General features: G+C 69.1%; 51 protein-coding genes (2 of these 51 running past the window's edge). 21 read left to right on the forward strand and 30 right to left on the reverse strand.

Annotated features, from left to right (window positions below; all coding sequences use genetic code 11):
* On the reverse strand, positions 1-481 hold the 5' end (the start) of the coding sequence (locus ACODSY_RS19960; RefSeq protein ID WP_488953637.1) for a DUF4118 domain-containing protein. 527 nt of this gene lie to the left of the window's left edge; the window shows 481 of its 1,008 coding nt (coding positions 1-481); it begins with the start codon at positions 479-481; its stop codon lies off the left edge, out of view.
* Positions 482-565: 84 nt separating this feature from the next.
* On the reverse strand, positions 566-2,980 hold the full coding sequence (locus ACODSY_RS19965) for a membrane-bound PQQ-dependent dehydrogenase, glucose/quinate/shikimate family (RefSeq protein WP_488953638.1): 2,415 nt from the start codon (positions 2,978-2,980) through the stop codon (positions 566-568).
* 225 nt (positions 2,981-3,205) lie between these two features.
* Between ACODSY_RS19965 and ACODSY_RS19970 the strand changes: the two genes are divergently transcribed.
* From ACODSY_RS19970 to ACODSY_RS19980, 3 genes are all read left to right on the forward strand, one after another.
* The gene (locus ACODSY_RS19970) at positions 3,206-4,639 is read left to right on the forward strand and encodes a trypsin-like peptidase domain-containing protein (RefSeq protein ID WP_488953639.1); all 1,434 of its coding nucleotides are present in this window, start codon (positions 3,206-3,208) and stop codon (positions 4,637-4,639) included.
* Between the two features lie 175 nt (positions 4,640-4,814).
* The gene (locus ACODSY_RS19975) at positions 4,815-5,702 is read left to right on the forward strand and encodes a S1C family serine protease (RefSeq protein WP_488953640.1); all 888 of its coding nucleotides are present in this window, start codon (positions 4,815-4,817) and stop codon (positions 5,700-5,702) included.
* A 165-nt stretch (positions 5,703-5,867) separates the two neighbouring features.
* A complete protein-coding gene (locus tag ACODSY_RS19980) occupies positions 5,868-7,325 on the forward strand; it encodes an MFS transporter (protein ID WP_488953641.1) in 1,458 nt (485 codons plus the stop codon).
* Positions 7,326-7,332: 7 nt separating this feature from the next.
* Here the strand turns inward: ACODSY_RS19980 and ACODSY_RS19985 are convergent, their stop codons facing one another.
* The 11 genes from ACODSY_RS19985 to ACODSY_RS20035 all read right to left on the reverse strand — a co-directional run bounded on the left by ACODSY_RS19985 (position 7,333) and on the right by ACODSY_RS20035 (position 18,985).
* Positions 7,333-7,677 carry an SDR family oxidoreductase gene (locus tag ACODSY_RS19985; protein ID WP_488953642.1) on the reverse strand — a complete coding sequence of 115 codons (345 nt, stop codon included), beginning with the start codon at positions 7,675-7,677 and terminating at the stop codon, positions 7,333-7,335.
* Between the two features lie 130 nt (positions 7,678-7,807).
* On the reverse strand, positions 7,808-8,548 hold the full coding sequence (locus tag ACODSY_RS19990; RefSeq protein WP_488953643.1) for an SDR family NAD(P)-dependent oxidoreductase: 741 nt from the start codon (positions 8,546-8,548) through the stop codon (positions 7,808-7,810).
* 2 nt (positions 8,549-8,550) lie between these two features.
* Positions 8,551-9,336, reverse strand: coding sequence for an SDR family NAD(P)-dependent oxidoreductase (locus tag ACODSY_RS19995; protein ID WP_488953644.1), 786 nt, complete (start codon positions 9,334-9,336; stop codon positions 8,551-8,553).
* Positions 9,337-9,403: 67 nt separating this feature from the next.
* Positions 9,404-9,862 (reverse strand): SRPBCC family protein, encoded by a 459-nt coding sequence (locus tag ACODSY_RS20000; protein ID WP_488953645.1) that lies wholly within the window; start codon positions 9,860-9,862, stop codon positions 9,404-9,406.
* Positions 9,859-10,197 carry an ArsR/SmtB family transcription factor gene (locus ACODSY_RS20005; RefSeq protein WP_488953646.1) on the reverse strand — a complete coding sequence of 113 codons (339 nt, stop codon included), beginning with the start codon at positions 10,195-10,197 and terminating at the stop codon, positions 9,859-9,861. Before ACODSY_RS20005 ends, ACODSY_RS20000 begins: the two co-directional genes overlap by 4 nt.
* Positions 10,187-10,876, reverse strand: coding sequence for a glutathione S-transferase family protein (locus ACODSY_RS20010; protein WP_488953647.1), 690 nt, complete (start codon positions 10,874-10,876; stop codon positions 10,187-10,189). Before ACODSY_RS20010 ends, ACODSY_RS20005 begins: the two co-directional genes overlap by 11 nt.
* An 84-nt stretch (positions 10,877-10,960) precedes the next feature.
* Positions 10,961-12,448 carry a CRTAC1 family protein gene (locus tag ACODSY_RS20015; protein WP_488953648.1) on the reverse strand — a complete coding sequence of 496 codons (1,488 nt, stop codon included), beginning with the start codon at positions 12,446-12,448 and terminating at the stop codon, positions 10,961-10,963.
* Between the two features lie 16 nt (positions 12,449-12,464).
* Positions 12,465-14,549: an acylase gene (locus ACODSY_RS20020; RefSeq protein ID WP_488953649.1), complete on the reverse strand. Its 2,085-nt coding sequence runs from the start codon at positions 14,547-14,549 to the stop codon at positions 12,465-12,467.
* Positions 14,550-14,578: 29 nt separating this feature from the next.
* Positions 14,579-17,371 (reverse strand): TonB-dependent receptor plug domain-containing protein, encoded by a 2,793-nt coding sequence (locus ACODSY_RS20025; RefSeq protein WP_488953650.1) that lies wholly within the window; start codon positions 17,369-17,371, stop codon positions 14,579-14,581.
* Between the two features lie 86 nt (positions 17,372-17,457).
* Positions 17,458-18,465 (reverse strand): FecR family protein, encoded by a 1,008-nt coding sequence (locus ACODSY_RS20030; RefSeq protein WP_488953651.1) that lies wholly within the window; start codon positions 18,463-18,465, stop codon positions 17,458-17,460.
* Positions 18,395-18,985, reverse strand: coding sequence for an RNA polymerase sigma factor (locus tag ACODSY_RS20035; protein ID WP_488953652.1), 591 nt, complete (start codon positions 18,983-18,985; stop codon positions 18,395-18,397). The genes ACODSY_RS20030 and ACODSY_RS20035 overlap by 71 nt, the downstream gene beginning before the upstream one ends.
* 170 nt (positions 18,986-19,155) lie before the next feature.
* Between ACODSY_RS20035 and ACODSY_RS20040 the strand changes: the two genes are divergently transcribed.
* Positions 19,156-20,442 (forward strand): MFS transporter, encoded by a 1,287-nt coding sequence (locus ACODSY_RS20040; protein WP_488953653.1) that lies wholly within the window; start codon positions 19,156-19,158, stop codon positions 20,440-20,442.
* Here ACODSY_RS20040 and ACODSY_RS20045 read toward each other — a convergent pair.
* Entirely contained in the window at positions 20,439-21,230 is a 792-nt protein-coding gene (locus tag ACODSY_RS20045; protein ID WP_488953654.1) for an SDR family oxidoreductase, read from the reverse strand. The two genes, ACODSY_RS20040 and ACODSY_RS20045, sit on opposite strands and share 4 nt — an antisense overlap.
* Before the next feature lie 137 nt (positions 21,231-21,367).
* On the opposite strand from ACODSY_RS20045, the gene ACODSY_RS20050 reads away from it, so the two are divergent.
* Positions 21,368-23,221 carry an aspartyl protease family protein gene (locus ACODSY_RS20050; protein ID WP_488953655.1) on the forward strand — a complete coding sequence of 618 codons (1,854 nt, stop codon included), beginning with the start codon at positions 21,368-21,370 and terminating at the stop codon, positions 23,219-23,221.
* Here ACODSY_RS20050 and ACODSY_RS20055 read toward each other — a convergent pair.
* The gene (locus ACODSY_RS20055; protein ID WP_488953656.1) at positions 23,215-25,146 is read right to left on the reverse strand and encodes a hybrid sensor histidine kinase/response regulator; all 1,932 of its coding nucleotides are present in this window, start codon (positions 25,144-25,146) and stop codon (positions 23,215-23,217) included. The two genes, ACODSY_RS20050 and ACODSY_RS20055, sit on opposite strands and share 7 nt — an antisense overlap.
* 161 nt (positions 25,147-25,307) lie before the next feature.
* Positions 25,308-26,111 carry an ion channel gene (locus tag ACODSY_RS20060; protein WP_488953657.1) on the reverse strand — a complete coding sequence of 268 codons (804 nt, stop codon included), beginning with the start codon at positions 26,109-26,111 and terminating at the stop codon, positions 25,308-25,310.
* 150 nt (positions 26,112-26,261) lie between these two features.
* On the opposite strand from ACODSY_RS20060, the gene ACODSY_RS20065 reads away from it, so the two are divergent.
* Both ACODSY_RS20065 and ACODSY_RS20070 read left to right on the forward strand, forming a co-directional pair.
* Positions 26,262-26,444: a DUF3008 family protein gene (locus ACODSY_RS20065; protein WP_293350823.1), complete on the forward strand. Its 183-nt coding sequence runs from the start codon at positions 26,262-26,264 to the stop codon at positions 26,442-26,444.
* A gap of 139 nt (positions 26,445-26,583) precedes the next feature.
* Complete coding sequence (locus ACODSY_RS20070; protein WP_488953658.1) at positions 26,584-28,062, forward strand: amidase; 1,479 nt, start codon at positions 26,584-26,586, stop codon at positions 28,060-28,062.
* Here the strand turns inward: ACODSY_RS20070 and ACODSY_RS20075 are convergent.
* From ACODSY_RS20075 to ACODSY_RS20095, 5 genes are all read right to left on the reverse strand, one after another.
* Complete coding sequence (locus ACODSY_RS20075) at positions 28,059-29,210, reverse strand: serine hydrolase domain-containing protein (RefSeq protein WP_488953659.1); 1,152 nt, start codon at positions 29,208-29,210, stop codon at positions 28,059-28,061. The genes ACODSY_RS20070 and ACODSY_RS20075 overlap by 4 nt on opposite strands.
* Positions 29,210-30,283 carry an acyl-CoA dehydrogenase family protein gene (locus ACODSY_RS20080; RefSeq protein ID WP_488953660.1) on the reverse strand — a complete coding sequence of 358 codons (1,074 nt, stop codon included), beginning with the start codon at positions 30,281-30,283 and terminating at the stop codon, positions 29,210-29,212. Before ACODSY_RS20080 ends, ACODSY_RS20075 begins: the two co-directional genes overlap by 1 nt.
* Before the next feature lies 1 nt (position 30,284).
* On the reverse strand, positions 30,285-31,451 hold the full coding sequence (locus ACODSY_RS20085; RefSeq protein WP_488953661.1) for an acyl-CoA dehydrogenase family protein: 1,167 nt from the start codon (positions 31,449-31,451) through the stop codon (positions 30,285-30,287).
* Between the two features lie 88 nt (positions 31,452-31,539).
* On the reverse strand, positions 31,540-32,748 hold the full coding sequence (locus ACODSY_RS20090; RefSeq protein WP_488953662.1) for a ComEC/Rec2 family competence protein: 1,209 nt from the start codon (positions 32,746-32,748) through the stop codon (positions 31,540-31,542).
* Positions 32,749-32,760: 12 nt separating this feature from the next.
* On the reverse strand, positions 32,761-34,599 hold the full coding sequence (locus ACODSY_RS20095) for a S8 family peptidase (protein ID WP_488953663.1): 1,839 nt from the start codon (positions 34,597-34,599) through the stop codon (positions 32,761-32,763).
* A 167-nt stretch (positions 34,600-34,766) separates the two neighbouring features.
* On the opposite strand from ACODSY_RS20095, the gene ACODSY_RS20100 reads away from it, so the two are divergent.
* Positions 34,767-36,125: a PQQ-dependent sugar dehydrogenase gene (locus tag ACODSY_RS20100; protein ID WP_488953664.1), complete on the forward strand. Its 1,359-nt coding sequence runs from the start codon at positions 34,767-34,769 to the stop codon at positions 36,123-36,125.
* On the opposite strand, the gene ACODSY_RS20105 is transcribed toward ACODSY_RS20100, so the two are convergent.
* Positions 36,112-36,483 carry a VOC family protein gene (locus tag ACODSY_RS20105; protein WP_488953665.1) on the reverse strand — a complete coding sequence of 124 codons (372 nt, stop codon included), beginning with the start codon at positions 36,481-36,483 and terminating at the stop codon, positions 36,112-36,114. The genes ACODSY_RS20100 and ACODSY_RS20105 overlap by 14 nt on opposite strands.
* A gap of 121 nt (positions 36,484-36,604) precedes the next feature.
* On the opposite strand from ACODSY_RS20105, the gene ACODSY_RS20110 reads away from it, so the two are divergent.
* Positions 36,605-38,962: a penicillin acylase family protein gene (locus ACODSY_RS20110; protein WP_488953666.1), complete on the forward strand. Its 2,358-nt coding sequence runs from the start codon at positions 36,605-36,607 to the stop codon at positions 38,960-38,962.
* A 3-nt stretch (positions 38,963-38,965) separates the two neighbouring features.
* Here ACODSY_RS20110 and ACODSY_RS20115 read toward each other — a convergent pair whose 3' ends face one another.
* A complete protein-coding gene (locus ACODSY_RS20115) occupies positions 38,966-41,509 on the reverse strand; it encodes a TonB-dependent receptor (protein ID WP_488953667.1) in 2,544 nt (847 codons plus the stop codon).
* A 228-nt stretch (positions 41,510-41,737) separates the two neighbouring features.
* Between ACODSY_RS20115 and plsY the strand changes: the two genes are divergently transcribed.
* Entirely contained in the window at positions 41,738-42,373 is a 636-nt protein-coding gene (gene plsY / locus ACODSY_RS20120) for a glycerol-3-phosphate 1-O-acyltransferase PlsY (protein ID WP_488953668.1), read from the forward strand.
* On the opposite strand, the gene ACODSY_RS20125 is transcribed toward plsY, so the two are convergent.
* Both ACODSY_RS20125 and ACODSY_RS20130 read right to left on the reverse strand, forming a co-directional pair.
* Positions 42,370-43,062, reverse strand: a complete 693-nt coding sequence (locus ACODSY_RS20125; protein WP_488953669.1) for an SDR family NAD(P)-dependent oxidoreductase — start codon at positions 43,060-43,062, stop codon at positions 42,370-42,372. The genes plsY and ACODSY_RS20125 overlap by 4 nt on opposite strands.
* 74 nt (positions 43,063-43,136) lie before the next feature.
* Positions 43,137-44,309, reverse strand: coding sequence for an acetyl-CoA C-acetyltransferase (locus tag ACODSY_RS20130; RefSeq protein WP_488953670.1), 1,173 nt, complete (start codon positions 44,307-44,309; stop codon positions 43,137-43,139).
* Between the two features lie 217 nt (positions 44,310-44,526).
* Between ACODSY_RS20130 and ACODSY_RS20135 the strand changes: the two genes are divergently transcribed.
* The gene (locus ACODSY_RS20135; RefSeq protein ID WP_488953671.1) at positions 44,527-44,736 is read left to right on the forward strand and encodes a hypothetical protein; all 210 of its coding nucleotides are present in this window, start codon (positions 44,527-44,529) and stop codon (positions 44,734-44,736) included.
* 84 nt (positions 44,737-44,820) lie between these two features.
* On the opposite strand, the gene ACODSY_RS20140 is transcribed toward ACODSY_RS20135, so the two are convergent.
* The gene (locus tag ACODSY_RS20140) at positions 44,821-45,318 is read right to left on the reverse strand and encodes a GAF domain-containing protein (protein WP_488953672.1); all 498 of its coding nucleotides are present in this window, start codon (positions 45,316-45,318) and stop codon (positions 44,821-44,823) included.
* Between the two features lie 186 nt (positions 45,319-45,504).
* On the opposite strand from ACODSY_RS20140, the gene ACODSY_RS20145 reads away from it, so the two are divergent.
* Positions 45,505-45,690, forward strand: coding sequence for a hypothetical protein (locus ACODSY_RS20145; RefSeq protein WP_488953673.1), 186 nt, complete (start codon positions 45,505-45,507; stop codon positions 45,688-45,690).
* 32 nt (positions 45,691-45,722) lie between these two features.
* Here the strand turns inward: ACODSY_RS20145 and ACODSY_RS20150 are convergent, their stop codons facing one another.
* Positions 45,723-46,211 (reverse strand): CinA family protein, encoded by a 489-nt coding sequence (locus tag ACODSY_RS20150; RefSeq protein ID WP_488953674.1) that lies wholly within the window; start codon positions 46,209-46,211, stop codon positions 45,723-45,725.
* Positions 46,212-46,296: 85 nt separating this feature from the next.
* Between ACODSY_RS20150 and ACODSY_RS20155 the strand changes: the two genes are divergently transcribed.
* The 6 genes from ACODSY_RS20155 to ACODSY_RS20180 all read left to right on the forward strand — a co-directional run bounded on the left by ACODSY_RS20155 (position 46,297) and on the right by ACODSY_RS20180 (position 49,794).
* Positions 46,297-47,529: a serine hydrolase domain-containing protein gene (locus ACODSY_RS20155; protein WP_488953675.1), complete on the forward strand. Its 1,233-nt coding sequence runs from the start codon at positions 46,297-46,299 to the stop codon at positions 47,527-47,529.
* Between the two features lie 77 nt (positions 47,530-47,606).
* On the forward strand, positions 47,607-48,086 hold the full coding sequence (locus ACODSY_RS20160; RefSeq protein ID WP_488953676.1) for a DUF1579 domain-containing protein: 480 nt from the start codon (positions 47,607-47,609) through the stop codon (positions 48,084-48,086).
* A 6-nt stretch (positions 48,087-48,092) separates the two neighbouring features.
* Entirely contained in the window at positions 48,093-48,710 is a 618-nt protein-coding gene (locus ACODSY_RS20165; RefSeq protein WP_488953677.1) for a LysE family translocator, read from the forward strand.
* Positions 48,711-48,730: 20 nt separating this feature from the next.
* Positions 48,731-48,964: a BolA family protein gene (locus ACODSY_RS20170; protein WP_488953678.1), complete on the forward strand. Its 234-nt coding sequence runs from the start codon at positions 48,731-48,733 to the stop codon at positions 48,962-48,964.
* 66 nt (positions 48,965-49,030) lie between these two features.
* A complete protein-coding gene (gene grxD / locus ACODSY_RS20175) occupies positions 49,031-49,378 on the forward strand; it encodes a Grx4 family monothiol glutaredoxin (RefSeq protein ID WP_488953679.1) in 348 nt (115 codons plus the stop codon).
* The gene (locus ACODSY_RS20180) at positions 49,375-49,794 is read left to right on the forward strand and encodes an acyl-CoA thioesterase (RefSeq protein ID WP_488953680.1); all 420 of its coding nucleotides are present in this window, start codon (positions 49,375-49,377) and stop codon (positions 49,792-49,794) included. Before grxD ends, ACODSY_RS20180 begins: the two co-directional genes overlap by 4 nt.
* On the opposite strand, the gene ACODSY_RS20185 is transcribed toward ACODSY_RS20180, so the two are convergent.
* On the reverse strand, positions 49,787-51,292 hold the full coding sequence (locus ACODSY_RS20185) for a tetratricopeptide repeat protein (protein WP_488953681.1): 1,506 nt from the start codon (positions 51,290-51,292) through the stop codon (positions 49,787-49,789). The two genes, ACODSY_RS20180 and ACODSY_RS20185, sit on opposite strands and share 8 nt — an antisense overlap.
* Positions 51,293-51,472: 180 nt before the next feature.
* Here ACODSY_RS20185 and ACODSY_RS20190 point away from each other — a divergent pair, with 180 nt between their 5' ends.
* On the forward strand, positions 51,473-52,594 hold the full coding sequence (locus ACODSY_RS20190) for a mechanosensitive ion channel family protein (protein WP_488953682.1): 1,122 nt from the start codon (positions 51,473-51,475) through the stop codon (positions 52,592-52,594).
* Positions 52,595-52,698: 104 nt separating this feature from the next.
* Here the strand turns inward: ACODSY_RS20190 and rpsD are convergent, their stop codons facing one another.
* Positions 52,699-53,316, reverse strand: a complete 618-nt coding sequence (rpsD, locus tag ACODSY_RS20195) for a 30S ribosomal protein S4 (RefSeq protein WP_488953683.1) — start codon at positions 53,314-53,316, stop codon at positions 52,699-52,701.
* Between the two features lie 278 nt (positions 53,317-53,594).
* Here rpsD and ACODSY_RS20200 point away from each other — a divergent pair, with 278 nt between their 5' ends.
* Positions 53,595-54,845: an LLM class flavin-dependent oxidoreductase gene (locus tag ACODSY_RS20200; RefSeq protein ID WP_488953684.1), complete on the forward strand. Its 1,251-nt coding sequence runs from the start codon at positions 53,595-53,597 to the stop codon at positions 54,843-54,845.
* 34 nt (positions 54,846-54,879) lie between these two features.
* Entirely contained in the window at positions 54,880-55,686 is an 807-nt protein-coding gene (locus ACODSY_RS20205; RefSeq protein WP_488953685.1) for an SDR family oxidoreductase, read from the forward strand.
* A 49-nt stretch (positions 55,687-55,735) separates the two neighbouring features.
* Here ACODSY_RS20205 and ACODSY_RS20210 read toward each other — a convergent pair whose 3' ends face one another.
* Positions 55,736-55,998 carry the 3' end of a DUF1254 domain-containing protein gene (locus tag ACODSY_RS20210; protein WP_488953686.1) on the reverse strand. The gene runs 1,063 nt beyond the window's last position, so the window shows 263 of its 1,326 coding nt (coding positions 1,064-1,326); the start codon falls outside the window, past its right edge — the gene reads right to left on this strand; it ends in the stop codon at positions 55,736-55,738.

Raw genomic sequence — 55,998 nt, forward strand, 5'->3', positions numbered from 1 at the left:
CGCGGGCCTGAAAGGTGAGCACTCCCATGAGCAGACTCATGTGATGCCCGATGCGGCTCTGCAGATCGTGGAATAGCGAGGCGTGAGCGTTGGCGACCGCATGGAGCCGTCCTTGATCGGCGGCGAGGGCCCGCAGAGCCGACGTCAGGCCGGTGATAAGGTAGATGGCGACGCCCGCGGTCACGAGAAAGAGGATCAGCGGCGCGGCCGAGCCCAGGCGCACCTCGATGCCGAACCGCGGCTCCACGAAGGTCCAGTACGCCAGCACGGCTGACAGCCCCGCCGCCAACACGGCCGGGCCGCGTCCGAAAGCGTAGGCGCACAGCAGCACCACGGGGAAGAACAGGGAATAGGGATGGTTGTCGCCAACCACCGGCTGCGCCGCGAACCGGATGGCGAAGGCCGCAAGGACCGCGCCCAAGGTCGCGAGGTAGGCGCGCGCCGCGGCCGGTCCGAGGAAATCTCGAAGCTGAGCGTGCATGCGGCCCCGCTCTAGCACGCAGCGCCCGTAAGTCGAACGGCGACCATGCACACCTTTGTGACCACCGGCGTCGAGCGCTCTCCGTCAGGCGGCGGGCAAGGCGTAGGCGACCACCGCGTCCCCCACGGGCGTCTTCATGAAATGGTGTCCGCCGGCGACGATCACGAGGTATTGCCGCCCGTCCGCCTCATAGGTCATGGGCGTCGCCTGGCCGCCCGCCGGAAGGACATCGCTCCAGAGGGTGCGCCCGGTGCGCAGGTCGATGGCGCGGATGAGGTTGTCGGTCGCGGCGGCCACGAAGATCAGTCCGCTGGCGGTCACCACGGCTCCGCCGTTGTTGGGCGTACCGATCGTCACCGGGAGCATCGACGGGATGTCGAAGGGGCCGTTGCGGCGCGCCTGTCCGAACGGGCGGTCCCAGATCGTCCGACCAGACTGAAGGTCGATGGCGCGGATTCCCCCATAGGGCGGCTGCTTGCAGAGCAGGTGGGTGAAGGGCATCCGCCAGCCGGCGTTCACCTGGATCGCATAGGGCGCGCCCGCCTGCGGGTCACCGGCGCCCTCGGCGCCGCCAAGGTCGCCGCCGCGCGCCTCGCCCCGCGGACTCCACCCCTTTCGATCGGCCTCGGCCCGCGGAATGAGGCGGTTGTAGTTGGGCATGTCGTTGTAGTTGGCGACGATCACGCCGCGGCGCGGATCGATCGCGATGCCGCCCCAGTCCGTGCCGCCGTTGTAGCCTGGATATTCCACCCACCGTCGCTTGGTCTCAGGCGGCGTATACATCCCCTCATAGGCGGCGAGCCGGAACTGGACGCGACAGATCATCTGGTCGATCGGCGACATGCCCCACATGTCCCGCTCGGTCAGTTGGCGCTTGGCCAGGGTGTGGTAACGCGAGAACGGCTGGGTAGGCGAGCGGCGGGCCGGCTCCACCCCGCCCTTCGGCACGGCCCGTTCGATCACCGGGGTGATCGGGCGGCCGGTGCGGCGGTCCAGGACGTAGATGTCGCCCTGCTTGCTGGGCAGCACCAGCGCAGGCACGGATCCTCCACGCGTGGGGAAGTCGACCAGGCTGGCCTGGGCGCCAAGGTCATAGTCCCAGACATCGTTGTGCACGGTCTGGAAGCGCCAGGCCGGCCGCCCCGTCGTCACGTCCAGGGCGACAAGCGAGGTGGCGAAGGCGTTTTCCTCAGGAGAACGGTCGCTGCTCCAATAGTCGACCGCGGAGTTGCCCAACGGCAGGTAGACATAGCCCAGCGCCTCGTCGCCGGAGGCGGTAGTCCACATGTTGGGCGTCCCGCGGGTGTAGGTCTCGTCGGGCGTGGCCGGCGCGCTCTGGCCCGGCCGGCCCAGATCCCAGGCCCAGCGCTGCGCGCCCGTCACCGCGTCGAACCCCTGGATCACCCCCGACGGTGCGTCGTTCTTCTGGCCGTCCAGCACCTGGTGGCCGGTGACGACCACGCCACGCACGATCACCGGGGGCGAGGTGATCGAGGCCATCCCGGGTTCGACGGCGCCCATGCCCACCTTGATGTCCACCTGCCCGCCCCGGCCGAAGCTTCGGCAGGGAACGCCGGTCCGGGCGTCGACCGCGATGAGCCGGCCGTCCAGGGTACCCTCAATGATCCGTGTGGCGCAGGGCTGGACGAGATCCGCGCCAGGTGTGGCGTAGTAGGAAACGCCCCGGCAGGCCGCGGTATAGGGGATCCAGTCGTCGGCGACCTTCGGGTCGTAGCGCCACCGCTCGCGGCCGGTCGCCGGATCGAGGGCGATCATGATGTTCTTGGCGGAGCAGAGATAGAGCGTGTCGCCCACCTTCAGCGGCGTCGTCTCCGCCCCGTACTTGTCCTTCGCCCGCTCGCTCGGAAGGTCACGGGTATGGGCCACCCAGGCCCGTTCGAGCCGCGTTACGTTGTTTGGGTTGATCTGGCTGAGTGGCGAGTAGCGGCGGGCGCTGTAGCTGCCGCCGTACGCGGGCCAGTCTGCGCCGGCCGCCATCGGCGAGGGATCGCCCATGGCCAGGGTGGCCGACGGCAGAGGCTGCGGCTTCGGACTGCGCGCGGAGAGGCCGACGCCGACCCCGCCCACCAGGAGAAGCGCCGAGACGGCCCCCAGGCCAGTCAGCGCGAGCCGGCCGCCCAGGCGACGGCCGAGCAGGCCCGGAAGGAGTGCGAGCACCGGGAGCAGGAGGATTGTCGGGCCGACCACACGCGGCACGAGCGGCCACCCCTGCAGGCCGACCTCCCAGACCGCCCAGAGCACGGTGACGACGAAGACGAGCGCGTAGACTCCTACGCCGAGCGCCCGCTCCCTGAAGAGGAGCCAGCCGGATGCGACCAGGCCAAGGCCCGCTAGAAGATAATAGGGCGATCCCCCGATGGCCGCGAGCCAGGCGCCGCCGCCGACCAGCACCGCGCCGATCAGAATGAGCAGGACTCCCACCACCCGGGCGCACATGCGCGCCACGCCGCTGCGCTCGCCTCGGTCGTACGACGTCATGGCGTCCTCCCTTCAGTGTCGGCTGCCCGACCCAACCGCGGCTCAGGCGGACCGCCCCGCTTAACGCCTCCGACGCGCTGCAGACGCAGGCTCACGGGCATTTGATTTATATCGCGTTGCGATCTATCGGCTCGCGCCGATAGACCTGCCGCTGCGCGCGATCGCGCTCGCGGGCGAAGCCGTGCGGGCGCGCCCGCCTATCTCTATTGCGGAGGACGTCAGAGCTTGCAGAACGGACTTGGGCTTGTGGGCGGGGTCATCGCCGCCCTTTGCCTCGTCAATTTCCAGACGGCGGGCGCAGCGCCGCCCGTCAATGCGCAGCCGCTTTCACCGCCCACGAGGCTGGCGCCGGGCTCGTTCGCGCAGGTCGTGGACCGAGTGGGATCCGCCGTCGTCTCCATCGACGTGGTGGCCCGGTCTCGCCCACAGCCGGCCGGCGTCAGGTCGACGCCAGGGCAGCGACCCTTTGGCCGGTTCGGTCCGCCCTTCGGCGACTTCCGGCGCGCTTTCCCTCAGCGGCCCCAGCCCGGCCCCACCCGCGGCGTCGCCTCCGGCTTCTTCATCACCGCAGACGGCTACGTCGTCACCAACAACCACGTCGTGGCCGATGCCGAGCGCATCACCGTGCGCACCCCGGACGAGCGGAGCCTGGAGGCCCGCCTGGTGGGTCGCGATCCGGACACCGATCTGGCCGTCCTCAAGGTCGAGGGCCATGGCTTCCCGTTCGTCGATCTCGACAACCGGTCGCGGCCTCGCGTCGGCGACTGGGTCATCGCGGTCGGGAACCCCTTCAACCTGGGCGGAACGGCCACCGCCGGCATCGTCTCGGCGCTCAGCCGCCCGAGCGGCTCCAGCTATGTGGACTATGTGCAGATCGACGCGCCCATCAATCGCGGCAACTCAGGCGGCCCGACCTTCGACGTGGAGGGACGGCTGGTCGGCGTGAACACGGCGATCTTCTCGCCTTCCGGCGGCTCGGTCGGCATCGGCTTCGCCATCCCTGCCGAAGCGGCGGCGCGTATCGCGCGCCAGTTGATCGCGGACGGCAAGGTCACACGAGGCTACATCGGCGCCACGGTCCAGAACATCACCTCCGAAATCGCCGACAGCCTGGGCCTGGGCGATGCGCGCGGCGCCCTCGTGGCCGACGTTGTCCCCGGCGGGCCCAGCGATCGCGCCGGATTGCGATCGGGCGATGTGGTCCTGGGAATCGACGGCGACAAGGTCCGCTCCGCCGGCGATCTGACCCGTCGCGTGGCGCTCGTAGCACCCGGCGCGAAACTACGGCTGCAGGTCCACCGCGCGGGCCGCGAGGAGGAGGTGGTGCTGCAGGCTGGGGTGCGCCCCGTCGATCCTCAACTCGCGCTCGCGGAGCCCACGGGCGACCGCCTGGACGGACTGGGCCTGCGGGTGGCCCCGCAAGCCCGCGGAGGGTTGAGCGTGGCGCGCGTCGAGCCTGGATCGGAGGCGGCGCGCAAGGGCGTCCGCCCCGGCGACGTTCTGGAGGCCGTCAACGGCCGTGCCGTGCGGGAAGCCACCGACGTCTCCGCGGCCCTGGCGGGAGCCAGGCGGGCCGGTCGGGATTCGGTCCTCCTGCGGTTCAGCCGCGCTGGGCGCAATTTCTTCGTCGCGGCGGCGTCGAACCCCGTGGCCGGCTGAGCGCGTGGCGTCGTTCGGCGCTTTGCGCGGGGGGGCTGCGGGGCTGCTCGTGGGGGTGGGCCTGACCGTCCTGGCGCTGCATGGCGCGCCTCCGCGCCAACCCCCTCGGCCCCCGCCGACCTCGTCAGCGCCCACCCCCGTCCCGGCCGCGGGGCCGGCCTCGTTCTCACCTATCGTGAAGCAGGTGCTCCCCGCGGTCGTGTCGGTGGCGGTCTTGGGACGTCCCGAGGGGACGAAGCCGAAGGCGATGGGATCCGGGTTCTTCGTCTCGGCCGACGGTTACATCGTCACCAACGACCATGTGATCAGCGCGGGCGGTCCGGTCCGCGTCACACTCCACGATCGTCGGCAGCTTCCGGCCACGCTGGTCGGCCGGGACTCTCCCACCGACCTCGCTCTCCTGAAGGTCGGGGTGACCGATGCGCCGTTCGTCCGTTTCTCCGCCGCGGACCCGCCGCAAGTCGGCGATTGGGTGATCGCCATCGGCAGCCCGTTCGGCCTGGGCGGCACGGCGACCGCGGGGATCGTCTCGGCGTTCGACCGCGACGTGGGCCAGCCGTGGGTGCGATTCATGCAGATCGATGCTCCGATCAACCACGGCAACTCCGGCGGCCCGGCCTTCGACACGCAAGGCCGCGTGGTGGGTGTGAACACCGGCATCCTCGACACCGAGCAGGGCGCGCGCGGCATCGCCTTCGCCATCCCTGCCGCGCTGGCGTCGGAGGTCGTCGCGGCGCTGCGGGCCCACGGCCGCGTCGCTCGCGGCCAGCTGGGCGCGACGGTCGTCGAAATCGATCCGGCGGAAGCCGCGCGGGCGGGCATGCCGAGGCAAGGCGCGCTGGTCTTTGATGTCCAGCCCGGCGGCCCGGCGCAGAACGCCGGCCTCTGGCGCGGAGACCTGATCGTCGCGATCGACGGTCGACCGGTGACGACCGCCGCGGCCTTGCAGCACGACGTCGCACAGGGCGGTCCGGGCAAGCGCGTTCATCTCGAGGCCATGCGGCGCGGTCGCCGGCTGGCGTTCGATCTCGTGACCGCGGACAGATTGCCCGCACAGCCGTGAGGCGGCGTCAGCCCGTCGGCGCAGATGCCTGTCTTCGCCGGCCGCGCCGCCAGTTGGGACAGGCCTCGTCCCGAGTGCCGGCCCTCGAGCGAATGCCGACCGGGATGTGAGACGCCGGTGTCCGGCGCCGCGCATCGCTCTGGCGTGCGCGGCGTTAGACGACCCATGGCCACGCCGTCCTCCGACCCCGCCTTCACGACCCGCATTCCTGCCCGACTCGACCGTCTTCCGTGGAGCCGGTTCCACTGGCTGGTCGTCGCGGCGCTTGGCATCACCTGGATCCTCGACGGGCTGGAGGTGACGCTGGTCGGGGCCCTGTCACCCGCCATCGCCGGTCGGGACGGCCTTGATCTCACCGCCACCCAGATCGGCCTGAGCGGCAGCGCCTATATCCTCGGCGCCGTGGTCGGCGCGGTTCTGTTCGGGCGCTTGACCGACCACTTCGGCCGGCGAAAGCTCTTCACCTGGACCATCGGGATATACCTGCTGGCCACCATCGCCACCGGCTTCTCCTGGGACTTTGGGTCGTTCCTGCTGTTCCGCTTCATCACCGGAGCAGGCATCGGAGGGGAATACGGAGCGGTCAACTCGGCGATCCAGGAGCTCATTCCGGCGCGTCGGCGCGGGTACACCGACCTCGCCATCAACGGCAGCTTCTGGGTGGGCGCCGCGATCGGCGCCATGGGGTCCCTCGTGGTGCTGAATCCGGCGGTGATCGACCAGGCGGTCGGGTGGCGGCTCGCCTTCGTCATCGGTGGCTTGCTGGCGCTCGTGATCATCTGGCTGCGCCGGTTCATTCCCGAGAGCCCGCGCTGGCTCATGACCCATGGGCGCGCCGCCGAGGCCGAGGCGGTGATCGCGGGCATCGAGGCGGACGTGGCGCGGCGAACGGGCCAGCCGACGCCGCCGCATCACGAGCTCAGCGAGATCCGGCTTCGGCCCATGCGGACCCGTTGGTCAGACATCGCGCGGACCCTGTTCGTCGCCTACCCCCAGCGCACGGGGCTCTGCGTCGTGCTGATGGCCACCCAGGCGTTCTGCTACAATGCGATCTTCTTCACCTATGCGATGATCCTGACGCGGTTCTATGGCGTCGGCTCCGCGGCCATCGGCTGGTTCATCCTGCCCTTCGCCGCCGGCAACTTCCTGGGGCCCCTGCTGCTCGGGCGGCTCTTCGACAGCATCGGCCGGCGCACCATGATCGGCCTGACCTACGGGATCGCCGGCTTGCTTCTCTGCGTGACCGGCTGGGCCTTCGCCGAGGGCTGGCTCACGGCGACCACGCAGACGGCCGCCTGGACGGTGATCTTCTTCTTCGCCTCGGCCGGCGCTAGCGCGGCCTACCTGACGATCGGCGAGAGCTTCCCGCTGGAGATCCGCGCCGTGACCATCTCCCTGTTCTACGCCTTCGGCACCCTGGTCGGCGGCGTCGGCGGGCCGGCTCTGTTCGGCGCGCTCATCGACACCGGAGAGCCGCGGCGGGTGATGCTGGGCTACCTCTTGGGCGGCGGCCTGATGCTGATCGCGGGCCTGCTGGCGCGACTGTTCGCGGTGGCCGCCGAGCGGCGGGCGCTGGAAGACGTGGCGCCGCCGCTCTCGAGGGTCTTTGAGGACGCGCCCTGACTCGACTTCAGGCGTCAGGGGCGCCCGCCGCCGCCGGGTGATCGCAGCGGCGCCGAGCTATCTCTCGGACCACCCGCCGATCCTGGAACCGGGCGACGGTGAAGATGCCGGCGTTGTTGACCAGGGTGTCGACGCGGCCAGACCTTTCGATGGCGTCTCGGATCACCCGCTCCGCCAACTTGGGTTCGCTGATGTCGCCGGCGACGACCAGGACGTCCGGATCGTCCGATAGCTGGATCGAGCGCGAAGTGGCGACGACGCGATAGCCGGCGTCGCGATAGGCCTGGCCCAGGGCGGCCCCGATGCCTTGAGAGGCGCCGGTAACGACGGCGACCTTTTGCTGAGGGCTCATGATGGACTCCGTTTCCGTTGCAGGCGCGGGCCGGTTGGCGTCGCGCCGATGCAGCGGAAGGTGGTCTCATCCCCTCGCCGAGAGAATCCCTACCGCCCGAGCGTCACCCATGCGGAAATCGGAAGACTGCCTACTGCCCGCCGTCCACCCTTAGGATCGCGCCCGTGGTGAAGGACGACGCCGGGCTGGCCAAGTACAGGGCCGACGTCACCACCTCCTCCGGCCGGCCGGGGCGGCCCAGCGCGTTGTTGGCCCGCTCGCGTGCTTCCTCGGTCCAGGCCTTGGAGATGTCGGTCAGGAAGGGTCCGGCCGAGATGGTGTTGACCCGCACCTCGGGCCCATACTCGCGAGCCATCGATACCGTCATGGCGTTCAGCGCCGCCTTGGCGCCCGAGTACGGGATCACCGCCGGCAAGGGCATCAGCGCGCCGCTCGAGGAGATGTTGATGATCACCCCGCCGCCGGCCTGCTTCATCCTGTGCGCCACCTGGCTGGCCAGGCGGAACGGCCCCTTGAAGTTCAGGCCCAGCACGCTGTCGAACAGGCTCTCGGTGACCTCGTGGCTGGGCACGGCGGGCGACATGCCGGCGTTGTTCACCAGGATGTCGATACGGCCGAACCGGGCGTAGGCCGCCTCGATCAACCCGTCGATCTCGTCCCACTTGGCCGCGTGGGCCGCGTACGCCATGGCCTGGCGGCCCATCGCGCGCACTTCGGCGGCGGCGGCCTCGCAGGCGTCCAGCTTGCGGCTGGTGACGATCACGTCGGCGCCGTTCCCAGCGAACGCCCGTACCATCTGCAGCCCCAGGCCACGGCTGCCGCCGGTGACCAGCGCCACCTTGCCCGAGAGGTCAAACAGGTTCTCGGTCATGGTCAGAACCGCTGCGCGCCGTCTAGCCGGATGGTCGTCCCGTTGAGGAAGTCGTTCTCGACGATGTGGGCCGCCAGGATGGCGTATTCGTCGGGGTCCCCCATGCGCTTGGGATTGGGCACCATCGGACCCCAGTGGGCCTGGGCCTGTTCGTCGGTCATCCGCGAGGAATAGGCGAGGGTCAGGAAGGTGCCGGGGGCGATGGCCACGGCGCGGATGCCCAACGGCGCCAGGTCGCGCGCGATGGTCAAGGTCATGCCGATGATCCCGCCCTTGGCGGCGGAATATCCGGCCTGCCCCGGCTGGCCTTCGTAGCCGGCGATCGAGGCGGTGTTGATGACGACGCCGCGTTGGTTCGACGCCAACGGCTCGTTGGCGGCCATGGCTTCCGCGGCTTGGCTGGTCACGGCGAAGGCGCTGTTCAGGTAGACGTTCACGGTGTGGGCGAACTGGAAGAGCGGCAGGCGCTTACCCTCGCGGTTGACCGTCCGGGCGGGGCCCGTGGCTCCGGGCGCCGGCGGCCCGCCATGCACGACCACCGCCGCGCGCAGCGGCGCTAGGTCGACCGCCGTCTTCACCGCCTTCTCGATCGACGTCTCATCCAGGATATCGGTGTGGACGAAGACCGAACCGTTCCCGAGCTCCTTGGCCAACGCCTGGCCACGCTCCTCGTGCACATCGGCGATGACCACCTTGGCGCCGCGTTGGGCCAGCCGGCGCGCCGTGGCGCTGCCGAAGCCGCCTGCGCCGCCGGTCACCAGGGCTGAAGCGTTCGTGAGATCCACCATCTGACATCCTCCCGCAGACTTTTCTGTCGTGTTGCGAGCAGGCTAGGAGGCTCTCCGTAAGGTCAGTCTAGGCGCCGTCCACCTGCGCGGCCAGCCGGTCCAGGCCCTCCTCGGTGCCTCCCCGACGCTGGTCGAGGTCGAAGTGGCCATCGAGGTACGCGAGCTGTTCGGTCAGCACGAGCCGCGTGCCGGTCCCGTCGGCATGGAACTCCGCCGTCACCAACGAGGCCGACAGGCTGCGGCCGGCCGCCTCCATCGTATAGGCGAACAGGATCCGCGCGTCGGGCACGATCTCCAGGAACACCTTGTCGACGGTCTGCTCGCGGCCATCCGGCAGGATCGCGCGGTGGATCTCATGGCCGCCGACGCGGGTGTCGAATGTGTACTCCAGCGTGCCCACCTCCGCGTGGCAGTCGTTCCATCGGCGCTTCGCGTCCGGATCGGTCCACGCGTGGAACACCCGCGCCGGCGAGGCCTTGAACCGCCGCTCCAGAACGAAGCTCGTATGCTCGGCCGACCGGGTCATGCATCGCCTCCGTCAAGGAACCGCTCCAGGCGGTCGAACTGCCGGCCCCACTGCGCCTTGCGCTCGGCCACCCAGCTCTCGAGTCCGCTGAAAGCCTCCGGCGCCAGACTATAGGTGCGCACGCGGCCCACCTTCTCAGACCGCACCACGCCGCCCGCCTCCAGCACCGCCAGATGCTTCAGCGCCGACGGCAAGGCGATCTCCAGCGGCCGCGCCAGATCCGATACGGAGGCCGGCCCGGTGCTGAGCTGGTCGATCATCGCGCGGCGTCCGCCGTCGGCCAGCGCGACGAACAACGCGTCCAGCCGGCTGGCCTCCGGAGCTTCAACCCGCATCGACGGACTCCCCGCGGAACCTTGCCGGAATCTTCTCGGCGAGCGGGTAGAACTGGAACACCGGCCTGGCCTCGGCGATCGTTCGCGCCACCGAGGGGCGCGCCATCAGGCGCTCGAAATAGGCGGCGAGCTTCGGGTGCTCGGGCCCGAACGGCCGGATCGTCGAGGCGTAGAACAGCGATGGCGCCGCGGCGCAGTCGGCTATGCTGAAGGTCTCGCCCGCCGCCCAGGGCCGATCGCCGATCCGGCTCTCCACCAGGTCGTAGCCCTGCTTCAAGCGCTCCACGGATTCCTTCAGCGTGTGCGCGTCGCGCTGCTCGGGGGGCCGCAGAAGTTGCTCGATGTGATCCATCATCGGCCGCATGACATAGCTGTCGAACAGCCGATCCCAGAGCCTGGCCTCCAGCTGTGCGTCCGCGTCGCGGGGCAGCAGGACCGCATCCCCAGGGTGGCGGCTGTCGATGTATTCCATCTGGATCGACGTTTCGGGCACGACCCGCTCGCCGTCGACGAGCAGTGGGATCTTCGCGGTCGGCCACAGTTCTGCGTAGGCCGCGCGCTCTGCCGGATCGCCGAGATTGACGATCTTCGCCTCGAACGGCGCGCCGTTCTCATAGAGGGCGATCAGCACTTTCCAGCAATAGGACGACAGGGGATGCGAATAGAGGGTCAGGGCCACGGCGCGCCTCGATGGTTTCCACTTTGGCTAAGTGTCACCATCGCAGCGCCGCACGCAACGAAAACTTTCCACCTGAGCTAAGTTTTAGGACGCCCGCTTCACCACCAGCGCCTGGCCGGCATAGGCCTTCACGTCGACGTTCGAGATTTTCTGTGTCTTGCGGCCGGTGGCGCTCATGAACGTCACCTCGACGGTCACCTTCGAGGCGCCCGGGAGCCCGAAGTGCACCGGCGTCGCACCCAGCGCGCCGTAGCCGCCGCCGGTCGAGACCTGCCCTGTGCCCAGCAGCTTGCCGCCAGCCCCGTACACCCGGACCTCCGCGCCCTGCTGCGTGAAACGCCCCTTAGCGTCGAGCACGGTCACCTGCAGGCTCTGCCGCGCCTTGGCCTTCGGGAGCAGGTTGCGGAACAGGAAGTGGCCGCCCACCGGGCTGTAGCCGCGGGTCACCGACAGATCGACCGCACCGTCCTGGTCGTAATCGACCCAGGTGACCCCGTGATCGCCGGCGTCCAACGCGCCCCCGGGCTTCAGGACGTTGGTGAAGCCCTTGCCGCCGTCGTTGTGGAACAGCGCGTCCTTGGGCGTCTGCTGGCCGGCCGGCCCCTCATAAGACATCACCGAGAGGTCCAGGTAGCCGTCATTGTCGTAGTCGCCCCAGGCGGCGCCCACCGCGTGGTTCTCGACGCCCACGCCCATGGCCGCGGCCACATTGGTGAAGCCGCCCTTCCCGTCGCCCTTCCACAGGGTGTTGTGACCGTAGTTCGGGACGAAGATGTCCAGGTTGCCGTCGTTGTCGTAGTCGCCGACCGCGCAGCCGACGCCGCCGTCCTCGGGGCCGCGGGCAGGCTTGTCCATGCCCAGTTGCGGCGCCACGTCGACGAAGCCCGTTCCATCGTTGCGGTACAGGCTGTCGGCCTTCCCCGACTGGTTGGCCAGGAACAGGTCCAGGTCGCCATCCTTGTCATAGTCCAGCCAGCAGGAGCCGACGGTCGAGCGGAACACCGTGGGGCCGCCCTCGGCGAAGACCTGCACGAACTTGCCGCCGTCGTTGCGGAACAGCTTGTTCGGCCCCATCCGGTTGGTGGCGTAGAGATCCAGGTCGCCGTCGTTGTCGTAGTCGATCCAGTTGTTCTGGCGCGATGAGCGGCCCGGCACGGTCAGGCCGACCTCGGCCGCGACGTCCACGAACCTCTTGCCGCCCTCGTTGTGGAACAGCGCGCTGAGCTTGTCCGGCTGCGTCGCGCCGGCCATCAGGTCGATCCAGCCGTCACCATCGTAATCGCCCCAGTCCAGCGCCCGGAACTCGTAGCCCGTGGGCGGCAGGCCCATCGCGCCGCCGACGCTCGTCAGCACGCCCTTGTCGTTACGGTAGAGTCGGATCTCGCCGCTCTTCAGCGACACGGCCAGGTCCAGATCGCCATCGTTGTCGAAGTCGGCCCAGGCGTTGGACAACGATCCTGGCATGCCGAGCAATTCGGGCTGCACAGGCGCGAACGCCGGCTCGGACGGTGCGGCGGCCATGAGCATCACTGCGGCGCCCGCGAGGACCGCGGCCTTGGTGCGGCGGGGCATGGTCATCTCCTCGAACTCAGTACGCGACCCGTTCTTCCACGTGCTTTTCGACCTCGGCGCGGGTCGTCCAGAGCGTGCGGTAGGTCTTCTTCGACAGCTGCTCCAGCTGGTCGCTCCGGTGGGGCGAACCTGGCTGAGTCGAGTTGCCGTAGCTCATCAGGCCCAGCGCCTTGATCGGGGTGGAGAACTCCACCATCGACACCCAGGTCTCGCCGTGGACGGGCGTGCGCTTGCCGTCCTTCAGCGGGCTCCAGGTGATGACGTGGAACACGCCTGTGTTGCCGAACCCGCCGTTGCCGGGCAGGTCGACGTCGTTCAGAGCGAAGCGCGACACCTCGCCGAAGGGACGGTCCAGCGCGCCGTAGCTGGCCTTCGCCTCCAGCGCCGCCGCCTTCAGCATCGCCACCGCCTGGGCCGGGTCCTTCAGGCCCTGCGGCGTGTCGATCGGCTTCGCGGGGTCCCAGCGCACGCGATAGTTGGCGTCGCTGATGTAGTTTGGACCGGCGAACTTCCGCGCCCAGGCCTCGAACAGCAGGGCGCCCGTCGCCTTCGCGTCGACCGTCCGGTCCCAGGCCTTGAGCACCTCCGCGGCCTCGGTGACCTCGGGGTCGGTGCTCTGCGCGGCCGCGGCCAGCAGTTCGTCCAGCACCCGGTCGGTCATCAGGACGTGGTTGGTGAGCTTCTTCGCCACGAAGTCGTCGAAGGTGATCTTCGGCGCGTCCGCCATCAGGTGCGACGACTGCTGGGCGCGGAGCGACATCGGACCCGGCCGAGCCACATAGGCCGGATAATCCTTGGGGAAGATCGTCTGCGGATAGGTCGCCACCCACGGCGGGTCGTTGGTGTTCTGCACATAGCCCGTGGCCGGGTCGACGACCTTCGGCAGATCGTCGTACGGATGCGTCTCGGTCCAAAGCGTGGCCGAGGTGTCGCCTGGGACAAGCCCACCCCACTTCACGACATCGCCGTCCGCATGCTTCGGCAGGATGCCGTTGTGCAGGTACTGGATGTGCCCTTCCTTGTCGCCGTAGACGATGTTGAAGGACGGCACCTGCAGGCGCTTCATGATCGCCTGGTACTCGGCGAAGTTCTTCGCCTTGCCCATGTCCCAGTACTGGCGAACCCCACCGGGCCGATCCAGGCCCGCGACGCGCACCGCCACGGTCTTCCCGTCCATGCGGGTGAATACCGGCCCATGCACCGAGGTGCGCAGCTCCAGCGTCTGCGTCTTCAGCGAACCGTCAGGCTGCTTCACCTTGAAGGTGGTCGTCTTCGTCTCGAAGGGCCGCACCTTGCCGTCGTAGAGATAGCCGCCGTCGGCCAGCTTGAGCTCGTAATTGGTGGCGCCCAGGATGCCGTTGACCGTGTTGGTGAAGCCCATCCGGTCGTTGAACATGAAGCGCAGCACCGGCAGGCCGACCTGGGTGGCGCCATACATCTTGAAGCCCGGCCCGTTCAGGTCGGCCTCGAAATAGGTGAGCTGGCTGGGCGCCCAGGGCAGGTGCGGGTTGGCCAGCAGCAGGGTGTGTCCGCTCGCCGACTTCTTCGGCATCACCGCCCACGCGTTCGAGCCAGCCTCGCCGTTGCCGCCCATAGTGCGCGCCTGCGGCGCCACATAGACGTAGTTCATCAGGCGATGGGCGTGCGCCATCACGTCCACGCCGCTGATCGGAAAGACCTGCAGCACCGACGGGTCCAGCTTCTCGGGATGGGCCTTGGCGTAGGCGTTCATGCCAGCGGCGAAGGCGTCCAGGTTGGCGCGGAAGCTGGCGGGCTCCTTGGCGTACCATGCCTTGGCTCGCTCATAGATTCCGTTTGCGATCGTCCACTTATCGTTTTCGATCTCGCCCGGGCCCCAGTACTCGGCGGCGCGGCCGCGGGCCTGGCCATACAGCTTCACCACGACATTGCCGTGGTTCTGCACGGTGGCGTAGCCGAAGCCGTAGAAGACCGAGGCCTCGTCCTTCCCGTAGATGTGCGGGACACCATAGGTGTCGTAGAGGATCTCGCCCTTGACGGGCGGCGGGGCCGCCCCTGCCGGGGTCGCGAGGAGAGCCGCCGCCAATCCGGCCGCAGCCAACAGATTCCTGGCCAGGTACACGCCGTCCCTCCCCTACGCGGTGACAGTTCTCAGAAGGTGTATTGCAGTCGGGCGTACCAGGAGCCGCCTGTGAACCCGAACGGCGAGGTGCCGGGGAACTGGCCGCTGCCCAGCGCGGCGTTGTAGGTGCCGTTCTTGTCCGGGTACTCGTTGAACAGGTTGTTGGCGCCGGCGGCGACCGTGAGGTCGTCGCGCACCTTGTAGCTGACCTCGAGGTCCGTGATCCATTTCGCGCCGAAGCTGCGGTCCTGCGCCACGAGATCGGCGACCACGGTGTACTTCCCGTAGCGCGTCGAGCGCAGGTTCACGTTCAGCCGGTTCCAGTCCCAGTTGAGGCCCAGCGCCACCTTGCTCTTGGGGAACGAGGTGGTGAGGAAGCCCTGGCTGCCCCGCCCGAAAAGCACGAACGTCGGGCCCAGGGCCGTGAGCTCCGGCGGATTCGGGATGATGTCGGTGATCTTGGTCTTGCCGTAGTTGAACCCGGCGTTGGCCCGCAGCCGGCCCCAGTCGCCCAGGTCGTAGCGATAGGTGGCCACCACATCGATGCCGCGGGTCCGCGTGTCGATGGCGTTGGTATAGTACTGCGCCGACAGGTCGCCCGAGAGGCCCTTGGAGATCAGGATGTTGCTTACCGCTGCGCCCGTTAGGGTGCTGGTGATGGCGATCCGGTTGTCCACCTCGATCTGGTAACCGTCGATGGTGATGTCGAGGCCGGGCGCCGGCTGCAGCGTGACGCCGCCCGAGATGTTCTTGGACTTTTCCGGGGTCAGCGGCTTGGCGCCCAGGGCGACGGCCTCGGGGGCGTTGACCGGCAGGGTCTTGATCAGCAGCAGCTGGTTCTGCACGCCGTTCACGGTCCGGAACTGGCTGGAGGTGGCCGCATAGTGCTGCTGGGCCAGGCCCGGGGCGCGGAAGCCGTTGCTGATCGCGCCGCGGATCGAGAGCCAGTCCGTGACCTCGTAGCGGCCGGTCAGCTTGCCGGTCAGGGTGTCGCCCGAACTGTCGCTGTAGTCCTCGTAGCGGGCCGCCGCGCCGATGAAGAGCCGCTCGGTCGCATCCCAACCCAGTTCTCCATAGATGGCCTTGGAGTTGCGGTGGCTGCTGCTGGCGTCGGCGGGGCGGAAGCCCGGCGTGGCCTGGGCGCCGGTCTGCGGCGCCACGCCGGCGAACGGCTGGCCGGGCGGTGCACGGTACAGTCCCTCGGCGTAGCTGGCGGGCTCGCCGGCCAGGATCTTGTAGCCTTCGCGCCGGTATTGGCCGCCGAACGACACCTGCAGCTGGGATGAGCCCAGGTCGAAGCCGCGGGTCACGTCGAGGTTGCTGGTGAGCTCGTCGGATTGCAGCGTGCCGACGTAGAACGTCGTCGGGCTGGCCGGGCCGAGGCTGGCGTTCTCGGTGTTCGAGGTGTGCAGGACAGCCTTGTTCTTGCCGTAGCCGGTCGACAGATCCCAATCCCAGCCGCCCAGCGCGCCCTTCACGCCGCCGGTGAACTCGTAGTCGTCCTCGTTGACCACCTCGTTCGGGCGAAAGCCCAAAGGATAGAGCTGGGGCGTCGTGTTGACGTTGTTGGGCGTCCGATAGGTGAACGGCAGGTCGGACTCGCGCTTGGACCAGGTGCCGAAGCCGTAGACCTCGACCTCGCCGAAGTCGTAGCCGCCATTGAGGCCGACCGTGGTGTTGGTCTGCGGCAGCTGGCCGTAGTTCAGGGTCACCAGTCGGTCGATGGTCGCCTCGCGCGGGTCGGGCACGCCGCCCGCCAGACGCGGGAAGAGCTGGACGTTCGGAGCGATGCGATAGGCGCGGTTCGACAGCCGCTGATCCTTGTAGTTCACCGACACGTTCACGAACCCGGCGTCGCCGAACTGGAAGCCCTTGTTGAAGGCGTACTGCGTGAGGTCGCCGTCCTTGCGGTCGAAATTCAGGCCGTAGGTGGCGCTGAGCTGGCCGGCGTCGGTGTCGCCCTTCAGGATGATGTTGATGACGCCGGCGATGGCGTCCGAACCGTACTGGGCCGCCGCGCCGTCACGCAGCACCTCGATCCGCTCGATCGAGGCGGTCGGGATCATGTCCAGGTCGGCAGGGACCGAGCCGTTGTAGAGCGACGACACAGCGTTGATCAGCGAGGTCTTGTGGCGACGCTTGCCGTTGACCAGCACAAGGGTTTGGTCCGGGTTCAGCCCGCGCAAGCCGCCCGTGGCGATGATGGTCGAGGTGCCGCCGCCGGCACGGAACGGCAGGTTGAACGACGGCGCCAGGGTCTGCAGCGCCTGGAAGACGCCCGCGCGGCCTGACTTCTCCAAGTCGGCCGAGGTGAAGGCGTCGATCGGCGTCGGGCTTTCCATCACCGTGCGGGCTACGCCGCGCACGCCGGTCACGACCACCGCCTCGAGGTCCTGCGGCTCGGCGGCGGGTGGCGCGCCGCCGGCCCCCGCGTCCTGCGCCGTTACAGCGGCGGCGAAGACCGGTCCGGCCGAGGCTGTCTTGATCAGGCCAGCGGCCGGCGGCGCCGACGCCGCGAGCGCGATCAGGTCCTTCTCCGCCATGGCCACGCGCAGCGGCGAGCCGGCGATGATCTGGCCCAGCGCCTCACGCGTCGCCATCCGGCCGCGCACGCCCCGCGAGGTCAGCCCTGAGACGCGGTCATAAGGATAGAGCAGCCGCACTCCGGACTGCGCCGACAACGCGTTCAAGGCGCCCTGCATCGGCTGGGCCGCGATGTCGAAATTCACGACGTCCGGCGCGGCGGCGGCCGGCGTGGCGGCGAAGGCCATGGCGGCCACGGCGGGCGTGGCCAGGAGAAGCTGATGGAAAGTCCGCGGCATGTGCAAAAGCCCCCCAGTGCGACGTGCTACCCAATGGAACGGGCCGCGATCCGCAGGCCGCCATCCCGGCCGCGAAAAATTTCAGCTCAACGCTTCTCCACCAGCAGCACGCCGCCATCGGCGGTCGTCATCGCCTCGATCGGGAAGCTGCTGGTCAGGGCGGTCAGGAACCTGTCGGCCTCGTCCACCTCGAACCGACCTCCAATCCGCAGCGACTCCAGCCGCGCGTCGCCGATGACGATGGGCTGGCGGCGGTAGCGGTTGAACTCGGCCACCACCTGGGCCAGCGAATCCCCGTCGAATTCCAGCACGCCCTCCTGCCAGGCGGTGCGCTGGCGGAGGTGCTGGTCGTCCAGGGCGGTCGGCGCCACCGCGCCCGAACGCACCACGGCGCCGCCGCCGGCCGCGATCTTGGCGCTGACCGGGCGTTCGACGCCCGCCTCGCCCGCCACCACAGCCACCACGCCCTGGGTTACCGTCAGTTCCACGACGTCCGGACGGACCCGGACGTTGAAGGCGGTGCCGAGCGCGCGGAAGCGCGCCGCGCCCGCGTCGACCAGGAACGGCTTCGTCGCGTCGTGCGCCACCTCGAACAGCGCCTCGCCGCGCACGAGCCGCACCCGGCGTTGGGTCTTCGTGAACGCCACCTCGACCGTCGAGGCGGTGTTCAGCGTCACGCGGGAGCCGTCCTGCAGCGCCACGATCCGCCGCTCGCCCACGCCGGTCCGATAGAGGTCGACGTTGTCGAGCAGGCGCCAGCCGACCGTCGCCGCCACGGCCGCCCCCGCGGCGGCCATGGATCCGAACATCAGGGTGCGGCGGCTGGACCCGCGCCCCCGCCCCGGCGGAACGCTCGGCTCAGCGGCGAGCGCGATCGGCTCCAACGGTGGCGGGGCGGCGCGCAAGCGTTCCGAGGCTTCCCAGGCGGCTTCCATGCGGGCGAAGGCCACCGCGTGGCGCGGGTCCGCGCCGACCCAGCCGTAGATCTCCTGCCGCTCTGCGGGGCTGACGCCCGAGGCGAGCCTAGCGACGTAGGCCGCGGCCTGGTCGTCGATCGCTTGCCGGTCGCAACTCTTGGGGGGCGGCTCGCCCAAACTCTTGATCCTCACGTTCCGCCCGCGCCTGGGCCACGAGCTTCAGCGCCTTGGCAAGATGCTTCTCGACCGTTGAAACGGATAAGCCCATCTGTCCCGCTATGGTGGCAGGCGAAAGATCGTGCACGCGCCGCAGCAGGAAGACCTTTCGCCACTGGACGGGCATCCGGTCGACCAGCGCCTGCAGCCAGCGCAACTCATCCCGCGCCTGGATCTGCCGCTCGACCGCCGCGTCGTCCGACCGCAGCACGTCGAGGTCGGCCACGAAGTCCAGCGACACGATCGTCTCGCGACGCAGGGCGTCGATGAGCAGGTTGCGGGCGATGGCGAACAGATAGGACCGACCGGCGGTGACCCGCGCGAACTCGTGCGCCTGGTAGGCCCGGGCAAGGCTCTCGGCGACGAGGTTGTCCACGTCGAAGCCCGGCGGGCAGATCCGCCGCAGCCGCGCGCGCACGGCCGCCTCGTGCGGCAGCACGACGGCCTTGAACCACTCCAGCCGAACGAGAAGCTCGCTCATCCCGCGCCCCCCATGGCCCGCACGACACGAATGTGACAGTGCGTGCACGGATGCGCGACGCCGTCCAGCCCCTCCCCTAGGTGAGGCGCATCAAACGTCGCGGGATGGCGGAAAGTCGGGCGCCCGCACGTTAAAGGGCGACAGGCAAAGCGAGTGAGCGGGGGATTCGGGTGTCGGAATCGTTGGCGGGACGCAGTCGGCTGAAGTCCATCGTGGGCGGCTCCACCGGCAATCTCGTCGAGTGGTACGACTGGTACGTCTACTCGGCCTTCACCCTCTACTTCGCGCCGGCCTTCTTCCCGTCCGACGATCCGACGGCTCAGCTGCTAAGCGCGGCGGCCGTGTTCGCGGTGGGCTTCATCGTCCGCCCCCTGGGCGCCTGGATCATGGGCGTCTACGCCGACCGGCGGGGCCGCAAGGCCGGCCTCACGCTGTCGGTCACCCTCATGTGCCTGGGGTCGCTGCTCATCGCCATCTCGCCCACCTACGCGCAGGCCGGCGCTGGGGCTCCGCTGATCCTGCTGTTCGCGCGGCTGCTGCAGGGCCTGTCGGTGGGCGGCGAGTACGGCGCCTCGGCCACCTATCTGTCGGAGATGGCCGGACGCCACCGGCGTGGCTTCTTCTCCAGCTTCCAGTACGTGACGCTGATATCCGGCCAGCTCCTGGCGCTCTGCGTCCTGCTCGTCCTGCAGTCCACGCTGCCGCCGGCCGACCTTGAGGCCTGGGGCTGGCGGATCCCCTTCGGGATCGGCGGCCTGCTGGCCATCGTGGTGTTCTACATCCGCCGCGGACTGGTCGAGACCGAGAGCTTCACCAATGTGAAGGCCACCGCCAGCATGGGCTCCAGCGGCTGGATCCTGTTCCGCCACTATCCGCGCCAGGCCTTCCTGGTCATCGCCCTGACCGCCGGGGGCACCCTCGCCTTCTATGCCTACTCGACCTACATGCAGAAGTTCCTGGTCAACACCTCCGGCTTCAGCCGCGAGGCCGCCACCGAGATCACCGCGGCGGCGCTGTTCGTCTTCATGCTGCTGCAGCCCTTGGCCGGCTGGCTGTCGGACAAGGTCGGCCGCCGCCCCTTGCTGATCGGGTTCGGGACGCTGGGCGCGCTGCTAACCTATCCGATCTTCCGGATGCTGGAGACCGCCAGCGACTCGTTCAGCGCCTTCCTGCTGGCGCTCGCCGCCCTGGTCATCGTCACCGGCTACACGGCCATCAACGCGGTGGTGAAGGCCGAGCTGTTTCCCGCCCACATCCGCGCGCTGGGCGTCGCCCTGCCCTACGCTCTCGCCAACGCCGTCTTCGGCGGCACCGCCGAGTACGTCGCCCTGTGGTTCAAGAGCGTGGGCGCCGAGCGTGGCTTCTACTGGTACGTCACCGCGATGATCGCGATCTCGCTGCTGGTCTACCTGCGGATGCCCGAGACCCGACGCACCAGCGAGATCGCCGAGGACTAGCTCAGACCACCGGCGGCCTGCCGATCACGCGCGTCGCCCAGCTGCGAGCCGCCGTCACAGTCCAGGATCGTTCCCGTGACATAGCGCGCGGAGTCGCTGACCAGGAACACCGCGCTCTCGGCCACCTCGCCCACCTCACCGAACCGGCGCAGCGGGATGCGGGCGGTGATGGCCTTGTCCGACTCCGGCGTCGGGCTGAGCCGGGCCATGCCCTCCGTGCCGGCAATCGGTCCCGGCGAGATGCCGTTCACACGCACGCCCGCCGGGCCCCACTCCATCGCCAGGACGCGGATCAGCTGGTTGATCCCCGCCTTCGCCGCGCAGACATGGGCCTGCATCATCGACGGGTTCACCGCCTGGCCCGCCGTGATGGCGATCAGCGAAGCGTTCGGCGCCAGCAGATCATAGCTGGCGCGGAAGACGTTGAAGGTGCCGTTGAGATCGATATCGACCACCGTGCGGAAGCCGTTCGCCGACATGCCCAGCGCGGGGGCGACGAAGTTGCCGGCCGCCCCGGAGATCACGATGTCGAGCGGCCCAAGCTTCTCCTTGGCTTCCTCCAGCGCCGCGCGGATCTGGGCATAGTCACGGACGTCGCAGGACAGACCGATCGCGCCCTTGCCGATCTCCGCCGCCGCATTGGCCGCCTTCTCCGGATTGCGGCCAGCCACCGCAACCTCGGCCCCCAGTTCGGCATAGCGCTTGGCGATGCCCAGGTTGATGCCGCTGGTGCCGCCGGCCACGAACGCCGTCTTGCCGGCCAGCAGGTTGTCCTTGAAGGCGCTCATCTCTTTCCTCGTTGCACGCTGCGGCCGCCATCGACCTTACGACGTAAACCGCCGCCCTCCCTCGGCGTCAGTCAACGGCCGTCGCCTTACGGCAGTTTAATTCGACTTCGTAAGGCCGAGCTTCGATACGCCAGGGGATGACGACCGACACCGCCCTGTCCGCCCGCCAGCGCCCGAAGTTCCTTCTCGCGGCCGCAGCCGCCGTCCTGGCGCTGGCCGCGCCCCCCGCCGCGTCCGCCGATCCGACGCAAGACGCCATCGCCCGCTACGTTGCCTGGCGCGGCGGCCCCGCCTTCGAGAAGGCGACCGGCATCCTGGTTCGCGGGACCACCGATAATGGCCGTTTCCAGGGCGCCATCGAGCGCCGCGTCGATCCCGGCCGCTTGGTCGAGCGCATCAGCCTGGGCTCGGCCGTGGTTCATCGCGCCCTGATCGGCGACGGCGGCTGGGCGGTGACCCTGAGTGGCCAGGTCGAGGACGCCGGCGAGGCCGCCGCCAAGGAAGGCGCGCGCCGCCGCGCGGTGACCTTCGACGACGCCCTGCGCGGCAAGGACGCCAAGGTCACGAAAGAGGCCGACGAGACCTTCGACGGCAGGCCCGTCCAAGTGCTGCGCATCACGTTCGACGACCGCAGCCGCTACGAGCTGCTGCTGGATCCCGCCAGCGGGGCCCTCCTCGCCGACCGCACCACCGAAGAAGGCGTCACCACCGTGACCCGCTTCGACGACTGGCGGATGGTCGAGGGCGTGCGCGTCCCCTTCAAGCAGGTCCAGCGCATGGCCGACGACCCGTTCGTCACGACGCTCGTCCTCACCGAGGTGGACATCGACCCCAAGGCGGATCCCATGGCCTACGCCCGGCCCGTCTCGCGCCAGCTCTACGCCTTCCCGGCGGGCCGCGCGAAGACCGACCCTCTCGCCTTCGAACTCTTCGCGGGCACGCGCATCATTATCCCCGCCGCCGTCAACGGCGTGCCGACACCGGTGATGCTGGACAGCGGCGCCGAGGCCACCGTGCTCGACAAGGCGTATGCCGAAGCCCTCGGGATCAAGCCCACCGCCATTGTCGACGCTGTCGGCACGGGCGGCCGCGACATCGCCGAGCTAGCCAGCGGCGTCACCATCAAGGTGGGCGATGTAGAACTGCGCGACATGACGGTCGCCCTGTTGGACCTGAAACCCATCGCCGCCGCCATCGGCAAGCCCCTGCCCGTGGTCCTGGGGAAGGAGGTGTTGAACGCCCTCACGGTCCAGCTCGACTTCACCGGCAAGACCATCACCTTCCACGATCCGGCCCGCTTCCAGGCTCCGGCGGGCGCGGTGGCCGTTCCGGTGAGCAACGTCGCCGGCCTGCACGCCATCCCCGCGTCGATCGAGGGCGGCACGCCCGTGCTGATGGACTTCGACCTGGGCAACGGCCAGCCGCTGCTGGTCTTCCCCACCTACTGGAAGCCGCACGGCATGCTGGCCAACCGGCCGACCTCGAAGGGGTTGTCCGGCGCGGTCGGCGGCATTCGCACGCGAAGCGTCGCCACGGTGAAGAGCCTGACCATCGCCGGGGTCACCCTGCGCGACATCCCGGCCGTCTTCGGCGACGAAGACAACAGCGCGTTCAACGTCGGCCACACCTCGGGGAACATCGGGATGCCCATTCTCGGCCGCTTCGAGGTGATCACCGACTATTCGCGCAACCGCCTGTTGCTGAAGCCCCGGCCGGACGCCGTGGCCCAGCCCTTCGCCAAGGATCGCTCCGGCTTGCTGGTCCGCATGGCCAACGGCGTCGCCACCCTGGCTCTCGTGGCCCCTGGCTCGCCGGCCGAGTCCGCGGGCCTCAAGGCCGGACAACAGATCGCCGCAGTGAACGGCAAGCCCGTGTCCGAACTGGGCGTAGCTGGCCTGACCGAGCTGCGCACCGGCCCGGCCGGCGGCGTGCTCAAGGTGACGCTCTCCACCGGAGAGGCCGTGGAGCTGACCCGGAAGGACTACTACTGAGCAGCCGCCTGCGGGGACGCCTCGGCGTCGTCACCGGCCAGCACCTCATTCATCGCCTCGATGAGGCCTGCCAGCGTAACGGGCTTCTCCAGATGCCGGTCAGCCCCGGCCGCACGGCTCGCGGCCACGTGCTCCGGCAGCGCATTGGCGGTCAGCATGATCAGTGGCGTCGGAGCCTGGCCCGCGGCGGCCTGCGTCTCGCGGATGCGCCGCGTGGCTTCCAGGCCGTCCATCACCGGCATCTGCATGTCCATCAGCACGATGTCGAACACCCCGGTCCCCAGGGTCATCAGCGCTTCGGCGCCGTTCTCGACGCTGACCACCTCGGCCAGGTCTTCCAGCATCAGTTCGATCACCTTGCGGTTGGTCGGATGATCATCGGCCAGCAGCACCCGCAGCGGCCGGTCCGGGGCCTCGGCGCCGGCGCCGTCCTCCGCCTCGGTCGCGGCCTCAGCCGGGACCAGCGGCAAGTCGAACCAGAAGCTCGCCCCCTCCCCCTCGCGGCCCTCGGCGTCCAGCGTCCCGCCCATGAGTTCCGTCAGCTCACGACTGATGGTCATCCCAAGCCCCGTGCCGCCGAACCGCCGGGTGATCGAGCCGTCGACCTGCTGGAAGCGGCCGAACAGCTGCTCCTTCACCTCGGGCTTGAAGCCGATCCCGGTGTCGCGCACCGTCACCCGCACGCCGCCGACCCGCGCCTCCGCCCAGACCGAAACAGAGCCGCGCTCGGTGAACTTCACGGCGTTCGACAACAGGTTCAGGAGCACCTGGCGGATCCGGTGGGGATCGCCGTGGAAAGCGCGATCGACCTCCGACGCGACCTCCACCCTCACCGCCACGCCCTTCTCGTCGGCCTGTAGCTTGGCCAGGGCGGCGGTCGTGCGCACAAGCTCGCCCAGCTGGAAGGTAGTGCTGTCGATCTCGATGCGCCCGGCCTCGATGCGCGCCACGTCCAGGATGTCGGACAGCAGCCGTTCCAACGTGGCGCCCGACGAGGCGATAATCTGCACCAGCTCGCGGGCCCTCGGGTCCAGGTCGGCGCGGGTCAGCATGTCGGCGCCCGCGACGATCCCGTTCAGCGGCGTGCGGATCTCGTGGCTCATGTTGGCCAGGAATTCGCTCTTCGCCCGGTTGGCCTGTTCGGCCTCGGCCAGGGCGCTGCGCAGCGCGACGCCCGCCTCGCGCCGCTCGGTGACGTCCTCGCCCAGGGTGACCAGATGCAGCGCCTGGTCGCCGTCGTAGGTGGCGAACTTCTTGGTGGTGAAATAGCGCAGGCCGTCGCGCGTCGTGATCGGCTCCTCTTCCGAGACGCGAGTGGCGCGCGACGCGATCACCTCGGCATCCTCGGCGGCAAAGCCGCGGGCCTCGTTCTGGGGAAAGAGCTGATAGGCGTCCTTGCCCAGCGTCTCGGCGCTGGAAAGCCCGAAAGCCCTCTCAGCCGCCTCGTTGATCAGGACGTAGCGGCCGTCGCGCGCGTTCTTGGCGAGGATCGGGTTCGGCAAGAGACGGACCAGGGTCTCGAGAAACGCCTCCGACTCCATCGCCCCCGAGATGTCGCGCGAGACCGCGAGCAGCAGGATGACTTGGCCGGCGCCGTCGCGAACGGGAGACACTACCGTGTCGAGCCAGAGCCGCTTGCCTGTGTGCGAGAGGCAGACGCCGCGGAACGTGCCTACCTGGCCGCCGGCGGCGCGCGCCAGAGCGTCCTGCATCGGTCCCCGGCTCTCGGGCGGCCAGAGCAAAGGCCACGAGCGACCGCGGACGCGCTCGACATCCATCTCGACCAGGGCCGCGCCCGCCGGATTGATGTGCAGAATCTCGCCGGACAGCGACAGCACGCGCGCGCACTCGGGCCACGCGTCGAGCACCGCGGTCAGGTCGACCGACCCGCCCAACGCCGGTGGTTGCGTCGTTTCCTCCGCCACCAGATGCCCCCTGCCCCCGCAAGCGCGTCCCAAGTCACGATTGGGGCATGAAATTCTAAAGGCTTTGACAAAAAACCGTCGCAGGCGCGGCCATCCGCGGATGTTCCGGGCATGACCTTACCCGCCCCAAGCCACTTGCGGGATGAGATGCACTCCCACGGCTATTCCTCGTTGGGGATATTCAACAGGGCCCCGCAGGCCTTGCAGTGCACGGCGTCCGGATCATGCCGCATCAAGCCGCAGGTCTCGCAGGTGAAGCGCACCTTGTAGGGCTTGATCAGCGTCTGGGCGAAGCGCACGAAAAGCGTGATGCCGCTGATCATGATGCCGATGGTCAGCAGCTTGCCCCACGCGCCCGGCAGGGTGATGTCCCCGAAGCCGGTGGTCGTGAGCGTCGTCACCGTGAAATAGAGCGCGTCCACATAGCCATCCAGGCCCGGATGGGTGCGCGCGAAGCCGGCGTAGACGAAGCCGGTGGTGACGAACACGAAGGTCACCAGGGTGGCCAGCGCCTTCGACACCTCCTCCACCCGCGTGTCGTCATAGCGGCGGCCGACGGTCTCCCAAAAGATCTCGCTGTGCGCCAGTGACCACAGCCGCAGCACGCGCAGGAAGGCCAGGTTGAACAGCCAGAGCGGAAACAGCAGCGTCAGCAGGACGAAGAGGTCGACCCAGACGCTGAAGCGCCGGAAGAAGGTCTTCGCGCTCGTGTCGGCCAGCCCCCTCGCCGTCAGGTCCAGCACCAGAACGACGGCCACCGCATAGTCCACGAAGAGATAGACTGGATAGTCCCGCAGGAACGGGGCGGCGATGAAGAAGGCGATCAGCAGCAGGTCGATGGCGATGACCCAGAGGCGGAAGCGCACGGCCTCGGGCGACTTGCCATGGTAGAGTTCCCGCAGGCGCACGCGCAGACGCGGCAGTTTCCGGCGTTTGCCAAGGTCGTCGCCCGCCGGGTCCGCCACACCGCCTCCTGAAAGCCCGCGCCCAGGCTATCCGCCACGCGCCAGCTTGCCCAGCCGGCCGCGCGCGCGGCCCATGATATGAGGCGTGATGAAACCCGCACTGTCCTGGCGGGTTGCACGGGCGGCGATCAGTCACGAGGAGACAAGCCAATGCCCGCCAAGTCCGCCGCCCAGCAAAAGGCCGCCGGAGCCGCCCTCTCGGCCAAGCGCGGCGACACGCCCAAGAGCAAGCTCCAGGGCGCATCCAAGTCGATGATGTCGATGTCGGAAAAGGAGCTCGAAAAGATGGCCCATACCAAGCGCAAGGGTAAGCCCGAGCACGTGAAGCAGTAGGGCGCTCAGGCGAAGTGGAGGCCGGTTCGCCGCCGGGAGCGCGCGACCACGACAGAGCCCCCTTGCACCCTTAGGCTTCTAACGGCCAAGCTCCCCGCAACCCGGGCCGCTCGTCTGAGTCCGGGAAGCGGGGATCGAGATGTCCAACCTAACTCGGCGCGGGTTCGGCGCGCTTTCCGTCGCAAGTCTCGCCGGCCAGGCCCACGCCAAGGCGCCGGCGGTCAAGTCGGCCTGGCCCGACGCCGTCGAGACCGCCGCCCGGATCAAGGCCGGCGAGGTCTCGGCCGCCGAGGTGGTCAAGGCCGCCATAGACAACGCCCTCAAACTGCAGCCCCGGCTAAATTTCCTCGTCGCCTCCGACTTCGAGCGCGCGCTCGACAAGGCGAAGTCCGCGCGACCCGGCCCCTTCGGCGGCGTGCCGTTCCTGATCAAGGATCTGGATCCCTACGCAGGCCTGCCCACGCGCTCGGGCTCCCGCTCGCAGCTCACCTTGCCCCCGGCCGCCAAGGCCAACGACTACATCGACAGCTTCGACCGCGCTGGCGTGGTCGTGATCGGCAAGTCGGCGACGCCCGAGTTCGGCTTCCTCCCCACGACCGAACCCACGGCCTTCGGCGCCACGCGCAATCCCTGGGATCCCTCCCGCTCCAGCGGCGGCTCCTCGGGCGGCGCGGCCGTCGCGGTGGCGGCGGGCGTGGTTCCTTTCGCCCACGCCAGCGACGGCGGCGGCTCCATCCGCATCCCCGCCTCGTGCTGCGGACTCTTCGGCCTGAAGCCTTCACGCGGGCGCATGATCGGCACGCGCAGCCACAAGGACGTCAGCGAGCTCAGCGTGGACCATGTGCTGGCCCGCAGCGTGCGCGACTCCGCGGTAATGTTCGCGGGCAGCGAGGACTCCGGCAAGGGGGCCCAGCTTCGGCCGGTCGGCCTCGTGACTTCGCCCTTGAAGCGCAGGCTGCGCGTGGGCCTGATCCTGGATGGGGGCTCGGGCAAGGCGCCTTCCCCCGAGGTGCGCGCCGCCACCGAAAGCTCGGCCAGGCTGATGGAAAACCTCGGCCATCGCGTGATCCCGACGACATGGCCGATGGGGCCCGGTTTCATCGACGACTTCCTTTTGCTCTGGGCGTCCGGCGCGGCCCAACTCGCGCAGGGGATCGCCAAGGCCACGGGCCGTCCCGCCGGGACGGATCTGCTGGAACCCTTCACCCTGGGGATGGCGCGGATGGCCGCTACGGCGCCCGCCGACGCCCTGCCCAAGGCCATCGACCGCCTCACCGCCGCGGCCCGGGCCTATACGACGTGGTTCGAGGCCAATCGCTTCGACGTGATCCTCTCGCCGGTGCTGGCCTGGCCCCCGCCGAAGCTCGGCGAGGTCGGGCCCGACGTGCCGTTCGACACCCTGGTCGCGCGCCTGACCGAGTACGTGGGCTACACCACCCTGCACAACGTGGCCGGCGCGCCATCGATGAGCGCGCCGCTGAACTGGACGCCTGAGGGACTGCCGGTCGGGACGCAATTCGCCGCCCGCCCCGGCGACGAGGCCCTGCTCTTCCAGCTCGCCTACCAGCTCGAAGCTGCCCGTCCGTGGGCCGACAAGGCCCCGCCGATCCGGGTCTAGATCGCCCCCATCGCGGTCCACATCGCCATGGCCAGGCCCAGGGCGCGCATGTCGCCCTGTGTCGTCGGCGCCATCCTGTTCATGACGTAGGCGAAGGTCGTCCGCGCATCCATGTCGATGAGGATCAGCGATCCGCCGTAGCCGCCCCAATAGATCGAGTTCGGGTTCGGAAATGGCACCACGCCGGGCAGGCCGAAGCCCATGCCGAACCGCGCCGGGACGCCCAGCACCAGGTCCGGCCCCTCGATCTGCAGCTCCAGCGCCTTGCGGCAGCCGGCTTCGGACATGAAGCGCTTGCCCTTCGCCACGCCACCGTTCGCCAGGATGGCGTGAATCTCGGCCACCGAGCGCGCATTGCCCGTGCCGCCGGCGGCCGGAATCTCGGCCCCCCGCCAGCCACGCGTCTCCGTCGCCGAGACGTCGATGCCGGGGTTGTCCCACATGTTGATCATCAGCTCGCTGGCGGTCGGATCGCGCGGCCCCGGCGGCGGCGGGATCAGTTCGGCGACGCGGCTGTCCTCCGACGCCGGCAGGCCGATCCAGAAGTCGGCGCCCAGCGGCTCGGCGATCTCCTCGCGGAACACCGTCCCCAGCGACTTGCCGGTGATGCGGCGAACGACCTCTCCGACCAGATAGCCCTGGGTCAGGGCGTGGTAGCCCGACGCCGTCCCCGGCTCCCAGAACGGCGCCTGCGCCGCCAGCAGCGCCGTCGCCTTGTCCCAGTCATACAGGTCCTCGGTGGACACCTTCTCCTTCCAGCCCGACAACCCGGCGGAATGGCTCATCAGGTGGCTGACCTTCACGTCCGCCTTCCCGTTGGCGGCGAACTCGGGCCAGTACTTCGCGACCGGCGCGTCGAAATCCAGCTCGCCGCGGTCGGCGATCAGCAACGCCGTCAGCGCCGTCATCGTCTTGGTCGTCGAATAGACGTTGATGATGGTGTCGCGCTCCCAGGGACGGGTCCGCGCGGCATCCGCGAAACCGCCCCACAGATCGACCACCGTCTCGCCTTCGACCGTGGCGCAGTACGAAGCGCCGACATCCTCGCCGCTGCTCAGCAGTTGCTCGAACGCGCTGCGCACACCCGCATAGCGGTCCTGAACTACGCCGTGGATCGCCCCGTCCGCCATCGCCTTGGTCCTCTCCATCAGGCGGCCAGGCCCTGCAGCCGGGCCGCGATCTCGCGCACCTTCTCCGGCCCGCCCAGCAGCTGCCGGTTCTGGCCGATCCGCTTGAACCAGTAATGCAGGCCCAGCAGGTCGGTCATCCCGATGCCGCCGTGCACCTCGGTCGATGTCCGCGCGACGAACCGCCCGATCTCCGAGAGGTGGGCCTTGGCGTGGGCGGCCATCAGCGACGCCTCGTCCGGCGCGTGGTCGAACGCATAGGCCGCGTACCAGACCAGTGCGCGCGCCGGCTCCAGTTCGGCCGCCATCTCGGCGCAGAGGTGCTTCACGGCCTGGAAGCTGCCGATCGTGCGGCCGAACTGCTTGCGCTCCTTGGCGTAGGCGACCGCCTTCTCCAGCATCGCCTGGGCCGCGCCCAGCGTATCGGCCGCCAGCACGATCCAGGCCGCATCGCGTAGCCGCTCAAGCGCCTGATTGGAGCCCAGCGGCTCGGCCGGCGTGTCCTTGAAAGTGAGCTCGGTCAGTCGCCGCGTGGCGTCGATGCTGCTCATTGGCTCCACCGCCTCGGCCATGTGCGCCAGATGCAGGCCGCCGGTCCGGTCCGCGACGATCAGCAGGTCCGCTCCGGTGGCGTCCAGCGCGAACAGCGCCTTGCCGGTCAGCCGTCCGCCCGCCGCCGTCACCCCCGCGTCGTCGCGCGCGCCGGCCACCGCTTCCGAAATCGCCACGCCCGCCACGCAGGCGCCGGTGGCGAGCTTGGGCAGCCAGCGCGCCCGCAGCTCGTCGGTTCCGCCCAGGCCCAGCGCCAGGGGCGCCAGCACAGCCGAGCCTAGGAACGGCGTCGGGGCGACCACCCGGCCCAGCGCCTCGGCCGCCAGCGCGGCCTCCAGCATGCCCAGGCCCAGCCCGCCCCGCTCCTCGGGGATCATCAAGCCGGGCAGCCCCAGTTCCGCCAGCCGCATCCAGATGTCGGAGGCCGTCGCCTGGCCCCCGTCGGCGAACTGGCGCACCCGTTCCAGCGGCGAGAGGTCGGCCAGGGCCCGGTTCAGGCTGTCCTGCAGCATCACCTGATCTTCGGAGAGCGCGAACCGCATCTCAGGCCTCCACCGTCTTGGGCTCGCGCGGCATGCCGAGGCCGCGTTCGGAGATGATGTTCTTCTGGATCTGCGCCGTGCCGCCCCCGATGATCAGCCCCAGGTCGAACATGTAGTTCCACTGCCAACGGCCCTTGGCCCGCAGATGCGGTCCGTCGTGATAGAGGATGCCCAGCTCGCCCAGGGCGTCGATGCCCAGCGCCGCGACCTGGTGGTTCAGCTCGCAGCCCTGCAACTTCACCACCAGCCGCGCCAGTCCCGCCGTGTCGTCGGTCAGGGTGCGCAGGCCGTTGAACTTCATCGCCAGAACCCGCGCCTGGAGCTGCATGAGCCGGTCGCGGAAGATCGGGTTGTCGATGATCCGCTGGCCATCGACCGTCTCGGATTTCATCAGCTCGATCAGAGACTTCAGGCGGGCTTCCGTGGCGTTCGGATCGCCCAGCATGCCGCGCTCGTGCTTGAGCGTGGTGTTCGCCACCTGCCAGCCGCGGCCCCGTCCGCCGACCACATTCGCCTGCGGCACGCGCACGTCGGTGAAGAACACCTCATTGAATTCGGCCTGGCCGGTCATGGTCTTCAGCGGCCGCACCTCGATCCCCGGCGTGTCCATGGGGAACAGCACGTACGAGATGCCTTCGTGCTTCGGCTTGTCGGGCTCGGTGCGCACCAGGCAGAACATCATCTGCGCTTGGGCAGCCGTAGAAGTCCATATTTTTGAACCGTTTATGAGGAAGTCCTCGCCATCCTCGACCGCCTTGGTCTGCAGGTTGGCCAGGTCGGACCCGGCGCCAGGCTCGGAATAGCCTTGGCACCAGATGATCTCGCCGCGCAGGGTCGGCGGGATCCAGCGGCTCTTTTGCTCCTCCGACCCCACCTCCAGCAGGGTGGGCACCAGCATGGAGATGCCCTGGCCGCTCATCCCGCGCGGCGCGTTCGCGGCGATGAACTCCTCGGCGATGATCCGGCCCTTCAGGATGTCGGGCGCCGCGCCATATCCGCCGTATTCCCGGGGGATGGTCCGCGCCGCATAGCCGTTTTCGATCAGCAGGCGCTGCCAGGCCTTGGGGTCCTTCGGCGCCCCGCCCTCGTGCTGGTCCTTGTGCGCGTCCAGGAACGCGCGCACCTCGTCCCGGAAGCCGGCCAGCTCGGGTGTCAGCGTCAGATCCATGGCCCGCCCCCGTGGTTTTCGTCGGCGGCAGTCCATCGGGTTTCCCCGCCGGGCGCAACGGCGCCGCGACGTCAATCGCCGCGGGGCCCTAGAACCGGATCGTGATCTGCGGGCTTTGCGGCGTGGGAACGTTGACCTTGATCTTGCCGGCACCCTCCCAGGCCTGGACCACGTCCGAGATGCCGTCGGTCGCCGCGTCGAACTTCGGTCCCTTGCGATCCTTGCGCCAGGCCTCATGGATCCGGTCGCACGTCGCTGGGTCGTGCGTGATGTGCACCGTGTAGCCGCCCTTCGGCCGCGCGCTCGCGATCAGCTCCAGCGTCGCCCGATCCGGATTGCCGTAGGTGCCGTCGCCGGAGGCCACATAGTGATCGGCGGTCACGTCGCGCAGGAACCCCCGGGTGATGTTCCGGATCGAGCCGTGATGCGGCAGCTTCAGCACGTCGACGTGCAGCTTGCCGCCCTTGAGTTCGCCCGCCTCCTTCAGCCCGTCATAGACATAGTCCGACCGCGCATCGCCGGTGATCAGCACCTTTCGCCCGCTGTGTTCGATCAGCGCGACGATGCTCGAAAGGTTCGGGACGCTCTCGTCGAGGGCGGCGGCCAGCGCCTTGGTCACCGGCTTCTTTTTCTTGAGCTCTTCCCGCCACTTGCGCCAGGCCGTTCGCAGCTTTTCCAGCTCGCGTTCCCGCGGGCCCACGATCTTCAGCGTCGCCTCGCCCAGCTTCAGGACACGGGTGTCGTCGACCGACATGATCGGCGAGCCGTCCGGCGGGTTGCGGGTGATCTGCAGGGCGCCCGCCAGCGAGGCGAGCTGGCTGCCCTGGGCATAGCTCGCCAGCACCAGCTCGGCGGTGTGGTCCATCTCCCGCCCGAGGAGCTGCGACAGCGCCTCGCCGCCGCCCAGCCCCGCCAGGACGGTCGTCCCGCCCACGGCTCGGGCCACCGCGCCCTCGCTCTCGTCCAGCAGGGCGTCGAAGCTGTTGTGCAGCAGCCAGCGGATATCCCACGGGCGGCGCTGCTGGGCTTCGTCGGCGTCGCGCAGCTCGGCCAGCAGGTCTAGGACGCCCTTGATGTGGTCCTCGTCGATGTGGCTGATCATCACGGCGTCCAGCATCAGCGTCTCGTCGTCGCCGACCGCCTTGGCCTCCTTCGCCAGCCGCGGCCGCAGCGACGTCTCGTAGACCCGCGACGGGCCGCCATCGATCAGCAGGCGAAGCTTCCGCCCGGGGTCCTGGAACGTCAGGAACAGGCAGTCGCCGTACCGGGCCGGCAGCGCCTCGAACGTGAACGCCATCGTCGTCTCCCCCTATCGCGACTGCAGCGCGCGCAGCGCATCCACCAGGCCCGCGCCCTGGAAGTGTCGCTCGCGGCCGAGGTCGGTCGCCGTGTCCATCAGGATCTGCTTGATCGTCATCGGCTGCCCCACGAGCTCGGCGTGCCGCGCCATGAGCAGGGCCGCGACGCCCGAGACATGCGGCGCAGCCATGCTGGTGCCGTCGAGCCGACCCATGCCGAGGCCCGGAAGCGGGCCGTCGATCTTCTCGCCCGGAGCCACCACGTCGGGCTTGCGCCGGCCGTCTCCCGTGGGTCCGCGGGAGGAGAAATAGCTCACCCCGTATTCGTGCGGCCGGTCGCGGTGCGTCGAGCCGACGGTGATCACCGCCTCGGTGTTGCCGGGGTCGTTGATGCTCATATCGGCGTAGCTGTTGTAGTCGCCCTCGCTGACGGTGAAGCGCTGGAAGCCGTCGTTGCCGGCCGCCGCCACCACGACCACACCCGACCGCACCGTCGCGTCGCAGGCCCGGCAGACCGGCGTCTGGCCGCAGGCGAAGTTCCGCACGTCGTGCTCCAGGCCGATGGACAGGTTCACGCCGTGAATGGTCAGGTAGCGGTTCCGCGCATTGATCCAGCGAACGAATTCCAGCGCCGCGATGACCGCGAACTCGGCGTCGGGAATGTTCTGGTCTTCGTTCAGGATGCGCAGGTCGTAGAGCTTGAGATCGGGGCAGACGCCCTCGAAGATGCTTCTGTCATCCTCCCGCCAGTCCCCTGCCAGCACGCCGGCGACGTGCGTGCCGTGGCCGTTCGGCTTGGCGCTCGGATCCCGCGACTCCAGCTTGTCCGGGCGGGTCTCCAGCAGCTGGGAGAGCACGGCCCAGTCGAAGGGGCGGCCGTTCCTGGCGTCGGCCTGCAGGCGTTCAAGCCACGCCGCCGCCTCGCTCTTCGACATGCCCAGCGCCACGAGCGCGTCCAGGGTCACCTTGTTCTTCGCCGGGTCGAGCAGGACGTCGTAGGCGGCGAAATCCCGCAGGCGGGTGAAGTCGTAGGCCTTGGTGACCCGCGTCTCGAAGCCACCGGCGGCATGGTCCCTGAACGCCGGGTGCGACCCGTCGATGCCGGAATCGATCACGGCCCAGGTCAGGTGCCGCGCCGAGGTCTTGAAGAGGCGCCGCGCCGCGTCGGCTTTCACCGTTTCGCTCGAGCGCCCCATCTGGGTCACCTCGCGATTGAGCGCCACCTGCCAGATCGACCGCTTTCCTCGCGCCTCTTCCAGAACCGGGTCCACCGAGATCGTGGGCGCTCCGTTGAGGATCTCCGCCAGCGACTTGACGTCCGGCGGCAGGTCGTTCGGCCGTTCCTCCGAGATCGCCGCGATCGCCTCGGGTTCGTCGGCGATCATCAGCAGGTAGAGCAACGCGACCCTCAGGTCCGGCGACAGGCTCGCCCGCCTGTCACGCAACAGCGCCACCAGCCTCTGCAGGGTAAGGCCGCCGGGCTGCGCCATGCCGATCAACTCCCGCAGGCGCACCACGCCCTCCGGAACGTTCGCGCCCGTCATCGGCAACAGGATGTTCAGGAAGATGTCGCGCGTGGCGTGGATGGCGACGAAGCCTTCCAGCGGGAAGATTCGCGTGTCGCCGCCCTGTCCCCCAGGCGCACGCCTGGTGATCTCGTCGTGCAGCTCGTTCGCCAGGCGGGCCGCCGGAAGGCTGTCCATCGGCGTGAGCAGGAGATCGACGGGCGTCCTCGGCCGTTGGCCATATGCCGCCCAGACGTCGATCAGCACGGCGCTTTCATGGAGCAGGCGCGGCCCCGCGCGCCCGATCATCAGCAGTTCCTGGATGAAGCCTCTCGACAGTCGCATACGCCGGCCCCTGTTCCGGCGGCGCCGTTCCTGCGGTTCAACACCCCGCGTTAGATGCGCCACCCCTTACGCGCAGCCGAGGGTTGCACACCGCCGATGACAGAACAATGTCTGGCAACGCTTGCCCATCCGCGCGAGTTCTTGGAGACGCCCTTTCGGAGACGCCGATGTCTGCCCGTCGCCCCCCCCGCCTCGCCCCATTGCTGAGCGCGCTCGCCCTGGCCGCCTGCTCCAGCGGCTCCAGCGACCCCTTCGTGGGCTTCGGACCCAACCCGCCGCTCAAGGCGCCGCAGCAGAGCCTGATCCCCACGGTCGGCGTGCCCGACGTGGTGGGCTGGCCGGCCGGCGCCGCGCCCAAGGCTCCGCCGGGCTTCACGGTCACGCGGTACGCTCAGGGCCTGGACCACCCGCGCTGGCTGCTGGTGCTGCCGAACGGGGATGTCCTGGCGGCCCTGTCAGCCTCCGAGCCCAGCAAGGCCGACAAATCCAACAAGGGGATCAAGGGCTTCTTCCAGAAGATGCTGATGAAGAAGGTGGGCTCGGCGAAGCCCAGTCCGAACAAGATCGTCCTGTTGCGCGACGCGGACGGTGACGGCGTGGCCGAGACCAAGAGCGACTTCGCCACCGGCCTGAAGCAGCCCTTCGGCATGACCCTCGTGGGCGGCCTGCTCTACGTGGCCAATTCGGACGGCGTCGTGGCCTTCCCCTACCAGCCTGGCGCGGTGGCCGTGCCGGGAACAGGCACCAAGGTATTCGACCTACCCGGTCCCCCGATCAATCACCATTGGACTAAGAACGTCGTCGCCAGTCCCGACGGATCGAAGCTCTACGCCACCGTCGGCTCGAACTCGAACATCGGCGAAAACGGCATGGAGAACGAGGTCGGCCGCGCTGCGATCTGGGAATATGACATGCGCACCGCCAAGGCGCGCGTCTTCGCCACCGGCATCCGCAACCCCAACGGCATCGACTTCGAGCCGACCACGGGCGTGATGTGGACCGTCTCCAACGAGCGCGACGAGATCGGCAACGACCTGCCGCCCGACTACCTGACCAGCGTGAAGGACGGCGGCTTCTATGGCTGGCCCTACAGCTACTGGGGCCAGAACGTCGACAAGCGGGTGAAGCCGCAGAATCCCGCCCTTGTGGCCTCGGCCCTGAAGCCCGACTACGGCCTGGGCCCGCACACCGCCTCGCTGGGCCTGACCTTCTATCGCGCCGACGCCTTCCCGGCCGCCTACAAGGGCGGCGCCTTCATCGGCCAACATGGATCGTGGAACCGCAAGCCGCTGAACGGCTATCGCGTCGTCTTCGTGCCGTTCGCGGGCGGCCGGCCCCAGATGCCCCCCCAGGCCTTCCTGACCGGCTTCCTGAACGCCGACGACAAGATCCAGGGCCGCCCGGTGGGCGTCACCGTCGATTCGAAAGGCGCGCTGCTGGTCGCCGACGACGTCGGCGGCATCGTCTGGCGCGTGACGCCCGCCGCCGGAGCGACGGGCGCAGCGCCGGGCGTCAGCCCATCTTGAAGACGCAGACCTTGTTACCGTCCAGGTCGCGGAAATAGGCGCCGTAGAACGTCGGCAGGCGTTGGCCGGGCGCGCCGTCGCACGTGCCGCCCGCGGCGAGGGCGGCGGCATGGGCCGCGTCGACCTGTTCCTTGGTGGCGGCCGGCAGGCCGAACATGGTGCCGTTGCCCGCGGTCGCCGGCTGTTCGTCGTAGGGCTTGCTGACGGCGATCATGCCGGGCGTGGCGCTGGAGCCGTAGAACTGCATGCGGTCGCCGTTGGCGAAGGTGCGCTTGCCGCCCAGCGGCGCGAGCACCGCGTCATAGAACTTGGAGGCCTTCTCGAGGTCGTTGGTGCCGATGGTGGCGTAGCCGATCATGGTGGAATCCCCTTCTTGAGATCCCGACCCTAGCGGATGACCTGCGCGGAAGCGCAAGCGGCGCGTGACGTGGCCGCCCCGACCGGTCCAGTATCCCTCGGACAGTTCGGGGGAGCGTGACATGCGCGGTGTGGTCTGGGGTTTGGTGGCGGCGCTGCTGGCGGGCGCGGCCCACGCCGAGGTTTCCAGCGCCGTGCGACAGGAGGCGGCGACGGTCGCCGGACTACAGGCGCCCGCCGAGCTGATCGTCGACCGTTGGGGCATCCCGCACATCTACGCCGCCTCCAGCCGCGACGCCTTCTTCCTGCAGGGTTGGAACGCCGCCCGCGACCGGCTCTGGCAGATCGATCTCTGGCGCAAGCGTGGCTTGGGCCGCCTGTCCGCCAGCCTTGGGCCGGCCTATGTCGCCCAGGATCGCGCGACGCGCCTGTTCCTCTACCGTGGCGACATCGCCACCGAGTGGGCGGCCTATGACCCCGGCGGCAAGGCGGCGGCCGAGGCGTTCGCGGCGGGCATCAACGCCTACGTCGGCGAGGTTCGCGCCGGCAAGCGGCCCCTGCCCGTCGAGTTCAAACTCACCGGAAGCCAGCCCGAGGACTGGAGCTCCGAAGACATCGTACGCATCCGCAGCCACGCGCTGGTCTCGAACGTCACCTCCGAGGTCGCCCGCGCCCGGGCGATCTGCGCGGGCGGCGCCGCGGCCGACACCCTGCGCCGCAAGCTGGAGCCCGCCCACAAGGTGGTCATGCCCAAGGGCCTCGATCCGTGCGAGGTCCCCGCCGACGTCCTGAAGGACTATGTGCTCGCCACGGAGCAGGTCGATTTCAAGCCGCTCGAACCCAAGGCCCTGGCCCAGGTGATCGACGAGCGCGCGGCGGAGGGCTCCAACAACTGGACCATCTCCGCGGCCCGCAGCGCGACCGGGCGGCCCATCCTGGCCAACGACCCGCACCGCGCGGTCGGCGCCCCCTCCCTGCGCTACATCGCCCATCTGGATGCGCCGGGCCTGTCGATCATCGGCGCCGGAGAGCCCGCCCTACCCGGCGTTTCCTTCGGCCACAACGGGACAGCCGCCTGGGGGCTGACGATCTTCTACGTCGACCAGGAAGACCTCTACGCCTACGAGACCAAGGGCGCCGCCTACCGCTACAAGGGCGGCCTCGAGCCGATGACGGTGGTCAAGGAAACCATCGAGGTGAAGGGCGAGGCTCCGCGTGAGGTGGAACTGCGCTTCACGCGCCATGGCCCGGTGCTCTGGCAGGACGACGCCAAGGGCCGGGCCTTCGCCATCCGCACCATCTGGAACGAGCCGGGCCTCGCCGGCTACTACGGCTCCTCGCGCATGTGGCGGGCCAAGGGCTGGGACGATTTCCAGGGCGCCCGCGACAAGTGGGGCGCTCCGCCGCTGAACCTGGTCTACGCCGACACCAAGGGCGACATCGGCTGGTCCGCCGCCGCCCGCACGCCGGTGCGGCCCAATTGGGATGGCCTGATGCCCGTGCCCGGCGACGGCCGCTACGAATGGGCGGGCTTCGTCGAGGATGGCGGCCTGCCGGTGACCAAGAACCCAGCCGAGGGCTATTTCGCCACGGCCAACGCCATGAACATCCCGGCCGAGCCCGCCTATCCGCGCGATAAGCGCAAGCTGGGCTTCGAGTGGGCCGACCCCACTCGCACCCAACGCATCCACGAGGTGCTGGACGCGCTGCCGAAGTCCACGCTCGCCGACTCGATGGCGCTGCAGACCGACAGCGTCAGCGCGCAGGCGCGCCGCGGCGTCGCCCTGGTGAAGTCGCTGGAGAGCCACGATCCGGGCGTCGCCAGCGCGCTCGCCCTGCTCAAGGTCTGGGACGCCAACGAGACCACCGGCAGCGCCGCCGCGGCCATCTACGAAACCTGGGCGAACAAGCACCTCGGCCGCCACACCATCGTCGCCTCGGGCCTCCCGCCGGCCGCCCGGAAGCTGCTGGGCGCGGGTTCGCCGGACCCGATCCTCACCTGGCTGGAGGCCCAGCCCGCCAAGGTGCGCGACCCGATCCTGCTCTCAAGCCTCGCAGACGCCGTCGGCGAGCTGCGCGGCCGCCTGGGACCCGACATGGCCACCTGGACCTGGGGGCGGCTGCACCAGGCGAAGTTCGTCCCCGCCATCGCCGCCCTGGCCGACCCTCAACTCGCCGCCCAGATGACCGTGGGGCCGCTGCAAGTGCCGGGCTCGGCTTCGACGCCGAGGGCCGCCTCCTGGCGCTCGGAGGATTTCCAGCAGACCGCCGGTGCCTCGGTGCGGGTGGTGCTCGACGTGGGCGCCTGGGACAACTCCATGGCCATTAACAGCCCCGGCCAGTCCGCCGACCCGATGAGCCCGCACTACCGCGACCTGTTCCCGCTCTGGGCCGCCGGCGGCTATGTCCCGCTCCGCTTCAGCCGCGCGGCGGTCGAGGCGGACGCCGAGACGCTGATGCGCCTGACGCCCGCCTCCTAGCCGTTACCTCCAGCGGTAGGTCACGCCCACGCCGTACATCCGCGGCGCGCCGGCGATGAACGTCGGCAGGCCCAGGCTGTCGCCCGTGTTGCCGGCGTCGATGATGTAGTCCTCGTCGGTCAGGTTGGTGGCGAAGGCCTCCAGCGTCACCGGCGAGTCCTCGGCACTCCACGACACCCGCAGGTTCAGCAGGCCATAGGCCTTCTGGAACTCGTCCTGCACCTTGTCGGGCACGAAGTTTCCGGTCTGGAACGCCGGCAGGTCGTTGGTGTCGTCGAAGAACACCTTCGATTGCCAGGTGTAGCTTGGCCGCACCTCGATCTCGCCGTTGAAGGCGGGCACGCGGAACGAGGCCGCCACCGACAGCGAGTGGTCCGGCGACAGGCGGAAGCGGTTGCCGTCATAGGCCCCGCCATCGAACCGCGCGTGGCTGTAGGCATAGGTGGCCAGAAGGTCGAAGTTCGAGGTCACGGCCCAGTCCGCTTGAGTCTCGAAGCCGTAGGCCTTGGCCTTGCCCGCGTTGGTGATCACGAACAGCGTGCCCTGCTGCTCGACCGTCTGGAAGTTCTCGTAGTCGTAGCGATAGGCCGCCAGGTCCAGGCGCAGGCGCCGGTCCATCAGCGCCAGCTTGGCGCCGGCCTCGTAGCTGTCGACCGTCTCGGCCCTGACGGCGCCGAAGCGCGGCGGCGTGCCGGGCGCCGCCGGGCCCGAGGCGGCCAGCACCTCCGGCCGCCGCCCGCGTGCGAACGAGGCGTAGAGGTTGGCGTCGTCGCTCGCCGCATAGCGGGCCACCATGCGCCAGGTGACGCCGTCGTCCTTCAGGTCCTGTTTGAAGATGTCGCCGTTGTTGGTGGTCGGCTGGAAGGTCACCCCGAACAGCGGCAGGGCCGAGGCTGGGATCTGCTGCACGGTCGGGAGCGACAGGGCGCCCAGGATCTGCTGCGCCGTGGCCAGCGCCGCAGGCGTGCCCGCCGCGGCGATCTGCGCTGCGCCGATGGCGCCGCCCAGCACGCTGCGTCCGCCCACGACCCGCGAGCCGAAGCCGGTGGTCTTGTCGTCGCGCGTGAACCGGACCCCCGCCGAGACCGCCAGCTTGTCGGTCACCTTGAAGGTCCCGTCGGCGAAGACATCGAACGAGTCGAGGTCGCTGTTGCTGGACGTCTCTTCCATGTGGTTCGAGCGGAGGTTGCCCGCAATGGCCGCCGCCTGAGCCGGGCTCAGCACGATGCGGTTGCCGCTGAGCTGCGCCACCAGCCCGCGCAGCAGCGCGCCGGTGAAGGCCGTGTTGCCGAACACCGCCGACGGCGCCGGCACGTCGGCCGGCAGGCCCAGGCCCGCCGCGCCCGCGTTGAGCTGGCCGGTCACCACCGCCAGGCCGATCCGCTCGTCGAACTGCAGCGGGACGCGCTGCCGGTCCTTGGCCTTGAAGATGTCGCCGCCGACGAAGCCGCGGAAACGGCCGCCGTTGTCGTAACTGAGCCGGAACTCCTGGCTCCATTGCTCGCCCTTCGCGTCGTTCAGTCCGGTGAGGATCCCCAGGGACAGGCCATCCGGGTCGAACATCTCCTTCGAGCGATAGCGGCGGTAGGCGCTGATCGAGTTCAGCGTCAGGGCATCCGTCAGCTTGAATTCGCCCAGGCCGGTGTAGCCGGTGACCATCCGGTCGACGCCCAGCTTGCCGCTCTCGAAGTTCAACGGCGCCGCCAGGGCCGCCGCACTCTGCGGCCGCGTGTCGCCCAGCACCTGGCCGGTGACCGGATCGGTGGGGCGGAAGCCGTGCGATTTGAACGACGTGCCGGTCGGCTCGTCCTTCTGGTAGTTGGCGATCAGGTCGAAGCCGGCGCGGTCGGACGGCTCGAAACGCAGCGCCGCGCGAAAGGCGCTGGTGTCGACCGACTGGAAGGCGTCGCCGCCCAAGGCGTTCTTCACGTAGCCGTCGCGCGACTTCAGCCGGCCCGACAGACGCAGCGCCAGCTGGTCGCTCATCGGCAGGTTCACCGCCGCCTCGCCCAGCCTGTACTCGTAGTTGCCGCCCTCGACCTTCACGTAGCCATCCAGCTCGGCCGTCGAGGCCTTCTTCTGGATCAGGTTCACGCCGCCGATCAGTGCGCCCCGGCCGAACAGCGTCGACTGCGGCCCCTTGGCCACCTCCACCCGCTCCAGGTCGAACAGCTCGACATACGAGCCCTGAGCCTTGGAGATCGAGACGCCGTCCTGGAACACCGAGGCGCGCGCCTCGGAATAGCTGTCCGTGGAGTCCGAGGTGATGCCGCGCATCACGAAGCCGGGGTTGTTCGGCGACTGGTCCTGCACCTCGAAGCCGGGCGTGAACAGCGACAGGTCGGCGAAGTCCTGGACGCCCAGGGCCTCCAGCCGCTCGGCGCCATAGGCCGTCAGCGAGATCGGCACGTCGATGGCCGCCTGCTGGGTCTTCTGGGCGGTGACGACGATCTCCTCGATCGCCTGGCCTTCCTCGGCCATCGCCGGCGCGGCGAACATGGCGAAGGCGCTCGTCGCGGCCAGCAGCCGCGCGCGTGACATGGTCATTGGTCTATCCCCTGCGCAAAGCGCGCAGGCGCGGCCCTAGCGTGGCTGTACGACGGTCGCGTGACGAAACCTGCAGCGCCCTGGCTCCACGTCAACTTCGCCCGCGACTGCGGCGCCGATGCCGCAATCCCTTGCCGGATAAGGGATTGGCGTTATCCGCCGCGCCCGGCTGGGCCGCGCCGCGGTTCGTGCCATGATGGCCGCCTGCAAAGCCGGAGCGCCTACCCCATGGTCTTCTGGATCGCGAGCCTCGCCGGCCTGGTGGTCGCCTATCTGCTTGGGGCGACGCCTACCGGCTACCTGGCCGGCCGGCTTCTGAAGGGCATAGACATCCGCGAGCACGGCTCCGGCTCGACCGGCGCCACCAACGTCCTGCGAACCCTCGGGAGCGGACCCGGCGCCGTCGTGCTGCTGATCGACGTGCTCAAGGGCGCCGCCGCCATCGTCTTCGCGGCCTGGTTCTATCCCTGGCTCGCGACGCCGCCGGCCTGGACGCCCTGGGCCGTGTGCCTCGCGGGGCTTGCCGCGCTGCTGGGCCACAGCCGCTCGATCTGGCTGGGCTTCACGGGTGGCAAGTCCGTCGCCGCGGGCCTCGGCGTGCTGCTGGCCCTGTCTTGGCCAGTCGGCATGGGCGGCCTGGCGGTGTTCGGCGTCGCGGTGGCGATCTTCCGGATCGTGTCCCTGGGTTCGATCCTTGCGGCCGTCACCGCGATCGTCCTCGCTTGCGCACTGCCGCATCCGCTGGCCTATCGGCTGATGGTGATCGCCGGCGGCCTCTATGTGGTCTTCCTGCACCGGGCCAACATCGGCCGGCTGCTGGCCGGGACCGAGCCGCGCCTCGGCCAGGCCCCCCGGCCGGGCTAGACCCGCCCCGTCACCGGCATCAGCGCGCCCGTCACCGCGCGGGCCGCCTCGCTGGCCAGGAACAGCATCACCGCCGCCAGGTCCTCGGGCGCCACCCAGATCGACGGGTCGGTCCCCGGCATGTCGGAGCGGTTCTGCGGCGTGTCGATGATCGAGGGCAGCACGGCGTTCACGGTCACGCCGTCGCCCTTCAGCTCGTCGGCCAGCGCCTGGGTCAGGCTATGGACGCCCGCCTTGGCGGCCGCGTAGGCGCCCATGCCCATCCCCGCCTTGAGCGCGGCGGCCGAGCCCACATTGACGATCCGGCCCGCGGCGCTGCGCTTCAGGTGCGGGATCGCCGAGCGGCTGGCGTTGGCGGCGGTCAGCACGTTCAGCCGGTACATCGCGGGCCAGCTGCCGATCGAGCCCTCCTGCAGTGTCTCCCAGGTGAAGCCGCCCGCGATGTTGAGCAGGGCGTCGATCCCGCCGAAGCGGTCGGCCACGGCGTCCATCGCCGCGCCGGCCTGCACCGCGTCGGTCAAGTCCACGCCCGGCAACACCAGGACGTCGTCGCCCGATGGCGATGCGGCCGGCGCACCCTTGGCGAAGTCGATCAGCGCGAGCCGAGCGCCCTGCGCGGCGGCCGCCTTGGCGACGGCCTGGCCCAGCACCCCGAAAGCGCCCGTGATCGCGATCACCCGTCCGGCCATGTCCTACCTCGCAAAGGAAACGGCCGGGGATCGCTCCCCGGCCGCTCCTCAAAACCGCATTTCGCGCAGCGTTGCTAGAGCCGCTCGACGATCGTGACGTTGGCCATGCCGCCGCCTTCGCACATGGTCTGCAGGCCGTACTTCTTGCCGCGCGCCTTCAGAGCGTAAAGCAGGGTGGTCATCAGCTTGGTGCCCGAGGCGCCCAGCGGGTGGCCCAAGGCGATGGCGCCGCCGTTGACGTTCACCCGCTCCGGATCGGCGCCCAGCTTCTGGATGAACGCCACCGGCACCGAGGCGAAGGCCTCGTTCACTTCGAACAGATCGATGTCGTCGATCGACATGCCGGCGCGCTTGAGCGCGCGCTCGGTGGCCGGGATCGGGGCTTCCAGCATGATCACCGGGTCGTGGCCCAGCAGCGACATGTGGTGGACGCGGGCCAGCGGCGTCAGGTTGTGTTCCTTCAGCGCCTTCTCCGACACGATCATCACGCCCGAGGCGCCGTCGCAGATCTGGCTGGAGGTCGCCGCCGTGATCCGGCCGCCCTCGCGCAGCAGCTTCACGCCGCGCATGCCGTCCAGGCTGACGTCGTAGCGGATGCCCTCGTCGCTATCGTGGCGCACCACATTGCCTTCGGCGTCCAGACCGTCGATGGCCAGGATCTCGTCCTTGAACGCGCCGCCCTGCGTGGCCGCGATGGCGCGCTGGTGGCTGTTGTAGCCGAACTCGTCCAGCTGGTCCTTGGTCAGGCCATACTTCTCGGCGACCATTTCGGCGCCCATGAACTGGCTGAACTGGATGTTGGGATAGCGCTCTTCCTGGCGCGGGCTCTTGGGAATGCCGAAGCCTTCCTTGGCCGGCAGCGAGACCGACAGGCCCATCGGCACCCGGGTCATGCTCTCGACGCCCGACGCGATCACGATGTCCATGGTGCCGCTCATCACGGCCTGGGCCGCGAACTGCAGCGCCTGCTGCGAGGAGCCGCACTGGCGGTCCACCGAGGTGGCCGGCACGCTTTCCGGCAGCTTGGAGGCCAGCACGGCGTTGCGGCCGATGTTGGTGGACTGCTCGCCCACCTGCATCACGCAGCCCATGATCACGTCCTCGACGGCGGCCGGGTCCACGCCCGTGCGGTCCATGAGCTCGTTCAGCGTCACCGCGGCGAGGTCCGCCGGGTGCCAGCCGCGCACGCGCCCACCCTTGCGGCCGCCGGCAGTGCGGGTCGCGGCGACGATATAGGCCTCGGCCATCTCATTGCTCCCAATGTCTGTTCGCGCCGCCCTCGGCGCTTCGCGTCAGCATGTAGGCGGGGCGCCGCTGCGTAAGACAACGGAGCGTGACGCCAGCGTCACGTCCGTCGAAGCCTCACACATTTGTAAGGCGGCGTTCGGGGCGGCTGAAAGCTCGTGGCGCGATCCCTTGGGGCGTCGGGTCGCTCATGACCCCATGCGCAACAGGAACAAGACTATGAACCTTCGCTTCGCCGCCGCGGCCCTGGCCGCCGTCACGCTCGCCGGCGCCCCGGCCCTCGCCCTCGCCCAGGGCTCGACCGAGGCCTCGACGCCGGTCCCGAACCCGCCGGCCAAGATGGCGACGCACAAGACGGCTCATCACGCCAAGGCCAAGCCCGCCGCCAAGAAGGCCGCGGCGAAGACCGAAGCCAAGACCGCCAAGTAGGATCGCCCCCTCCACTGTCATCCCGGTCGCAGGCCCGCCCCGCGCGTCGCAGGGCCGGGATGACAGATCTCGTTGGTTCCTCGGCTAGTTCGAGAACGTCCGCGCCAGGATCTTCTCCAGCCATTCGCGGTCGACGCCGTCGAACGCCGCCGGTGTTTCGGAGTCCACGTCGAACACCGCGATAAGCCGCCCTTCCGCGTCGAACACCGGCGCCACAATCTCGCTGGCCGACCGGCTGTCGCAGGCGATGTGGCCGGGAAACGCATGTACGTCCTGAACCACCTGGGTCTGGCGCGTGGCCGCCGCTGTCCCGCACACTCCGCGCCCGAACGCGATCCGCATGCAGCCCAGCGTGCCCTGGTAGGGACCGACCACCAGCTCGTCGCCCTTGGCCTCGTCCACCACGTAGAAGCCGGTCCAGAAATAGTGGCTGAAGCTGTTGGACAGCATCGAGCTCACCGTCGCCATCCGCGCCACCCGATTGGGCTCGCCGTCCAGCACCGAGGCAATCTCCTCAGCCACCGCCGCATAGCGCTCCGCCTTCTCGGCGGGCAGGATCAGGTCGTTGAATGCTTCGGCCATGGTGGGGATGTAGCGACGCGCGCGCGGCTGAACCAGTCCTGCTCGCCCGCCCCTCGCGCCTCGCGCGGGCTGCCCGCGAGAATTCGCGCAACAGGGGCAAGGACTTGAGCCCCGGCCGCAACTAGCGCTCTTGCCGTGCCAGGGGTCGGGAGAGCCCCTGAAGACCTCGCTTCGGGGGGAGCAGGAATGCAGTTCATTCTGAGCGCCGTCGGCGAATATCTCGCCTGGTCGCAGCAGGCCGGCGTGTTCGGCGCGATGGCCGACGCCCTGCGCGAAGCCGAGGCCATCCTAGAGCGCGACCCCGCCTGCGAGGCCGTCGAGATCTTCGCCGAAGGCCGTTTCCTGCGCGACGTCGAGCGCCGCCCGAACTGAGAGGCGCTTCAAGCCTTCGTCGGCTTGGCGCCCTAGGCGAGCGACTTCAGAGCCCGGTTGAGCAGGTCCAGCGCCGCCGCCGCGAAGGCGCGCATGTTCGCCGACCGATCCTCCGAGCCGGTCTCGACGGTCAGCACCGCTTCCACCGGACCCGTCACCGCCACGCAGGTGTGTCCCGCGGCGTCGCCGTACGGGTTGCCCGTCGGCCCCGCCGCCCCGGTTTCGGAGATGCCCCAGGTCGCGCCGTAACGCTCCACCTGGTTGCGCGCCAGCAGCAGCGCATAAGGTTCGCTGGCTGAGCGGATGCCGGTCAGCGCCTCCTTCGGGATGTCGGTCAGCAGCACGCGGGCCTTGGCCGTGTAGACCACCGCTCCACCGAGATAGTAGGCGCTGGCGCCCGGCACGCTCAGCAGCGCCGCCGAGATCAGCCCGCCGGATGAGCTCTCGGCCACCGCGATCTTCTCGCCCCGCGCCTTCAGAGCCTCGCCGATCTCCGCCGCCAGGGCTTCCAGCTCGTCCATACCGATCCTTCCACTTGGCCAAACGCCTGTTCGTCGCCCATGATGGGGTCATTCAAACAGAAAGCCATACTGTCGGGAGGATTTGATGGACGCCCAGTCGCAGTGGACCGGCCTGGACGCAGGCCGCCTGGAGCGCATCACCGAGCATCTGGAGCGCAACTATATCGGTCCGGGCAAGATCCCTGGGTGCCAGGTCAGCGTCGCCCGACACGGCCACCTGGCCTATTTCAAGTCCTTCGGGTCGATGGATCTGGAGCGCGGCAAGGCGACCCGCGACGACACGATCTACCGCATCTATTCCATGACCAAGCCGATCACCTCGGTGGCGCTGATGACGCTGTACGAGCGCGGGCATTTCCAGCTCAACGACCCCGTCTCGCGCTTCGTCCCGTCGTGGAAGGACCACCGGGTCTGGATCTCGGGCGAAGGCGCCGACATGAAGACCGAGGCTCCGGTGCGCCCGGTCACCTTCCGCGACGTGCTCTGCCACACCGCGGGGCTCACCTACGGCGGCGGCCTGCCGGGCGTCGGCATCCAGCACCCGATCGACAAGGTCTACCGTGAGCTCAAGGTTCGCTCGCTGGGCTCGACCGACTCCATGCAGACGTTCATGGACAAGCTCAGCCAGGTGCCGCTGCGCTATCAGCCGGGCGCCGCCTGGATGTACTCGCTCGCCACCGACGTCTGCGGCGCCCTGGTCGAGATCATCTCGGGCAAGCCGTTCGCCCAGTACCTCGACGAGGAAATCTTCGGCCCGCTGGGTATGAAGGACACCGCCTTCCAGGTCGCGCCGGAGAAGAAGGACCGCTTCGCGGCCAACTATCAGCGCGGCCCCGAGAAGAAGCTCAAGCTGATCGACGACCCAGAGACCTCGGCCTACAATTTCGAGCCCGGCTTCAAGTCGGGCGGCGGCGGCCTGACCGGCACCAGCGCCGACTACTTGCGCTTCTGCGAGATGCTGCGCCGCGGCGGCGAGCTGGACGGCCATCGCGTCCTGGGTCCGCGCACCCTGGCGCTCATGCACATGAACCATCTGCCCGGCGGCAAGCAGCTCACCGAGTGCGCCTTGGGCGGCTTCTCCGAGACGGCCTACGACGGCGTGGGCTTCGGCCTTGGCTTCGCGTCCACCATGGGCGAGGTGGAGTCCGGCGGCCTGGGCGCCGGCGACTACTATTGGGGCGGCGCCGCCTCGACGATCTTCTGGGTGGACCCGAAGGAGGATCTCTGCGTGGTCTTCATGACCCAGCTGATGCCGTCGGGCACCTTCAACTTCCGCGGTCAGCTCAAGAGCATCATCTACAGCGCGATCATCGACTGAAGCCTTGAAGACGCTGCTGACACGCCGGTGTCAGCAGTGGTCGCCTATCCCTTGGCCTGGACCGAGGGAGACGGGCAATGGCCTACGACGGCTACGACGACGGACGACGCGACTTCCATTTCCTCTACGGGCGCTGGACCGTGGAGCACCGCCGGCTCAAGGTGCGCGGCGCGGGCGCCGACGACTGGGACGTCTTTCACGGCGTCACCTTCTGCCAGGGCCTGATGGGCGGGCTGTGCAACGTCGACGAGAACGACTTCCCCGAGCGCGGCTTCCAGGGGCTGTCGTTCCGCACCTTCGATGTGCAGGCGCGGCAATGGGCCATCTACTGGGTCAACAGCCAGACCGGCGGCCTGCAGGACCCGGTCTTCGGCCGCTTCGAGGACGGGATTGGACTGTTCTTCGGCGACGATGTGGACGGCGACCGCCCGGTGAAGGTCGTTTATCGTTGGGACCAGATCACCTCGGCCTCCGCCCGCTGGAGCCAGGCCTTTTCGTACGACGACGGCGAGACCTGGGAGACCAACTGGACGATGGCCTTCACCCGCACCGCCTGAGAGGCCATGACCGAGCACATCGTTTCGCTGGGCGCGCTGTTCCTGCTGGCGCTCGGAACGTCCGTGATCCCCGGGCCATCCAACTTCCTGACCATGCGGGTGGCCATGCGGCGGGGCCGCGGGCCGGCCCTGGCCACCGCGCTCGGCACGACGCTGGGCTGCGTGATCTGGTGCGCCGCCGCGGCGATCGGCTTGGCCGCCCTGCTCGCCGCCGCGCCGTGGCTCTACAAGATCCTGCGCATCGGCGGCGGCGCGTACCTGATCTGGTTCGCCATCGCGCTCTGGCGCGCCAAGCCCGAGCCCGAGGCGGTCGAGCCCCCTCCGGGCGCGGCCAAGGCCGCCTTCTGGCAAGGCCTCGCCATCTGCCTGACCAACCCGAAGTCGGTGCTGTTCTTCGCCTCGGTCTTCTCGGCCTACGTCGGCCCCAACACGCCGGGCTGGGTGCACTGGGCCGCAGTGGTGGTGGTCACCGCCACCTGCCTGCTGTGGCAGGCCGGCCTGGCGCTCGCCTTCTCGTCCCTGCGCGCCGCCACCGCCTATGCGCGGGCGCAGAAGCCGCTGGATCGCGGCGCGGCGGGCCTGATGGGCGCGTTCGGCCTCTCGCTGCTCTGGACCTGGGGCTGAGGCGGGACTAAGCCCGGCTCATGCCGATGTCCCAACCCGACCTGGAAGCCGCCCTGCGCGAGGGCTTCCCCGACGCCGAGATCGAGGTCACCGACCTGGCCGGCGATGGCGACCACTACAAGGCCCGCATCGTCTCGGCCGCCTTCAAGGGCATGCCGCGCGTGCGCCAGCACCAGCTCGTCTACGCGTCGCTGAAGGGCAAGATGGGCGGCGAGCTCCACGCCCTGGCGCTCGAGACGTCTGCGCCAGCCTGACGCCTTGACCCTGCGGGCGTGCGTCCCTAGCTCTTGGCAGACGATTTTGCGCCGAAAGGGCGTCCGATGACCGACACGACCGCCACCGAGAACCCCGTCCACGACTGGATCGCCAAGTCCGTGGCCGAGCATCCCGTCATCCTCTTCATGAAGGGCGAGCCGGAACAGCCCCGCTGCGGGTTCTCGGCCGTGACCGTTCAGATCCTCGACCATCTCGGAGTCGAGTTCGTCGGCGTCGACGTGCTGCAGTCCGAGCCGCTGCGCGAGGGCATCAAGACCTTCTCCGACTGGCCGACCATCCCGCAGCTCTACATCAAGGGTGAGTTCGTCGGTGGCAGCGACATCGTGCGCGAGATGTTCCAGTCCGGCGAGCTGAAGACCATGTTGGAAGAACAAGGCCTTCTCACCGCGTGACGAAGCTGCTCGAACCGCCGGAGGGCCGGCAGGTCTTCCGCCTGACGTTCGAGCCCGCTGCAGACGACATCGACGAGAACGGCCACGTGAACAATGTGGTCTACCTCCGCTGGGCCCAGGACATGGGTGTCGCCCACTGGCGGTCCAAGGCGCCGGCCGACGCCCAGGCGACCTGGGCCTGGATCGCGCTGCGCCACGAGATCGACTACCGCCGCGCGCTCCTGCCGGGCGAGATCGCCCAGGCCCGCACCTGGGTCGCCGAGGCGCCCGAGGGCCCGCGCTTCGACCGCTTCATCCGCATCGACGGCCCTGACGGCCAGATGTGCGCCCAGGTCCACACTACCTGGGTCCTGATCGAGCAGGCCACCGGGCGGCCAAGACGGGTGCCCGGCTGGATCCCGGAGATGTTCACTTAACCGGCGTCGGCGATGGCTTGGTCGGCGCTGCGTCATCGTCGTCCGCCGTCGCATCGTCGACGTCCCGGCTCTCGACGCGGTCCCCATTCAGCATGGCCCGGGCCATGCTGGCCGCCCGTCCTCCGTGCGGGTTGTTCAGGACCGGCGCCAGCACCTTCGCGGCCTCGTCGCGGCGTCCTTTCTGGACCAGCGCCACGCCAAGCCGGAACGAGTTCTCCTCCACCGCCGGCGCCAGCAGGCGAGCTTCCCTCAGCGCGGCCAGGTCGTTGTCCGTCGGGAAGGACGGTTCGATGGAACGGCTGAGGGCATAGGCGTAGAGCGTGCGGAAGTCGTCCTTGTCGAGCTGATAGGCCTTGGCCAGCAGGGGCCTCGCGGCGCGATATCGAGCCTCCCGTTCGTCGCCATTCCGCATGCCCGCCATGATCTGGCCTGAGCCGGCCAGCAGCAGGTCCTCCACGTCGTCGCCCTTCGCGGCCACGCGTCTCCGCATGATCGCCTCGCCGGCCGCCACATCGCCCATCACGAATTCCGCTCGCGCCAGCGTCCGCTCGGCCAGAGCGTCGCCTGGGTACTTTGCCGCCTTGCGACGCACGCCAGCGAGGAAGTCGGCGTCCACCCGCCCGGTCGGAGCGAGAACCAGCCTCATCTCGTCCAACAGGAGGTCATCCGCGCTCCGCGGCAGGGCGGTCACCAGCATCTGAGGCGCGAGGTTGGGGTTCCCGACGCCGATCATGGGCAGTTTCTGATACCTTTTCAGGGCGGCGTTGAGCTCCGGAATGGTCATGCCGGTCGCGCTCTGGAACGACTTCACCGGGTCCTTGCCGTCCGCGATGGCGCGGATCGCTTGATCCAGCTGCGCCGCGCGTTTTTCGTCGCTGCGCATGTAGTGGGTGAGCAGCCAGGCCTGCGAATAGTAGGCGTTCGCCCGCTCGGGACGCGTCTCCGCGGTGGTTTTGGACAGGAGGTCGTCCCACGGCAGCCAGACATCGTTGAAGATCGCGTAGGCGCGCGCCTGATTGTAATTCCCGACCTTGATCTGATCCTTCGTGATCTCCGTGGTCATGAAGTATTCCGCCCAGCCTTCGATGAACCAGGCGGGATAGGCGACCGGGAAGTTCTCGAGCATGAAGTGGTGGGCGTACTCGTGGAACAGCACGTCGTCAGAGCCGAGGCCGCCGCCGTTCCTTACCGCGAAGGCGAAGACGCCCTCGTTCATGGCGCTGTAGAAGCCCTGCGTGTACTTCCGCGACCATGGCCGAACGCGCCTCAGTTCGCCCTCGCTCGACAGCAGGAAGACCTGAACCTTGGTCCCGACCGGGCGGTCCTTCGTCGACGGGTGGAAGACGCGCAGCAGCCAATCATAGGTGGTCAACTTCGTGGCGAAGTCCCTGACCGCGCGCTCGTTGCCCTGGCCATAGACCACGAACCGGTCCGTCTCCGCACGGATCCATGCGGCGTGCGCTGGCCCGGCAAGGGCGAGGACGCCTACGACGCTCAACAAAAGGCGCGCCGCGCGACTCCAGTACGACATTGTCCCCCCGAACGCTCACTGGTTGCAGGAGGTTAGGGGCGCGCCTTCGACGTGTCGAGCCGGGCGGCGCAGGTCACCGCGCGACGTGCGTGAGCGTGCGGGACACGTTCGCCTAGAACCAAACGGCGTCCCACCGGTTAGTCAGGCATGCCCCAGTACACGTTGCACGTACCCGCCGCCCTGGCGTGGATTCCGCTCTGGGTGATCGGCCTGGCTTTGCTTGCCGCCGCCCTGGCCGTCGCCCTGACCATCCATGAACTCCTCGTCCGCGCGGTCGGCAGGGCCCTGCGCAATCGCAGCGAGTTCACCCGGTCCCTAATCCTGCGCACCCGCCCCCCGGGCCGCTATGCCCTCATCGTCCTCGCGTTGTCCTGGGCCACGCGGATCGCGCCCTTCTCGCCGGAGCAGGCGCGGCTCCTCCAGCACGGGCTGCTGGTCGCCTTCATCGTGCTGATCGGCTGGGTGGTGCTCACCGCCCTCGACATCGCCACGGCGATTCACCTGCGCAAGTATCGGGTCGACGTCTCCGACAACCTCCTGGCCCGCAAGCATCTCACCCAGGCGCGCATCCTGCGCCAGGCGACCGCCTCGCTGGTGATCATCGTCACGGCCGGGCTGGCGTTGATGACCATCCCCGGCGTCCGCCAACTCGGCGTCAGCCTGCTGGCCGCGGGCGGCGCGGCGGGCATCATCGTCGGCCTCGCGCTGCAGCCCGTGCTGTCCAACATCATGGCCGGCGTCCAGATCGCCCTTACACAGCCGATCCGCATCGACGACGCCGTGATCGTCGAGGGCGAGTGGGGCCGGGTCGAGGAGATCAACTCCACCTATGTCGTGGTCCGCATCTGGGACCTACGCCGGCTGATCGTGCCGTTGCGCTACTTCCTGGAGAAGCCTTTCCAGAACTGGACGCGCGAGTCCGCGGACCTGCTCGGGGTGGTCATGCTCTACGTGGATTACGCCGTGCCGGTCGACGCCATCCGCGAGCGCCTGAAGGATGTCCTCGAAGCCTCACCGCACTGGGACGGCAAGGTCTCCGTCGTGCAGGTCACCGACCTGAAGGAGCGTACGGTGGAGGTCCGCATCCTGGCCAGCGCGTCCAACGCCGGCGCAGCCTTCGACCTACGGTGCGAGATTCGGGAGAAGCTGCTGACCTGGCTCCGCGAGGTCCATCCGGAGGCGCTGCCCATCGATCGCCTGGAGATCCGGGGACCGGAAGCGGCCACGTCGCCGGCAGGGCGGCATGCGGGCGCGCAACAGGTCCAGTAGGCGGCGCGGCTGGCGCGCGCGGGAGGTCCCCAGCCCCCCGCCAAAGCAAAAGGCCCCGGATCGCTCCGGGGCCTTCGCAAATTCGCTTCGAGGTCGGCGGGGTCTTACGACGCGTAGAATTCGACCACGAGGTTCGGTTCCATCTTCACCGGGTACGGCACTTCGGCCAGTTCCGGCGCGCGGACGAACGTGGCGGCCATGCCCTTGGCGTCGACCGTGATGTAGTCGGGCGTGTCACGCTCGGACGAGCCGAGAGCTTCCAGCACCAGGGCCATGTTGCGCGAACGCTCGCGCACAGAGACGACGTCGCCCGGCTTCACGCGATAGGAGGCGATGTTCACGCGCTTGCCGTTCACCAGGACATGGCCGTGGTTGACGAACTGGCGGGCGGCGAACGGGGTCGGGACGAACTTGGAGCGGTAGACCACCGCATCCAGGCGCGACTCGAGCAGGGCGATCAGGTTCTCCGAGGTGTTGCCCTTGCGGCGCGCCGCTTCCGTGTAGATGCGGACGAACTGCTTCTCGGTGATGTTGCCGTAGTAGCCCTTCAGCTTCTGCTTGGCGCGGAGCTGCAGGCCGAAGTCCGAGACCTTCGACTTACGACGCTGGCCATGCTGGCCGGGGCCGTAGGCGCGGGTGTTGATCGGAGACTTCGGACGACCCCAGACGTTCTCGCCCATCCGGCGGTCGAGTTTGTACTTGGCGCTATGGCGCTTGGACATATTCCACTCTTCATTCGACGCGGGCCGGCGTCCCTTCAGGAGGAACGCGATTTCAACGGCGGCCTTGCATCAACCCGTCATAGATTTCCGGCCACGCGAGAGGCCCCGGCGGCTGGAAGGCGCGGTGTATGACGTCTGGGAAGTTGGGAGTCAAGGATAGCGGCCCCGACGCGCCGGGGTCGCGCCGCTTCGCAATGACGTCGACAAAGAACTGCGATGACCTTGGGGGAACTCCGCTACGGATCGTTCCAAGGCGCAAATAACGGGGAGTCTCGATCATGGCACGGATGAAGTTCGGCGCGTTCCTCGCCCCTCACCACCCCATCGGCGAGCACCCGATGCTCCAGATGCGCAACGACATCCGGCTGGCGGCCGAGCTCGACGCACTGGGTTATGATGAGTTCTGGGTCGGCGAGCACCACTCCACCGGGTGGGAGATGATCGCCTCGCCGGAGATGTTCCTGGCCGGCGTGGCCCAGCACACGCATCGCATCCGCCTGGGCACGGGCGTCGTCTCGCTGCCCTATCACCACCCCTTCAACGTCGCTCAACGCATGGTCCAGCTCGACCATATGAGCGGCGGTCGCCTGATCTTCGGCACGGGCCCCGGCGCCCTGCCCTCGGACGCTTACATGCTGGGCATCGACCCCATGACCCAGCGCGACCGCCAGGACGAGGCGATCGGCGTCCTGCAGCGGCTGTTCGCGGGCGAGCGGGTCACCCACAAGAGCGATTGGTTCACGCTCCAGGACGCGCGTCTCCAGCTCTTCCCGCTTCAGGAAGAGCTCCCGATGGTCACCGCCTCGTCGATCAGCCCCTCGGGCATGACGCTGGCCGGGAAATACGGTCTGGGCGTGCTCTCCATCGGTTCCAATTCCGATGCCGGCCTGGCCGCGTTGCCGACGCAATGGGGCTTCGCCGAGCAGGCCGCCGCCAAGTCCGGCAAGGCGGTCGACCGCAAGGACTGGCGCGTGTTGATGTCGTGGCACATCGCTGAGACCCGCGAGGAGGCCCGCGCCCAGGCTGGAGCCGGCCTCATGAAGTGGCACAACGAATACACCGTCGGCACGCTGATGCGGCCGGGCGCCGAGCTCTTCAAGAGCCCCGACGACGCGGTCGACCAGACCGCCTATGTGGACGGCGCCGCCTCTGTGATCGGCACGCCGGACGACCTGATCGCCGCGATCCGCAAGCTGCAGGCGTCGGCCGGCGGCTTCGGCGTGGTGCTGGGCTTCGTCCACGACTGGGCCAACCGCGAGAACACCTCCCGCAGCTGGGATCTGGTGGCGCGCTACGTGATCCCCGAAATTCAGGGCCTCCTCGAAGGCTATCGCACCTCGCGCCAGTACGTAGTCGAGCACCGGGAATCGTTCGAGCGCGCCGGCCAGGCCGTGCTGAGCAAGATCATGTCGCACGAAGGCGCGGCGGCCGCCCTGAAGGAAGGCATGGCCGCGGGCGCCGCGATGCGCTCGCCCAACGCCCCGGATCTCGACAAGGCGGCCCGCGATCTCGAGCAGAAGGGCGGGTAACCTCGCCGCGGCGGCGCATCGATAGAGGTACGAGATGGGCGCGAACGGACGACAGTCGATCTTCATCACCGGCGCTGCGTCGGGCATGGGCCGCGAGACGGCGCGCCTGTTCGCCGGCAAGGGCTGGTTCGTCGGCGGCTTTGACGTGAACGACGCGGGGCTGGCCGCCCTGCGCGACGAACTGGGGCCGGGCAACTGCTTGGTCCGCCGTCTCGACGTCACCGACCGCGAGGACTACCGCCTGGCGCTGGAGGCGTTCGGCGAGGCCACCGGCGGCGCCATGGACATCCTCTACAACAACGCGGGCATCGGCCGCGGCGGGCCCTTCGCCGACCAGCCGTTCGAGGATGTGCTGGCGGTGGTGAACGTCAACCTGATCGGGGTCCTGATCGGTATCCACACGGCGCTACCGCTGTTGAAGGCGACGCCGGGATCCATGTGTTTCACGACCTCCTCGTCCTCGGCCACGTTCGGCATGCCCGGCATCGCGGTCTATTCGGCGACCAAGCACGCCGTGAAAGGGCTCACCGAGGCGCTGTCAGTCGAGTTCAAGGCGTTCGGGATCAAGGTGGCCGACGTGCTCCCCGGCCTGATCGACACGCCAATCCTCCCGCCCGGCGCCGTTGAGAGCGCGCCCAAGGACGGGCCCTTCCGCGCCATCCCGCCGATGGAGGTCGCCAAGGTCGTCTGGGAGGCCTACCACTCCGAAAAGCTGCACTGGTACGTGCCGCCGGAGCTCGTCGAGCTGGACAAGGCGGCCACCCTGACGCCGGAGGCCGTCCGCGAACAGTTCGCCGCGGGTCAGACCATCCTCAAGGCCGTGGCGACGGACGCCAGCTAGGAGGCCCGCGGGCGGCAATTGGCGAGCCCGGCGCCGATCACGCGTAAGCTCAGGCGAGCGTCAGCGCCGGCAGGCGGTAGCGGCCGTCCTGGAAGTCGCTGGTGGGCAGGTAGGCGCGGAAGCTCAGGCTGAACGGTCCGTCGGGCGGCGCGGGCAGCCAGTTGGCGCTTCGGTCGCCGCCCGGATCGCCGCGGGCGATCCACAGGTCGAGCGAGCCGTCGGGGTTCTTCCGGAGCCCAGGCGTCCGGTCGCCGATGGCGTAGCGCTGGATCGGGTTTTCCACGAGGAAGAACTGTGCGTCGTCGGTTGGCC

It is taken from the genome of Phenylobacterium sp. FG114, assembly GCF_057809855.1.

Coding starts and splice junctions, on each gene's coding strand:
- grxD (WP_488953679.1), top strand. CDS start 49,031: ATGACCGACACGACCGCCACCGAGAACCCCGTCCACGACTGGATCGCC.
- ACODSY_RS20100 (WP_488953664.1), top strand. CDS start 34,767: ATGTCTGCCCGTCGCCCCCCCCGCCTCGCCCCATTGCTGAGCGCGCTC.
- ACODSY_RS20115 (WP_488953667.1), bottom strand. CDS start 41,509: ATGACCATGTCACGCGCGCGGCTGCTGGCCGCGACGAGCGCCTTCGCC.
- ACODSY_RS20070 (WP_488953658.1), top strand. CDS start 26,584: ATGTCCAACCTAACTCGGCGCGGGTTCGGCGCGCTTTCCGTCGCAAGT.
- ACODSY_RS19985 (WP_488953642.1), bottom strand. CDS start 7,677: ATGAGCCCTCAGCAAAAGGTCGCCGTCGTTACCGGCGCCTCTCAAGGC.
- ACODSY_RS20105 (WP_488953665.1), bottom strand. CDS start 36,483: ATGATCGGCTACGCCACCATCGGCACCAACGACCTCGAGAAGGCCTCC.
- ACODSY_RS20000 (WP_488953645.1), bottom strand. CDS start 9,862: ATGACCCGGTCGGCCGAGCATACGAGCTTCGTTCTGGAGCGGCGGTTC.
- ACODSY_RS20045 (WP_488953654.1), bottom strand. CDS start 21,230: ATGAGCGCCTTCAAGGACAACCTGCTGGCCGGCAAGACGGCGTTCGTG.
- ACODSY_RS20190 (WP_488953682.1), top strand. CDS start 51,473: ATGCCCCAGTACACGTTGCACGTACCCGCCGCCCTGGCGTGGATTCCG.
- ACODSY_RS20095 (WP_488953663.1), bottom strand. CDS start 34,599: ATGCGACTGTCGAGAGGCTTCATCCAGGAACTGCTGATGATCGGGCGC.
- ACODSY_RS20035 (WP_488953652.1), bottom strand. CDS start 18,985: ATGAGCGAGCTTCTCGTTCGGCTGGAGTGGTTCAAGGCCGTCGTGCTG.
- ACODSY_RS20205 (WP_488953685.1), top strand. CDS start 54,880: ATGGGCGCGAACGGACGACAGTCGATCTTCATCACCGGCGCTGCGTCG.
- ACODSY_RS20200 (WP_488953684.1), top strand. CDS start 53,595: ATGGCACGGATGAAGTTCGGCGCGTTCCTCGCCCCTCACCACCCCATC.
- ACODSY_RS20025 (WP_488953650.1), bottom strand. CDS start 17,371: ATGCCGCGGACTTTCCATCAGCTTCTCCTGGCCACGCCCGCCGTGGCC.
- ACODSY_RS20065 (WP_293350823.1), top strand. CDS start 26,262: ATGCCCGCCAAGTCCGCCGCCCAGCAAAAGGCCGCCGGAGCCGCCCTC.
- ACODSY_RS19980 (WP_488953641.1), top strand. CDS start 5,868: ATGGCCACGCCGTCCTCCGACCCCGCCTTCACGACCCGCATTCCTGCC.
- ACODSY_RS20150 (WP_488953674.1), bottom strand. CDS start 46,211: ATGGACGAGCTGGAAGCCCTGGCGGCGGAGATCGGCGAGGCTCTGAAG.
- rpsD (WP_488953683.1), bottom strand. CDS start 53,316: ATGTCCAAGCGCCATAGCGCCAAGTACAAACTCGACCGCCGGATGGGC.
- ACODSY_RS20005 (WP_488953646.1), bottom strand. CDS start 10,197: ATGCGGGTTGAAGCTCCGGAGGCCAGCCGGCTGGACGCGTTGTTCGTC.
- ACODSY_RS20050 (WP_488953655.1), top strand. CDS start 21,368: ATGACGACCGACACCGCCCTGTCCGCCCGCCAGCGCCCGAAGTTCCTT.
- ACODSY_RS19995 (WP_488953644.1), bottom strand. CDS start 9,336: ATGGTGGATCTCACGAACGCTTCAGCCCTGGTGACCGGCGGCGCAGGC.
- ACODSY_RS20075 (WP_488953659.1), bottom strand. CDS start 29,210: ATGGAGAGGACCAAGGCGATGGCGGACGGGGCGATCCACGGCGTAGTT.
- ACODSY_RS20080 (WP_488953660.1), bottom strand. CDS start 30,283: ATGCGGTTCGCGCTCTCCGAAGATCAGGTGATGCTGCAGGACAGCCTG.
- ACODSY_RS20155 (WP_488953675.1), top strand. CDS start 46,297: ATGGACGCCCAGTCGCAGTGGACCGGCCTGGACGCAGGCCGCCTGGAG.
- ACODSY_RS20125 (WP_488953669.1), bottom strand. CDS start 43,062: ATGGCCGGACGGGTGATCGCGATCACGGGCGCTTTCGGGGTGCTGGGC.
- ACODSY_RS20085 (WP_488953661.1), bottom strand. CDS start 31,451: ATGGATCTGACGCTGACACCCGAGCTGGCCGGCTTCCGGGACGAGGTG.
- ACODSY_RS20165 (WP_488953677.1), top strand. CDS start 48,093: ATGACCGAGCACATCGTTTCGCTGGGCGCGCTGTTCCTGCTGGCGCTC.
- ACODSY_RS20160 (WP_488953676.1), top strand. CDS start 47,607: ATGGCCTACGACGGCTACGACGACGGACGACGCGACTTCCATTTCCTC.
- plsY (WP_488953668.1), top strand. CDS start 41,738: ATGGTCTTCTGGATCGCGAGCCTCGCCGGCCTGGTGGTCGCCTATCTG.
- ACODSY_RS20015 (WP_488953648.1), bottom strand. CDS start 12,448: ATGCCCCGCCGCACCAAGGCCGCGGTCCTCGCGGGCGCCGCAGTGATG.
- ACODSY_RS20145 (WP_488953673.1), top strand. CDS start 45,505: ATGCAGTTCATTCTGAGCGCCGTCGGCGAATATCTCGCCTGGTCGCAG.
- ACODSY_RS20135 (WP_488953671.1), top strand. CDS start 44,527: ATGAACCTTCGCTTCGCCGCCGCGGCCCTGGCCGCCGTCACGCTCGCC.
- ACODSY_RS20090 (WP_488953662.1), bottom strand. CDS start 32,748: ATGGCGTTCACGTTCGAGGCGCTGCCGGCCCGGTACGGCGACTGCCTG.
- ACODSY_RS20140 (WP_488953672.1), bottom strand. CDS start 45,318: ATGGCCGAAGCATTCAACGACCTGATCCTGCCCGCCGAGAAGGCGGAG.
- ACODSY_RS20130 (WP_488953670.1), bottom strand. CDS start 44,309: ATGGCCGAGGCCTATATCGTCGCCGCGACCCGCACTGCCGGCGGCCGC.
- ACODSY_RS19990 (WP_488953643.1), bottom strand. CDS start 8,548: ATGACCGAGAACCTGTTTGACCTCTCGGGCAAGGTGGCGCTGGTCACC.
- ACODSY_RS20110 (WP_488953666.1), top strand. CDS start 36,605: ATGCGCGGTGTGGTCTGGGGTTTGGTGGCGGCGCTGCTGGCGGGCGCG.
- ACODSY_RS20170 (WP_488953678.1), top strand. CDS start 48,731: ATGCCGATGTCCCAACCCGACCTGGAAGCCGCCCTGCGCGAGGGCTTC.
- ACODSY_RS19965 (WP_488953638.1), bottom strand. CDS start 2,980: ATGACGTCGTACGACCGAGGCGAGCGCAGCGGCGTGGCGCGCATGTGC.